The sequence below is a fragment of the Nocardia sp. NPDC051929 genome, from assembly GCF_044548645.1.
Taxonomy (GTDB): domain Bacteria; phylum Actinomycetota; class Actinomycetes; order Mycobacteriales; family Mycobacteriaceae; genus Nocardia; species Nocardia sichangensis.
Genome location: NZ_JBIUCG010000005.1, coordinates 229933 through 287603 on the forward strand (window position 1 = coordinate 229933; position 57671 = coordinate 287603).

Consider the following 57671-nt stretch of genomic DNA (forward strand, 5'->3'; position numbering starts at 1 on the left):
CCGACACAGGCCAGGACGTAATCGGGGAGCCTGCCCTCGACGCGCGCGATCTGGTTCCTGGTCTCCGTGCCGATCACCGTTTGGAAATCCCGCACGATCCGCGGGTACGGCGCGGGCCCCGCCGCGGTGCCGAACAGGTAGTGGGTGGTGTCCACGGTGGACACCCAGTCGCGGACCGACTCGCTGATCGCCTCCTTTAGTCTGCGCGAACCGATGTCGACCGGCCGCACCTCGGCGCCGAGCAGCCGCATCCGCATCACGTTCGAAGCCTGACGGCGCATGTCCTCGGTTCCCATGTAGACCACACAGGTCAATCCGAGCATCGCCGACACCGTCGCCACCGCGACGCCGTGCTGCCCCGCGCCGGTCTCGGCGACGATCCGCTTCTTGCCCATCCGCCGGGCCAGCAACGCCTGCCCGATGGCGTTGTTGATCTTGTGGGCGCCCGTGTGGGCCATGTCCTCTCGCTTGAGATACACGCGGGCGTCCGGCACACCCAGCAACTCTCCGAAGCGCCGTACCTGATGCAGCAGCGTGGGCCGACCGACCCGGTCCCGCAACAGTTCTCGATACTCGGCCAGGAACCCGGGGTCGTCTCGTGCGAGGCGATAGGCGTCCTCCAGATCCAGCAGCGCGGCCATCAGGCCCTCGGGGACGAATCTGCCGCCGAACACGCCGAACCGCCCGCGTTCGTCGGGGAACTTCTCGTGCCGGGATGCGCTCACCGCCACGTCAAGGTCAATCCTCATCAACACCAACGCTTTCACCGCCAAAGAGCCGACGGGTCAGTCTGTTCCGCTAGCGCTAGCACAACCCGACGGGTTGGCAACAAGCGAGTTAACAGACTAAATCGTTCGGATGGCTAAGGCTTCTCACTGGTGGAGGCGATCGGCGCGGGCGGGCTCCCGGTGCTTGGCTACCGGTCGGCAGGCACAGTGGCGGAGATCTGAGCGACCAGCTGCCACGGCCGCTCGGTGTCGGTGGTGGCCTTGCCGCTGGTGAGGATCGCCCCGGACAGCCCACGAGCCGGATCGGCCCACCCGTACTGGGTGGTCAATCCGCTGCGCCCGAAGTGCGACCCGGTGTCGCGGCCGAATTTCGACCTGCGCCCGCCGAGTTCGAACCCCGCCCGGCTGACACGTCCGGCGACACCGGGTATCCAGCGAGCCGGGCGCACCGCCTCGGCCAAGGTCTCCGGCCTGATGATGCGCCGTCCGTCCGGTGCGCCGCGCGTGAGGATCTCGTAGAACCGCGACAACTCCGACGCGGTGGTGATCAGATTGCCCGACGGCAGCTCGGCGGTGAGGAAGGCGTCGGTCGCCGAGCGCGACGCCCGGTCCATTCGTCCGCCGATGGCCTTGCTCGCCAGAAAGGTCGCCGTGCGCGACGGAGCCGGACCGGTTTTCACGCTCGGCACGACTTTGCCGACGTCCTCGGGTCGCACACCGAAATTGGTCCAGCGGAAATCGAACGGCTCGAGCACCTGCTCGGCGAGATGGTCCCGCATCCGCTTGCCGGTGGCGCGCTGCACCAGCAGCCGCAGGATCAACCCGATGGTCAGCGCGTGGTACACGCGGAACCGTCCCGGCTTCCAACTCGGGACCAGGTCGGCCAACCCACGCACGGCCAGTTCCTCGTCGAGTACCAGATCGACGCCTTGATACGGCGGTGTGACGAAGGGGATCCCGGCGGAGTGCGAAAGTACGTCACCGATCGTGATGGCGGCCTTGCCGTTCGACGCGAACTCGGGAATGTAGCCGGACACCGGCTCGTCGAGGGTGAACGCCCCCTGCTCGACGAGCATGAACATCAGCGCTCCGGCAACGCCCTTCGCGGTCGAGAAGCCGCAGAACGGCGTGTCCGGGGTAGCCGGGATCTTGACCGCGTCCGGCCCGTCGCCCGGCGCGTTGCCCCAGCCGTGCCCGATGGCGCGATTCAGGACGATCCTGCCCTCGCGGCGCAGGCAGACCTGGATCGCCGGAGTGGTGCCCAAGCGGTACCACGCCTGCACCGACGCCCACAGCGCCTCCACGTCGGCGCGGCCGATCCCGGTCGCCGCGGGATCGTCTTCAGGGCCTCGGGTCGTCACGGCCTCCAGGTCGTCGACGATCGCCACTGATCCCGCCGTTGGTGCGCTCACCCGGCCAGCTTATCGACCGGCCGCGGGTGCCGCCGCCCCGCCGATCACGGCGGCGGCACACCGATCGGGGTCAGCGGCCGTTCAGCCAGCTCTCCTTCAGCTTCGCGTGGTTGTCCCACCAGGCCTGAACCGCTGCCGGGTCGGCGTTCCAGGGTGGCGGTGGCGACTCGCCCGGGAACAGGAAGGTGTCGTTGGGGGCGGCGGCGGTCGTCGGTTCGGGGTATTCCGTGGTGGTGCGCGGGTGCGGCGGCGGTTGCTGCTCGGCCGGGGGCGGTTCGGGGCCAGGGGGCACCGGCAGAGGCAGTTGAGCCTGCGCGTTCGCGGGACGCGGCGCCGGCGGCTCAGGATACGGCTCCGGGGTGACCGCCGCCTCCGGAACGATGGACACGGGCGCCCGCTCCGCCGCCGGCGTCGGGGTCGCGAGCGCTGGATTCGGGTCGACGGGCTGGGGGGCGGTGAGGGACGCCTCCGCGGGGCCGCCGATCGCGGCGTCGGCCGGACGGTCCTCCCGCGCCTGCGCGACCGCGATCGCGGCTCCGCCCAGCAGTGCGGCGACGGCGGCCCCAGCGAGGATGACTCGGCCGCCATGCCTGCGATCGGCCACTGCCGGTTCCGCCGCGCGCCGGAACGGAGCTGCGGCGACCAAGGCCGCACCGTAAGCGGCGGCGTTGGCATGGTCGGGCACCACGATGACCGGGGCGTCGAGCCCGGTCCGCAGCGCGGAGACCACGTCCGGGTCTCCCGCCGACGCGCCGCACAGCACCACGGCGTCGGGCCGCAGCGCGGCCGCCTCCAGGGCGGGCCTGATCCGGTCGACCGCCGAATCCGCGCTCTCGGCGTCGACGACACCGGACGACCATGTGCCGGAAACCAGGATCTCGCCCCGACTCGGCCCGGCCACGAGATACGACGTGTGGTATCCGACGACCTCCGATACCAGCAACGTGTCGTACTCGCCGAGGCCCGGCATCTCCTCGAGCAGCGCGAGCAGCGCTGTCTTGGTCGACACCAGCGACGACGATCGCCACGCGGCCGACGAAAGTTGCGAGACGATTGCCCGCCGTTCGGCAACGGTGCGGTACGCGACCGCGACGTCATCGATTTCGGTGCGCGATCCCGCGGCGGACGTCAACGCGTCCAGCGTGGCGGCCACCGAGGCGGCGGTGGAGTGCTCGACGGGCTGTTCGATCTCGCGCAGCACGGCCGGGCGAGTGCCTCGTCGCGCCGTCGACGAGACCATCACACCGCGCACCACCGCCTGCTCCGCTGATATTCCGACTGTGGCCCTCATGAGATCACCTCTGCTCGACCGGTCTCGGTAAAGGTTCGTCACCGCGGCCGCCGGCGATCGGCTCCGGTCGGTGCACCGGACCACCCGTTCGCCGAGCGCCCACCGCACGAAATGGCGTCCGCGAAGACCGCTGGTCTCTTGGGCGCCGCTGGTAGATGCCACGCGATAGCTACCGACCACAATACGTTGGTCGACGCAGTCCGGATACGCCTTTGCGGCAGCGTCGTGCACTCTCGCGCTTGCGGCCGCCTTCGAGTGCGTGCGATCTCTTACCGAAGTAGGCTCCCGCCGCCGGGCGAACCATGATCCGGCCCAGCCGGACGCAATGTTCGAAGAACTCCTTCAGGCGCTCGGCGACTGCGCCCACACTCGGATCGGATTTCGCGCATCCCGCCGGCGGGCAAGCCGAGCGCAATGGGTCTGCGGCCGATGCCGCCGTTCATCCTCAGAACTACCGCCGTGACACCCCGCAGGCGGCATAGCGGCAGGCTCCGGATGCGAGCAGGTCGGTGTGTCGGGCAAGGGGTCAGCCCGCCGGAGGCGGCGGGGGCGGCCCGGGCAGTGGGATGACGATGCCGAAGGGCAGGGTGATCCCGGGCTGCGGCGTGGGTGTCGACTCCGCGTCGGGCACCGGTTCGGGTTCGGGTTCTGGTTCCGGCGCGGGCGGTGTGGTGATGGCAGGTTCGGGGTTGCGTGGTGCGCCGTCCCGCCGCGGAGCGTCGGGCGCGGGGCCCGTGGCGGTGTCCGCTCCGGGTTGCGTGCAGTCGACAGCTTCGGCACCGGCAGCTTGCGGAATGCCTTCGGCCTCGGCACTGTTCACGTCCGGGCCGGGGAGCTGCCCGGGGGCCGCGCCGTACCGTTGCCCCGGCGCCAAAGGGATGCGCCCCGCGCCGGGCTGTCCCGGTTGCGGCATCGGAGCGGGAACCGGTTGCGCGACACAGGGATTCACCGGCGGCGGAGGCGGGCAGAAGATCCCGCACGGGATCGGCGGCAAACCCGGAAGCGTGATCATCACCTGCGTCGGCGCGTACTGCCGCTGCGGCGGCGCCGACGTCTGCGGCGCCACTTCCGGCGCCTGCACCATCGTGGTGACCGCGCTCATGTCCGTGCCCGGCCCCACCGGCGGCAACGACCCCGGCGCCACCAGATCCGGCGACACCCGCACCTGCGTCGGCGAACCACCTGACCGATACGCCCGAGCCCAGCTCAACACATTCGCCGCATACGCCATCGAGTTGTTGTACCGCAACACCGCCCGCAACTCCTGCGCCGGATCCCGCAGATCCGAACCCCCCGAACACAAATACTTCCCCGCCGCCAACGCCGCATCGAACACATTGTGCGGATCGGCCACCCCGTCCCCGTTACCATCCGCCGCATACGCCCCCCACGTCCCCGGCAAGAACTGCATCGGACCCACCGCCCGCACATACCCCCCCTCCGCCGCCCTGATCACCTCGTTACCCGGCAAACTCCCATCCAACGCCGGACCGAAGATCGGCGTCACCGTCGTGCCCGCCGCATCCGTACGCCCGCCCCCCGCATGCCCCGACTCGATCCGCCCGATCCCCGCCAGCAAACTCCACGACAACCCACACCCCGGCGTCGAGGACGCCAACGCCAACTCCGCATTCCGATACGCCGCCAACACCACCTCCGGAATCCCCAACGCACCCCCCACCCCAGGCAACGAAAACTCCTGCAACGGCACCGCACCCGCGAACGGCGCCACCCCCGGCGTCACCGCCCGCAACCGCCGCGGCCCCTCCGCCGCCACCGGCAACAACCCCACCACCCGCGACTCGGCGTTCGCCGCCGCCGCCAACACCTCCGGCGCCCGCGGCGCCGACACCCCCACCGGAGACTGCGCCCCCGAACCACTCACCACCACACCAGCAACAACCAAAGCCGAGACCGTTATCGGAGCAGATACACGCATTCGGCCACACCCAATCCTCGACGTCGTCCGCGTCTCGGGACGGATGCACCGCACGGACAACGGAGTCCTTCTGCCGGGCCGTAACCACGACCCCGGCCCGCTCCCTCTGATGAAGCGAACCTTCGATAACATAAGGTACACAACGCCGAGGAAATCACGGGTTGGATCACGGAAATTCGCAGTAACTTAGCGCTTCTGGCGACAACCCCTGAAACCAGGGTACCGGCCCGAGCCGCCCCATGCCCGTGCCCGTTTCGTCCGTTGCCATCACAGGCTCGATGAGGTGATCCATTGGCGCACCGCACTTGTCGGCCGCAGCGGCGTCGCTCGAGCTACTTCTTCGCGAGCCTCCCGGCGGCGTGATGCGCGTCGCCTGCACCGAAGTCAGTCTCGCGTCATTCCGGTTCGCGCGACCTCGCTCGGCGCCGCCGCCGCGGTCGCCACGGTGGCCGCGGCGGCACGCTCGGCCTCCTCGACAGTGCAGCGGCCGAGGCCGCACGCCGTCGCCACGCCGTAAGCGGATCGCCCGGCGGCCGCTTCGAACAAGGCCAGGCTTCGGATACCGTCTTGCGCTTCCGCGGGCGACACGACCCCGGCGATGACGCGCCAGTCCGGGTCCAGCCGGCGCAGCGGCCGGTAGAACGCCGGCTCCAGCGGGGCAGGATGAGCACCGTAGGCACAGGGGATGTGCGCGGGTGGCAGCGGCACCGCGCGAGGGCGCAGGTCTCGTGCGACGGTGTTCAACAGCCGCACGGCCGGCGCGAGACTACGCGGGGCGAGAAGTTCTTTGTGCTGGTAGTCGCCGTAGCACAGATGCAGGACGGTTCGCGCGCCGAGATCGTGTGCCCGCGCGAGGAAATCGGCCAACTGTCGCGCGACCAGACGCCCGACCGGAGCCTGCGCACCGAATCGCGCCGCCTTCACCAGTGCGAGCTGGGCGATCGGCGACTCCACCTGCCAGGTGATCATGTCGCCGTGCTCGGCGGTGACTCGGGCCATTTCGGCCAGCACGGCCTCCACGAAAACCGGCAGGTTGCGCAGCGCGGGAGTCACCGTCCGGAGGTGGCGCAGCGCGCGCCCGAGCGGAAGACCGTCGGCCACCGCGGCGCCTCCGAACACGAACAACGCCAAGTCCAGCGGATTCGGTTGACTGATCTGCAATCTCGTGTCGGCGAGTTCCGGATGTCGATCCCGCAGCGCGCGAAAGGCGGTGACGGCCGCGCCGATACGGTCGGCGCGATCCATCGCCACGTGCCGGGGTTCGAGGGTGGCGCCAGGGCGAATGCCGTACACGCGCATGTCGGCGTAATCGGCGAAGTCCCCGCTGCGCACCACTTCGAAGACGTCGTCGTGTTTCTCCCGCTCCCGCAGGTACTCCACGACCCAGGTGGGATCCAGGTCCCGCGGTACGCCGGTGAGCCGGCGGCCCTGGCTGCGCTGGACGAACCACTCCAGCACGTCACCGTCATCGGTCGTCAATGGTGCGGGCAAGCTGCCCACGAAGTGCACGAGTCGGGTCATCGCCTGTCCAACACGTAGTCCACCCGAACGGATCAGGTGTTCACCTACCGCTCAGGGCCCCGATCCGGCGGCCGCCAAGCAGGATAGGCTGATCGATAGCCAGAAGTTCGCCACTGCTGGGAAGCCGGCGCTGGACTACTGCGGCGGCTTTTCGGAAACGCACCGCGTGGTGCAATAGCGTCTGCCGGAACTACCTGGTAGAACTCGGCCATGGTCGATCGAACGCGGTTCGCGCGGTTGGCGCTGGACCAGGTTGCCGCCGAGTTGGACGGCACGGCTCTTCGCGGCGGCTACCTCACCTCGGAACGGATGCGATTCCTCGCGACGAAGGTCCGCGACGCCGGACAGGCCTACGACAAAGCTCTCGAATCGAACGCGGCCCCGGAATAAGCTCCGAAGACGTGCCGACCGCCGATTACGGGAGGCCGGAAGAACGATCCGGCCGCCCACCCCTTCCCTGCGCTACCCGTGCCCGTTCGGCGGAATTCGAGACCCGGTGGCCTGCGCCCGACCGCTCGGCGCTCGGTCGACGTGGATCCGGCGTCGCCAGATATCGGAGGGATTCCAGTCCGGCGCGGTCCGCCCACGCGTGAGGGGGAACGCGGCCAGCCCGATCAGTAGCGCCGAAAAATGCCCGATGCCGGTGAAGGTGGGGTGGATGAGCAGCGGGATGGCGAACCACACCAGGATTCCGCCGAGGTACAGCCACCGCCACGGCCGGGCGACATGGTAGGTCAGGACTCCGATGATCGCGGCGAGGAAGTAACTGACGCCGATATCGCGGACATCGATCATCCCGGGATCGGCGTAGCCGTGGCGAATCGCCAGGGCCAGGATGCCCTCGCTGAGGTACGTGGCTCCGACGTGCGCGCCCAGACCGACGATCGCCCAGCGCAACGCGCCGAGCCACCGTTCGGCCGGCGCGTGGAAGACGCAGAACAGCACGAAGTAGGGCAGCCAGAAGTAGCCGTCGATCCACAGCAGACTGGTCACGAGGACGTGCACCGGATCGGACTCGAGGTGACGCAGGTTGGTGGAACGCTCACCCAGCAGTCGCTCCAGATCGCCGCGCGGCACCAGGTGCTGGATGATCGTGGTGCCCAGCAGCACAGCCAGCCAGGCGAAGGTCCACGGGGCGGTGCGGACGTACTGCCAGATGGACGCCGTGCGGCTGGGTCGCGTGCCGCCGACGTCGGCTGCTCGAGTCATGGCGCGGCCTTCCTTGTGGAGTCCTCCGCCCGGAGGACGCGACCGCCCGGCAGCATTGCCGACTCGAGACGCGCGCTCCTGGCTCTGCCAGGTGAAACACTACTCTCGGACCGGCTGGAGATCCCGCCGATGACCTGTCCGCGCCCGGGAACCCGCCGAGCGAAGTCAGCCCGCCGCCCGCACGGCGGCGGTGCTGAAATCGTCGACGTCGGCGCAGGCATCGAACGGGAGCGGCGGATAGCTGCCGTCCGTCGGGTGATCGGGATCGCCGTATTGGGCGCCGGGGAGCGCGGTCCAATCGATCGCGAGCCTGATGAGATGACCGTTCAGGCGGCCGTCGCTACTGGGCCGGTAGGTCAGGCTGACGGCACACCGCGACGGCACGGGACCGTACACGGTCGAACGGAGAATTATCCCGCTCAGGCCCGCGGCCCGGTAGGGGCCGCCGTCCAGTCCGGCCGATACCTTCTGCTCCGCGTCCAAGCGGTACTCCAGGTCGACCTGCAAGCTGTATTTCGCGCCCGACTCGGCGAAAGTCAACTGGCAGTGATACGGAGCGATCCACCCGACCGAGTTCAGCGTCCAATCGTTGTACCGAGCCTGCACGGCGTCTCTGGCCGCACACGGATCCTTGCCGTACAGCGCCTTCCCATCGGCGGGCTTGCCGCGGGGCGCGAGGGTGTTCAGCCGATCGATGATCTTGCCGACGTAACTCTTCTCCACATCGCATTTCTCGGGCCATGGCGTATTGGCCGGCGCGCCGTCGGGCGGGATCTTGCGCAACCGCAACCGGTGCGCGTAGCCGCTGTTCCCTGCGGGCACATAGTAGTAGCACGTGTCGGCGGCAGTACGCTCGTCGGCCAGGCGGGACCGGTAGATCGTATGACCGTTGACCGTTTCGGCTTTGTCCCGCGCACGGTCATCGTCGTCGTATACCTCGCCGAGTGACAGTTCGAACAGGTAGAGCGCTTCCTTCGAGCCGGGTTCGCCGACGTGATCGCCCACTCTGAGTTGGCACCCGGTGAGTCCTGGTCCCTCGCGTAACACCGATTTCGTGCCCAGGTTCATCGATGGCAACGGCTCGGTGTCCAGCATCGAGCACGGATCGGCGGCCCGGATTCCGGCCATCAATGGCTCGGCGCCAGGGCTGGTGACGATACGGTCGTGTTCGCCCACCGAACTCGCCGTGATCGAGGGCGTGGATGTCGTCGTCGTTCCGGTCGGCGCGCTACTGGTGCTGCTCGGCGCCACCCGATCCTCGGTGACATTCTTTCCGCAACCGGTCACCGCGCTCACCGCGCAGACCATCGTCAACACGGTGGCTGCGGCCAAGCTACGGAGTGTCATCACGTCCCGTCGTGATCTCGCCCAGCTCGGAGCTTTTCATTCTGTCGGTGCTGGGTTACGGCCATCCAACCCTACAAGCTGTTTCCGAACAACCGACGAGCCGACTGTCGCCGTCCCGTCCGCAGCGCTGCGGACGATCCCGCGATCATGAGCGTCCCGTCGGCAACGAAGGCCTCCACCACGATGTGCGACACTGGAGATATTCAGCCGCAGAGCTTTCCGCGCACTGCCCGACCGTCTAGGTCGACGAGCAGCCGTCCTCGGGCGACTCCGGGGCAAGCGGCCCGGTGCGGTTGGCGGTGAGCATTCGGACGGCCGTGATGCGCAGGTCCGGACGGGGTCGCCGGGCGGTGAGTTCGGCCAGGCAGATCTCGCCGACCATGGCCACCTTCATCCGGGAGGCCGCGTCGGGGTCCGGCCATCCGGCGGCCACCATGTCCGGTCGTCCCACCGCGATGAACAACTCGTGGCGACGGCGGATCTCCTCGCGCAGATCCGGGTCGGTGCGCGCCTGCACCATGAACGCCTCGGTGCCGCGGGCATCGAGACAGGCATCCAGGAATGCGTCCAGGCTGGGGCCGATCCGTTCGATCCCCGGCGGAATCCCGGCCAGCGCCGCGGCCACCGACTGCGACAGCGCGTCGAAGAAGCGGCGGTGCAGCGCGATGACGTAGCTGCGGCGGTTGACGAAGTGGTGATAGAAGGTGCCCTTGGCCATCCCGGCTTCCTCGACCACCGCGTTGATCGAGAGACGGTGCAGCCCTTCGCGTTCCGCCACCACGGTGCCCGCGATGAGCAGCGCCGTGCGACCGGGGTCGGCAATGACTGTCATGTTTCCGAATTCTCCCCACTCTTTCTGAAAAGCCTAGTGTCGTGCACCGGCCGCACCTACGCTGTGACCGATCGGTCGGTCGAAGCCTAGCTGGGTTCCGGATGGGCCATCGGGTCATCGAGGACCGATCTGATTCCGGGCGACCCTGGGGGTTCGAAATGTCCGCTGAGTTTAAATTGGTGAGCGGCGATGTGGTGCCGCTGGCGTCGAACGCGTGCTATCTCGTATCGATCGACGACCTGTTGCCCGCGGATTCGCCGCGGTCCAACGGAGAGGATCGCAGGCATATCGCGCGACTGGCCGAGAGCGATACCGAATTACCGCCGATTCTGGTGCATCGCAGCACCATGCGCGTCATCGACGGAATGCATCGGTTGCGCGCCGCGCAATGGCTCGGACGCGAGCACATCGACGTCGTGTTCTTCGACGGGACACCGGCCGAGGCCTTTCTGCGCGGAGTCGAGCTCAATACGACACACGGTCTGCCGCTGACACTTTCGGACCGCAAAGCGGCGGCCGAACGGATCATCGAGACGATGCCGGAATTGTCCGATCGAGCCATCGCGTCCACCGCGGGACTGTCCGCGCGCACGGTGGCCACGATCCGCCAACGTTCGAGTGCGGAAATTCCGCAGTCGAACATCCGCGTCGGCGCCGACGGCAGGCGCAGGCCGATGGACCGCGCGCAGCGCAGGCGCCGGGTCGCCGAGCTGCTGGCGGCCTCGCCGGACATGCCGCTGCGCGCGCTGGCCGCCGCGGCCGAGGTATCCATCAGCACGGCACACGCGATCCGCAAACGCCTGCGCGAGACCGGGTCCTGTGATCGCGACAACACCGCGGAACAGCCCGAGGGCAGCGCGCTGCTGCTGCAACAGCTCACCCGCGACCCGGCCATGCGGCACAGCCAGCAGGGCCGTGACCTGCTGCGCTGGCTGCACACCCATTCGATGCAGCGCGAAGTGTGGACCACGCTGGTGGCCACGGTCCCACCGCATTGCATCCCGGCCGTCGCCGAACTCGCCAGCCGCAATGCCAAGGAATGGCGAGCGCTGGCCAGCTACATCGATCCCGGCGCCGCCGAATAGCGCCCGGCCGCATCGGCATTCGCCACCGCCGGAGTTCGAGAAAAGGTCATTCATCATGCTTGTTGGTCTCGCACGCCTGGCAACCCGGCGCCCGCGATCCATCCTGTACGGCGCGCTGCTCATCGGGATCGTCTGCGTCGGGCTCGGCTGGTCGGCGCCCGCCCACCTGAAGTCCGGCGGTTACATCCCGTCCGACACCGAATCCACCGAGGTCGCGGCGTTCCTCAATCGCGAATTCCCGGGTGCGGCACCGAATCTCGTGCTGCTGGTCACAGCGCCCGACGGGCTGGACAGCCCCGCGGCCCGCACGGTCGGCGAGCGCCTGGCCGCGGATCTGCGCGTCCACGACGAGGTCGACGCGGTCCAGTCCTACTGGGAGCTCCCACCGGATCTGCGGCAAGGGCTGCGCGGCAACGACGGCCGCGCCGGCCTTGTCCTGGCTCATGTCACCGGCGACGACACCGACGCGCCGAAACGGGCGGGCGCCATCGCCGAACACGTGAGCGGCGACTTCGACGGCGTCTCCGTGCGGGCGGGCGGCCAGGCGGTGGCGTTCGACGAGATGAGTCATCAGATCGTCACCGATCTCCTGGTCACCGAGGCGATCGCGATACCGCTGACCGGCCTGGCCCTGATCCTGGTCTTCGGCAGCCTGACCGCCGCGCTGATCCCGCTGTCGGTCGGGGTGTTCAACATCTTCGCGACGCTGCCGATCCTGCGGCTGCTCACCGAGGTCGGCGACGTGTCGATCTTCGCGCTGAACATGATGAGCGCGCTGGGTTTCGCGGTCGCGATCGATTCGAGCCTGTTCATGGTCAGCAGGTTTCGTGAGGAACTCGCCGCAGGGCACGACACCGGCTCCGCGGTCTCGCGCACGGCGCGCACCGCGGGCCGCACCGTGCTGTTCTCCGGCGTGGTGATCGCGCTGTCGCTGTCGACGCTGCTGGTCTTCCCGCTGTATTTCCTGCGGTCGCTGGCCTATGCGGGGCTGGCGGTGCTCGGCGCGGCCGTATTCACCACGCTGCTGCTGGTGCCCGCCGCGCTCGCGCTGCTCGGCCCCCGCGTCGACGCGTTCGACCTGCGGGTGCTCCTGCGCCGCCGACTCCGGCGGCCGCAACCCGAGCCCGTCGAGGTCACCGCAGGCAGGTGGTATCGCCTGGTGCAGTTGGTCATGCGCCGCCCGGTGGTGGCCGCGCTCTCGGTGATCGCCTTGTTGCTGGTGCTGGGTTCGCCGTTCCTGTCCATCCGGTTCGGCGCCGCCGACGACCGGGTCATCGCGGGGGCGTCCAGCCACGTGGTCGGCGACGCCTTGCGCACCGGTTTCCGGGAGAACGCCATGGCCGGTGTGGTCGTGGCCATGCCCGGGTACCGGGGCGGCGACGCCGACATCGCGGACTACGCGGAGCGTTTGTCACGAGTGGAGCACGTGACGTCCGTGCTCTCCGCGGCCGGCGTCTACGCAGGCGGGCTGAAAGTGGCCTCCGCGCCGCCCGGCATGCGCGACGACGCGGGCACGTACCTGCGGGTGGGCACCCGGCTCGACCCGTACTCCCCTGCCGCGATCGATCAGCTCGACCAGGTGCGCGCGGTCCCCGCACCGGGCCGGGCGCTACTCGGTGGCGCGGCGGCCGAAAGTGTCGACTCGCTCGACGCGCTCGCGGCGAAAGTGCCGTTGGCCGTCCTCGTGATCGCGCTGTCGACGCTGGTGGTGCTGTTCTTCTTCACCGGCAGCGTGCTGCTGCCGATCAAAGCGCTGCTGCTCAACACGCTTTCGCTGGCGGCGACCTTCGGCGCCATGGTCTGGATCTTCCAGGAAGGGCACCTGGCGGGCCCGCTCGGCTTCACCCCGACGGGCTACCTCGTGCCGACCATGCCGATCCTCATGTTCTGCATCGCCTTCGGCGTCTCGATGGACTATGAGGTGTTCCTGTTGTCCCGGATTCGCGAGGAGTGGCTGTCCTCCGGCGACAACACCCGCGCGGTGGCGACCGGCGTCGCGCGCACCGCGCGGATCTTCACGGCGGCCGCCTGCCTGATGGCGATCGCCTTCGCGGGCATGGTGACCTCGCACGTGTCGTTCATCCAGCTGTTCGGCCTCGGCCTGACCCTGGCCGTGCTCAGCGACGCGACATTGATCCGCGGCGTGCTCGCGCCCGCCCTGATGCGCCTGCTCGGCGCGGCCAACTGGTGGGCCCCGCGTCGGCTCGCCCGGTGGCACCAACGTATCGAAATCACCGAGACCAGCGCAGCTCTCGAGCCAGTACCCAAGTAGTGCGATAGGAACAACATGGCGAAATTCCGCACAGGCGTGATGGATTCCGGCGTCTACACCCGGTTCGCGCCCGATCTGCAATTTCGCGGCAGCCGCTCGGTGGCGATGGCGGGCGGGGCGGACTCGCTCTGGGTGACCGACCATTTGCCCTCGATCCTGCCCGCCTCGATCTGGAAACCGCGGCACGTCGGCATCACCCGGCTCGCACCGCACGCCGACGGCATCTACGAACCGTGGACGGCGCTGGGCTATCTCGCCGCGCAGAACCGCTTCGCCCGCCTACGGCTCGGCGTCGGCGTCACCGACGCGGGCCGCCGCAATCCCGCCGTGACCGCGCAGGCCGCGGCCACGCTGCACCAATTGAGCGGGGGCCGCGCCATTCTCGGCATCGGCACCGGCATACGGGACAACAACGAGCCCTACGGCGTGGACTGGTCGGCTCCGGTCGGACGGTTCGAGGAGGCGCTGGCGACCATCCGGGCCCTGTGGGATTCCCACGGCAGCCTGGTCACCAGGGATTCCCCGTATTTCCCCTTGCGCGACGCGGTCTTCGACGTGCCGCCGTACCGGGGCACCCGTCCGGAGATCTGGGTCGCCGCCGGGGGCCCGCGCATGCTGCGGGCCGCCGGGCGCTACGCCGACGTGTGGTTCCCCGGCTTCGCGCAGCGCCCACACGAATACCGGCATCGCCTCGACCTGGTTCGCACCGCGGCCTCCGACGCGGGCCGCGACCCGTCGTCGGTCGCGCCGGCCGCCGTGTTCAGCGTGCTCACCGCCGCCCGTCCCGGGCAGGTGGACGCGCTCGTCGAGAGCGTGGGCGCGCGGGCGCTGACCCTGTGCGCCCCCGGGGAGATGTGGACCAGGCACGGCGCGACCCACCCGCTGGGCGAGGACTTCACCGGCCTGCAGGACTACCTGCCGCAGACGTTGGACGAGCGCACCGTCCTGGACTACATCGAGAAGGTCCCGGCCGCACTGGTACGGGAATTCTGTCTGGCCGGAACGCCGGACGAGATCGTCGAGCAACTCGCGCACTGGCGCGACCACGGTCTGCGCTATGCCGTGCTCATGAATCTCAGCGCAATTCATCCGAGCATCACACGAGGGATGTTTTCGAACGCGCCCCTGGCGGCGACGTTACGTAAATTGAAACGTCTGTAACACAAGACAATTGACGGCCGAGCCGCCCGAGCAATAGCATGCATTCGAGCGAAGGAGCTCGTCACAATATTTGTGCTGCTGCGGTCGGGGGGCTCAGCATGGTCCCGCATTCAAGGCCAGGAGAAATAATGGTCGACATTGCAATAGTGGGTATCGGCTGCCGGTTTCCAGGCGGTGTATTCGATGCGGAAAGCTACTGGAATTTTCTGTTGAACAAAGGCGACGGGATCGTCGATATCCCACCGGACCGTTGGAGTATCGAAAAGTACTACGACCCGGATCCGGACGCGCCGGGTCGTATGTACACGCGGCGCGGCGGATTTCTCACCCAGCCGCTGTGGGATTTCGACGCCGACTTCTTCGGCATCGCCCAGAAGGAGGCCGCGATCCTCGACCCCCAGCAGCGGCTGCTGCTCGAGGTGACCTGGGAGGCGCTCGACGACGCGGGTATGGCCGGTCGGGTCTCCGGCCACCGGGTCGGCGTCTACGTCGGCGGCTTCATCCTCGACAACGTGCTCGGGCGCAGCGGTCCGCTGGTCCGCTCGGCGATCACCAGCCACACCGCGATGAGCGCCTCGCACACGTTGTTGTCCAACCGCATCTCCTATCTGCTCGACCTGCACGGCCCGAGCCTGACGGTCGACACCGCCTGCTCGTCCTCGCTGGTGGCCACGCATCTGGCGGTGCAGGCGATCGCCAACGGCGAGTGCGAGATCGCGCTGGTCGGCGGGGCGAACGCGATGCTGCAGCCGGAGACGTTCATCTCGATGTGCAAAGGCCGGTTCCTGGCGGTCGACGGTCGCTGCAAGACCTTCGACGCCGCCGCCGACGGCTACGGCCGGGCCGAGGGCGCGGGCGCGGTGCTGCTCAAGCCGCTGGACGTCGCACAGCGCGACAACGACCGCGTCTACGCCGTCATCCGCGCGACGGGGGTCAACCAGGACGGCCGCACCATGGCCATACCGGTGCCGAATCCCGTTGCGCAGGAACAACTCGCTCGCCAGGTGCGCGACGACGCGGGTGTCGCGGCGCACGAAGTGAGCTACCTCGAGGCGCACGGCACCGGCACCGCGGTCGGCGATCCGATCGAGCTGTCCGCGCTGGGCGCGGTGTACGGCGCGGTGGACGGCCGCGGCGAACCGGTGCCGGTCGGCTCGGTGAAGAACAATTTCGGGCACACCGAGGCCGCGGCCGGGGTCGCGAGTCTGATCAAGGCCGCGCTCACCCTGCACCACCGCACGGTCGCGCCCCAATTCGAGCTGATCACGCCGAATCCGGCGATCGAGTTCGACGAGCTACGACTACGGGTGCCGCTGAGCGCCGAACCGCTGTCCGCGGCGCCTGGGAAGGGTGTGGTCGCGGTCAACGGCTTCGGCTACGGCGGCACCAACGCCCACGCCGTACTCGTCGAAGCGCCGCCGGCGGCCGCACGAACCGAGGACGAGCGCCCGGTACCGCGGGTGCTGCCGATCTCCGGCCGCCACGACACCGCCGTGCGCACGCTCGCCGGTGAACTCGCCGACGCGCTCGACCGGCATCCCGCCGAGTCGGTGACCGCGGCCGCCTGGACCCGCCGCGCCCACCACCCGCTGCGGGTCGGCTTCGCCTACGACGACGCCGACGATCTGCGCACCCAGTTGCGCGCCTTCGCCGCCGGAGAGGGTCGCGCCCCGTCCCGGATCATCGGCGACGGAGAGGTCGAACCCGTCTTCGTCTTCAGCGGAATGGGCCCGCAGTGGTGGGGCATGGGCCGCGAGCTGCTCACCACCGACAGCACGTTCGCCAAGGTCGCCAGGGAGATCGACCGTGAGTTCGTCTCGATCGCGGGCTGGTCGATCCTGGACGAGATGCTCGCCGACGAGGACGGCTCGCGGATCATGCAGACCGCGTACGCCCAGCCCGCCAACTTCGTGCTGCAGGCCGCGCTGACCGCCGAACTGGCCGAGTACGGCGTGTATCCGGCGGTGGTCGTCGGGCACAGCGTCGGCGAGGTCACCGCCGCGTACGTGTCCGGCGCGCTCTCGCTTCGCGACGCGCTCACCGTCAGCTATCACCGCGCGCGACTGCAGGCGACCACCGCGGGCACCGGCGGCATGCTCGCGTTGGGCATGTCCGAGAGCGAAGCGCGCGAGTTGCTCGCCCGCACCGACAGCATCTCGATCGCCGCGGTGAACAGCCCCGGCGCGGTCACCCTCGCCGGCGACAGCCAGGACCTCGAACTGCTGCGCGACACGCTTTCTGCCACAGGCACATTCGCGCGCAGCCTGCGTGTGGAGGTGCCGTACCACAGCCATCTGATGGACCCGATTCTCGACGATCTGCGGAACGCGCTGGCCCAACTGGCGCCGCGAGACGCGAAACTCACCACGTACTCCACCGTGACCGCCGCCGAGATCGCGGGCACGGACTGGGACGCGGACTACTGGTGCCGCAACGTCCGCGAGCCGGTCCGGTTCGCCGACGCCATCGGAGCGCTGGTCGACGCGGGTCACCGGGTCTTCCTCGAGGTGGGCCCGCATCCGGTGCTCAGCGGCAACATCCGCGAGATGCTGATCCATCGTGGCGTGATCGGCGCCGCGGTGACCACGCTCTCGCGCGATCTGCGCGATCGCAACAACGTGCTGCGCGCCGTCGCGGACCTGTATGTCGCGGGCTCGCTGGACGGTTCGGCCGTGCCGGGCCGTCCGGACTCGATCGTCGAGCACCTCGACCTGCCCGCCTACCCGTGGCAGCGCAAGCGGGTCTGGCACGACGAGGCGGTGACCCTGCTCGATCGCCTGGGCAGGCCGGACGGCTACGCGCTGCTGGGCGATCCCACGACGGCGGGGAGCCCGGAATGGGAGGTGCAACTCTCGGTGTCGCGGCTGCCTTGGCTACGCGACCACGTCGTGGCGGGACATGTCGTGCTGCCCGGCGCGGCCTATCTCGATGCCGCGCTCAGCGCCGCCGTCGAGCGCACCGGACGCACGAGCCTCGGCCTCGAGTCGGTGGAATTCGTCGCGCCGCTGGTGATCGACGAGCACGACATCCCGGTACTGCGAGTGAGCGTGGAGGAGTCGACCAAGCGCTTCCAGATCCGCTCACGCTCGGCCACCGCCGCCACCTGGACGCTCAACGCCCACGGCAGGCTCATCGAAGCCGATTTCACCGCCGCGGTCGTGGATGTCGACGCCCCTGAGCACGCCGTCACCGTCGCGGGCCCGGATCTGTATCGCGGTCTGGCGGCGCGTGGGCTGGACTACGGTCCCGCCTTCCAGCGCATCGTTTCGGCCGTCGTCGGCGCGGACGCGGTGGTCGCCTCGCTCGCGCCGATCGAGGAGGAGACGCCGATCCGGCACCTGGCCCACCCGGCCCTCGTCGACGCCGCGTTGCAGTGCGTCGCCGCGCTGGCAGCGGACTCGGACACCGACGTGGCGATCGTGCCTGCCGCCATCGCCGGGGTGCGCAGGCTGGGCCCGCTGCCGGAGCGGCCTCGTGTCGTGGTGACCCGGCGCGGAGTCGACCCGCTGCGCGCCGACATCGCGATCGTCGGCGAACAGGGCGAGGTGGCCATGCGGCTGCTCGGCGTCGAGTTCCGTCCGGTCAGCGCGGCGATCGATGTCACCCATCAGCTGGATCGCGTTTTCTACCAGCCGCTCTGGGAGATCGTCGAGACACCGTCCGGTGCGCGGCCCGCCGAGGAGGAGGCCGTGGTCGCCGTCTGCGTCGGCGCGGACGCCGCCGACCGTGCGGCGTCGCTGCTGGGCGAGCGGACCGCCGTCACCGTCGTGCTCGCCGACCCCGAAGCCGACGACAACGACGAGCGCCTGCGGCTGGCGCTGCGCTCATCCGAGGGCGTACCGATCGCCGAACGGATCCGGGTGATCAGCGTATTCGGCGACGCGTTCGACGGGTCGCGCAACGTCTACTGGCTCGCGCGGGTGGCCAATGCGGTCGAGCATCTGCTCGCCGACGCGCCGCAGGTCCGGGTCCGCAGCGTCGTCGTCACCGAGGACGCGCTGTGCACGCCCGCCGACAGCGCCGCCAAGGTGGCGCACGGCGCACTGGTGGGGGCGCGGCGCGCGCTGCTCAACGAACAACCCGCGGCGGGCTGGCGGCTGGTCGACGCGTCCTCGCGCTCGGGAACGCCGCTGGCGGATCTCGTCTTCGCCGACGACGTGCTCGACGAGATCGGTGTGCGGGGAACCGATCACTGGGCGGTGCGGCTGGACCGGAATTTCGGCACGTATCTCGACGAGCGCAACCGGGCCACCCCGCTGTCGGATCCGGAAGCCTCGTTCGTGGTGGAGATTCCCAAGTCGCGGCTGATGTCGGATCTGGCGTTGCGCGAAACCGAGCGGGTCGCGCCGGGACCCGGCGAGATCGAGATTCGGATGGAAGCGGCCGGGCTGAATTACAAGGACGCGATGAAGGTCATCGGCGTGCTCACCGAAAAGGAGCTCGCGGGCACGTATTTCGGCGCGACGGTCGGTATGGAGGGCTCCGGTGTGGTCGAGCGTGTCGGCCCCGGCGTCACCGATGTCGCGGTCGGCGACCGGATGATGGTGTGCGCCCGCGACATCCTCCGCAAGTACGTCACCATGCCCGCCGACGCGGGCGCGACCATGCCGCACCGGCTGCTACCCGGCGAGGACTACGATCCGTTGACCTGCGGATCCGGGTTGCCTTATCTCACCGCCGAATTCGGATTGCGGACGCTGGCGCGCCTGCGGCCGGAGGAGACCGTGCTCGTGCACGGCGCGGCGGGCGGCATGGGCATGGCCGCGGTGCAGGTCGCGCTGGACATCGGCGCCACCGTGATCGCGACGGCGGGCACGCCCGAGCGGCGCGCGCAGGTGCGCGCGCTCGGCGCGCAGCACGTGTTCGAGTCGCGGTCGGCCGACTTCGTCGACCAGATCGCCGATCTCACCGGCGGCCGTGGCGTCGACGTGGTCTACAGTTCGGCGCCCGGCGAGATCCTGCGCCAGAACTTCCGGGTGGCCGCGGAATTCGGCCGCGTCGTCGACATCGGCAAGGCCGACATCTACACCGGCGGCGTCATCGATCTGGGGCCGTTCGACCGCAACCTCACGTTCTTCTCCGTCGACATGGACCGCGCGCTGGCCCACGATCCCGAACTGCTGCGCACGCCGATGCGCGCCAGCCACGCGGCATTGCGCGCGGGCGCCTACCGATACCTGCCGCACACGGCCTATCCGGTGTCGGAGCTGGCCTCGGCGTTCGAGTCCGTCGCACGATCCGATCAGATCGGCCGGGTTGTGCTGGACCTGCGCGAGGAGCAGCCGATGGTGCGCCCGAGACTCGCCCACCCCCGGATCGACCCGGACGGCTGCTATCTGGTGACCGGCGGCTTCGGCGGCTTCGGCCTGGCCACCGCCCGGTGGCTGGTCGCCGAGGGCGCACGGAAGCTGGTGCTGGTCGGCCGCAGCGGCGCGTCCACCCCGCAGGCCCGGCAGCAGGTTGCGGCGTTCACCGCGGCGGCCGTGACGGTGCTCGAGGAGCGGGTGGACGTCGCCGACTACGCCGCGACGGCCGCGTTGGTGGATCGCATCCGGTCGGTCGCGCCGCTGCGCGGGATCTTCCACGCGGCTGGAGTGGTGAACAACCTGCCGATCCCGCAGATCACCCGGGAATCGCTCGACGAGCTGTTCGCCAAGGTGCGCGGAGCGCAGCATCTGGACCGGGCGGTCGAGGAGGCGGGCATCGAGCTGGACATGTTCGTGCTGTACTCCTCGATCAGCGCGCTGGGCTGCATCACCCCGCAGATCGGCTATGCCGCCGCCAACGCCGCCCTGGACGCGCTCGCCGCCGACCGCCGTGCCCGTGGCGCCGCGGCACTGGCGGTGAACTGGGGCTTCATGAGCGGCGGCGGTATGGCCGACAAGACCGAGGCGCTGGTGGACTACGTGAAGTCGATCGGTTTCCTGCCCATCGACATGGACCGGGCGACCGCTCTGCTGCGCGAATGCCTGGCGCTGGACACCACCCAGGTCGCGGTGGCGGACATCGACTGGACGGTGTGGTCGCGGGTGGCCCGGCCGTCCACCGACACCCGTCGCTTCCGGCAGCTGCTCACCGACATCGGCGTCGGCGGCGAGGCCGGCGGCGCGCTGCGTACCGAAATCCTCACGCTGCCCGCCGAACAGCGCGCCGACTTCGTCGCCCAGCGCCTCGCCGATCAGCTCGCGGTGGTGCTCGGCGTGAACACCGACGCCATCAACATCGACGAGCCGGTCACCGACCTCGGCATGGACTCGCTCATGGCGATGGAATTCGGGGCCCGCACCGAGAAGGAACTCGACGTCAAGATCTCCGCGCTCGAACTCAGCCGGGGCCTGTCGCTGCGCGGCATCGGCGCCAAGGTGGTCAGCCAGTTCGCCGAGCCCGCCCAGGCGCAGGCCGCGGCATGAAAGGCACCGACATGTCCACCGAACTCATCGCTTACGCCGATATCGACACCGTGCTGGGGCACCGCGACGGGCGCTTCTTCGGCGAGGGCTACAAGCGGATCACCCACCGCATCTTCGACATCACCCTCGACCGCGACGCGCAGGACCGTCCCCGGCTGACGGCGACCGCGGGAGTGCACTATCCGCTGGACTGGTCGCGCAAGAGCACCCGCGTGCTGGTCCCGCACGTGAGCAGCATCGATTGCTCGATCTTCGGCTACCGGCTGCTCGAGGTGATCCTGCGCGAGTGCTACGGGCTCACCGACAGCGAGATCCGTTCGTGCTGGGTTCCTTTCGTCCAGTTCAGCAGTGGGACCATCGCGACGGAGTCGCTGGAGGAGTTCCCGATCAGCGCGACGGTGGTCGCGGTGGAGGGCGACACGATCAGCATCACCGGGGCGCTGGGCGGCGGTATGAGCCTGGAGGCCACCGTGGCGTTGCCCGCGCCACCGCGTCCGGCCCAGGCCGCACGGCACACCGTGCACGAGACGGGCCGGGGGTACTTCCACGGCGGGGTGTACGCCCGCGGACAGTACCTGCGCAATGTCGTCGTCTCCGACGGCGGCAGCCGGGCGCAGGCCGATTTCGCGCTCGCGGAACCGGATCCGGCCGGGCCGTGGCACGGTGTGGCCGACGCCTACCAGCCCTCGGTCACGCTGGTCGACGCGACGGTGATCCTGGCGCAGCTGTCCCAGGTCGTGCTCTACGAACTGGACAACATCGCCCGCAAGGACAGCGAGACGCTGTGGATGCGCCGGATGACCGCCCGCGCGTCCGCTCCCCCGGCACCGTTCACCTCGGGCACCGCGACCACGCACATGGCGCGATCGATGGTCCTCGCCTTCGGCGGCGGCGACTGGCGCATCTCCAGCTGGGCGTCGGACTTCGCCGGGTGCGAGATCCGATACGACCTCGCGCACCGACTGCCCGCCTAACCCGCGCAATTCCGAACGTTCAGAAAGGCACCCCCATGTCGGGAAACAATTATCGACGCATCGTGATATCCGGGACCTACTCGACCGGAAAGACCACGACCTCCACGGCGCTGTCCCTGCTGACCGGGATTCCCCGGGTGGACGCCTCGTCCGCGCGCGAAGTGGTCACCGAGCTCTATCCGGGCATGCGGTTCCAGGACCTGAGCACAACCGAACTGATGGCGCTCGGCTTCCGCAGGCTGGAGTTGCGCATCCAGGCCGAGGCGATCCTCGATGCCCAGGGCGGATTCATCGCCGACGGTTCGGTGCTCAACGAGTGGGTCTACGGCACCACGCGGCTGATCACCGGCCCGAACCCCGGGTCGACCCGGTGGCACAAGGCCGTCAAGAACACCCTCACCCTGCCCGGCCGGCCGTTCTACCGCCGCTACCTCAACGCCTACGGCGATATGGCCCGGCAGCGGGCCCGGCAGAATTACGACATCTTCTTCCACCTTCCGGTGGAGGTGCCGATGGATCCCGACGGCCACCGTCCGGTCGACGAGCGCTACCGCGCCATCTCCGATCGGCAACTGCTGCACGCGATCAGCGAGCTCGGGCAGCCGGTGGTGACAGTGCGCGGCACTCCCGAACAGCGCCTGGAATCCATCGTCTCGATGCTCGACATCCCCACCGTGATGGACATCGACGTCGCGGTGAAGGAGGCGATGGAGATCGTGCGCAGCAGCCGCGAGCGGGTTCAGGAAACGATCATCTCCCAGGCACAACCGAACACTCTCGGCCGCAAGATCAAGTTCGCCACCCGCGTTTAGGAGCACGCCATGACCGTCCTGCTGGACAAGACCAAACGCTACAACCCGATCGACTCGTGGTTCTACGACAACTTCATCTCCGATGCCGTACGGGAGATGACCCCGACCCTGTTCGACGACATCGTCGCCCAGCTCGACGACGGCGCCCAGGTGCTCGACGTCGGTTGCGGCGGTGGGCAACTCGCGGTCGGACTGGCCACCGCCGGGACCACGTTGCGGCTGACCGGCATCGATCTGTCCCCGCAGCAGGTGCGCAGGGCACGCAAGCGCGGCGCGGCGCTGGGCAGCCGGATCCAGTTCCGGGAAGGCTCGGCGATGGACCTGCCGTTCCCCGACGCCGCCTACGACGCGGTGATCAGCTCCGGCTCGATCAAGCACTGGCCGAATCAGCGCAAGGGTCTCGCGGAGATGATCCGGGTGCTGCGGCCGGGCGGTCTGCTGCTGGTGATCGAGGCGGATCGAGGCTGCACCTTCGAGGACGCGCGGTCGTTCGTCGACCGCTGGAAGCTGCCGCAGCCGATGGCGCGCGCCTGCCTGCCGTTCTTCCGCACCTACATCGCCGGCTACGGCATCGACCTGGAGGACGGCCGCGAGCTGGTGGCCGATCTCCCGGTCACCGAGGCGACGGTGCGGCGCATCTCGGGCGAGCCCGGTATTCAGATCACCGCGCGCAAACTGGACGAGTGAACACGGCTCCCGTCGGCGAATACTGCCGGTGATCGAGCCGGGCGGCGGCACGGCCGAGACGCCGCCCGGCTCGACCCGGTGTTCTCACGAGCGCCGGCCGCGCTGGGGCTTGCGTGCGGCTTCGTCGGCTACCTGAGCCTGCCGTTCGGCGGGCACCAAGGCGCGGATGTCCTCTCGGGAGCCGATCATCAGTTTCGCCAGGATCGAGCTCATCTGGGCGTCGACGGTCTTGAACGAGCTGCCGCGCCGGGCGGCGATGGCGGTGTTCGTCCAACCGGCCGCCGCCAGCACGGCCACTTCCTGTTCGGCCGCCGACAATTCCTCCCAGTGCGAGGGACGGCGCTGCCGGACCGGATGTTCGACAGGTAGCCGGTCCAGCGACAGCTTCCCCAAAGCCAGTTGCACCACCTCGCCCAGCTCCGGACGCAGCAGCGCACCCTCGCGCTCGGCCTCCGCGAAGGCGGACTCGCCCAGGACCGCCCGGGCGGTGCCTGCGGCGATCTCGGTCTCGATGGCGAACGGGCCGAGATTGGACATGTTCACGCCGATTCTGTCGCGCAACGTGGCGCCGCCACCGACCAGGCGCGCGATATCGCGTGCCCGCGCCGTCACCGTGCCGGAGCCGCCGCCGGTGTCGGTGTCGCGGATCGAGCGCGCCAGTGCCCAGGCGGTGATGTGGACGGCCCACACCACGCCCCACTGATCGCGCATCGCCAGCTGAGTGGTCAGCGCGGCCCGTATCACGGTGAGCGCTTGTTCCGTATCGCCGTGTCCGGTCAGCGCGATCCCCCGCGCCAAACCGGCCCACGACGCGGCCCATCGCGCGCCGGAGCGCTCGGCGTGGTCCAGGTGCCGCCGGGAGGTCTCCAAAGCCTGCGCCGGTGTGCCGAGCAACGCCGCGGCCAGCGCTTCGAACAGTTCGCTCATCGCGGCCCCGCCGCGGTCGCCGTCGGCCAGGAACCGCTCCCGAGCGCGGGCCAGTACGGCGATCGCGCGCACATCCCGGCGCACCAGCATCAGCTCGGCGCCTCTGGCGAATTCCACCGGGGCGGGCAGCTCGATGTCGTCGAGCCGCTCGCGCCACCCCGCACGAGCCGCTGGGTCGGGCAGGCAGAGTGCGACGCATTCGTCCAGCATCCGATCGGCGTCGTGGTGCATGCCCTGGCACAGGCTGATCCACGTGATCAGCGACATCGCCGTCACCTGCAGCGGCACCGGCTGCGGGTCCAGCGTCCGGCTGGCGGCCAGCGTGCGCTCGGCCCAGCGGCGCGGTTCGCGCAGCGAACCGCTGAGGAACGGGATGCGCAGCGCGATCAGCCCGGCGGCGATCTCCAGCCCCACCACGGCCTCCTCCGGCACCGTGAGGCTGCCCGCTATGGCGCACAGCAGGTTGTCCCAGGCCGCGCGCGCCCAATCCAGCAGATCCTGCTCGTCCGGGCCGAACCATCCCGCTCCGGCCGCAACGACCTTGTCGCGGTAGTAGCGGCGGTGCCTGCCTGCCAGCCGGGCCGGTTCGCCGTCGCGTTCGGCCAGTCGCTGCTGGGCGAACAAGCGGACGCTCTCCAGCAGTGAGTACCGCACCGTTGTCGCGGTCAAATGCACCGTGACCAGTGATTGGTCCGCGAGCCGTTCGAGCAGGCCGTCGATCTCCGCGCGAGCCAACCCGCCCGGCTCGTCGTCGGCGCAGACCGCCTCGATCGCCTCCAGCTCCGCGCCGACGTCCGACTCCGCCGGGTCCGCGTTCTCCGGGTCGACGTCGTACCCGGCCGCGAACACCGACAGCCGGTCGAACAGCAGCCGCTCTTTGTCCCGGCACAGGTCGTACGACCAGGCGATGACGTCGCGGATACCTTGATGCCGTGCCTCCGCGCCGATCCGGGGACCGGGCGACCAGCGCAGCCGCCGGTCGCTCGCCTCGCCGGTGAGGTCACGCAGGATCATCCGCAGCGGCTGCCGCAACAGCCGTGCGGCGGCCAGACGGATGTAGAGCGGATGGTTGTGCACATGGCGGCAGATCTCCACCGCCAGGTCGGTCTCCTCCTCGGCGACGGTGTGCCCGGTCAGACCGGCGCGCGCACGGAACAGGGTGAGCGCCTGTTCCCGCGACAGGGCGGGCACCGGCACCAACTGCTCGTCCACCCAGCCGATCGCCTCGCGGCTGGTGGCCAGCACGGTCAGCCCCGGCGCCGCCTCCAGCAGGTCGGCGATCACCCGCCCCGCGCCGTCCAGCACGTGTTCGCAGTTGTCCATCACCAGGATCGTCTGCAGGGTGCGCCCGACCGCGTCGCGGCGGCGCAGCGTGTCCAGCACCGCCTCCCACGCCGACCGCCCGGAGAAATCGGCGTCGATGAGCGAACGCGCGAGGAGTTCCTCGACCGCCGCAGCGCCGGAGTCCCGGGACAGCAGCGCCAGGCGCACCCAGTGCACCGGCACGCGTCGCGCCCTGTGGAACCGCTGCGCCGCCTCGGTCGCCAGCCTGGTCTTGCCGATGCCACCCGCGCCGATCAGCGTGACCAGGCGGGTTCCGCCCAGCAGCGCCATGCCGATCTTCTCCAATTCGCGCTCACGCCCGACGAAGTCACTGGTGGCCACGGGTGCAGACCCCAGACCCGGCGTACGTCCTTCCGACACAACAGGGCAGCGTAGTCGGGTCGCGGCGGCGGATACGCGGGTCTCTACCGATGCGCGGTGTCCACCTATACGCGGACGATTGCGCTGTCACGGCAGTCGATCGCACGACCGGAAGGACACGATGGTGGGACGGATACTGGTACTCGGGGCGGGCGAATGCGGGTTACCCCTCGCCCACCGTCTGCTGCGCGGCGGCCGGACGGTGACGCTGGTGACCGATCGGGACGCCGACGCGGTCCTCGCGGGCACCGTGACCAGCACCCAGGTCAAGTTCCCGCCCACCCTGGACCTCGAATCGGATATCGGCCTGGGCTTCTGGCGCTCGACCGCGCCGAATATCGAGGGCATCCGGTTCACCATGGCCATCGATCGCGCGGCGGTGGTCGGCTGGACCGGACGATTCACCCGCCCGGCCCAGAGCGTTGATCAGCGGACGGTGTTCGCCCGCTGGCTCGGCGAGTTCCTGGCCGAGGGCGGCGACTTGCGCATCGCCGAGCCCTCGGTACCGGAACTCGACCAGCACGCCGCCGACCACGACCTGACCGTGGTGACCCGTGCGGGTCGTGAGCTGGCCGGCTGCTTCGAAGCCGATGCGGCGTGGCCGGTAGCCGCCGCACCGATGCGGCGACTGGCGGTGCTCTATCTCGACGGCGTCCAGCCGGACCTGGAGAACCTCGGCTACTACACCACGCTGCCCGAGCACGGTGAGGTGATCTCCTATCCCGGGCTGACCGGACGACCGGGGCAGGAACGCCGCTGCGAAATCCTGCTTTTCGAGGCCCGGCCTGGCGGCGTGCTGGACGTTTTCGACCAGCACGCCACGCCCACGCGACGCTGGGCGCAAGCCCGGGAACTGCTGGACGCGCACCTGCCCGCCGAACTCGCCGAGCGCTACCGGCACGCTCAGCCGACCGATGCCGGAGCGACGCTGGTGGGCGCGGTGACTCCGGTCATGCGTCGTCCGGTGGGCACCCTGCCGTCGGGCAGGCCGGTGCTGGGCGGAGGCGACGTCGTCTGCCGGATGGACCCTGGCGGCGCACAGGGCGCCAACAACGCCGTGCACTGCGCGGTCCGCTACGGCGAGGCGATCCTGCACGATCCCGACGGCCCCTACGACCGCGCGTGGATGGAGTGGGCGGCCGCGCCGTGGCTGACGGCCGTCGCGCACCCCGCCGCGCGGTGGACGGCCACGGTGCTCGATCCGCCACCCGCCCTGCGCGAGATGATGCTGGCCGCCCAGCACGACACGACGCTGGCGGACGCCTTCGCCGACACCTTCGCCCGGCCGGCGAACCTCACCCGGCTCGCGGCGACAGCGCCGTCCTGACCGACTGCCGGATTCAGGATTGCCAGGGCGGCGTTTCGGGAAAGACGACCGGCAGCGCGGTCAGAGCGCGGTGAAAAGGCCCCGGCCGCCAGGTCAATTCGTGCACCGGCACGGCGGGCCGCAGTTCCGGCAGCGCGTCCAGCAACTGGTCCACCGCGTCCTGGCCGATCAGGTAGGCCGCGCTGCGGGCCGGACAGGCGTGTGGCCCGGCGCCCCAGGCCAGATGTGATCGGTTGCCGCTGTGGTCGTGCCCGCTGATCGCCGGATCGTTGTTGCAGGCGGCGAAGCTGATGACGACCGGCTGATGCGCGGGCAGCCAGACGTCGTCGATCAGGATCGGCTGGCGCGGATAGGTGACCGAGAAATTCGCCATCGGCGGGTCGGTGAACAACACCTCGTCGAGGGCGTCTCGGGTGGCCAGGCTCCCGCCGAGGACGTCGCCGCCGAACCGGTCGTCGGTGAGGATCAGCACCAGGGTGTTGATGATCAGGTTCTGCAGCGGTTCGATGCCCGCCCCGTAGAGCACGACGAGCTGGTGGATCACCTCCGCGTCGTCCAAACCGGCCGGATGCCGCAGCAGCCGCGTCGTGATGTCCTGGCCGGGCTCGGCGCGCTTGAGTTCGAGCAGCCGCAGCAGCGCGGTGACGAGCAGGCGATTGCCCTCCTCGGCGTCCACCCCGTCGAACACGGCGCGGGTCGCGGCGGCGACTTCCTGCCCGATCTCCGGCGGGCAGCCCAGCATGGCGTTGATCGCCTCGAAGGCGAGCGGAAAAGCATACTGCGACACCAGATCGGCGCTGCCCGCCGCGCAGAAGGCGTTGATCAGCGGGACCGCGATCCGCTCCACCGTCTCGTGTAAGGCGTGCAGATCGACGGCATCGATGCTCGCGGTGTTCGCCTGGCGGTAGCGCGCGTGCTCCTCGCCCGTGCTGCGCATGGCGTTGGGGCGCCACTCCAGCACCGGCAGCACCGGGCAGCCGGTGGGGACGTTCGCCTGCCAGGCGCGCGGGTCGGCGGGAAAGTGGGCCGGATCGTGCATGATTCGCACGGCCGTGTGATAGCCCAGTACCAAGGTCGCCGACACGCCCGGCGCGAGCTCGACCGGCGCCATCGAACCGTAACGGGCGCGCATGTCGCGGTAGGCGGCATGCGGATCGGACGCGAACTCCGGGGAAAACAGCGATACGCGCTCGATGTCGTGGTCGATCGGCGAACCATGGTGTACGCCGGAGTTATTCGCGGTGCGATCGAGGTCTCGGGACGTGGTCAACGCGTCACTCCCACGGTAGAAGCGTGCACGGCGAGCGCGGGCGCACTCGGCGCGGATCGTCGCGGCGTCGTCCGGTCCATACGGCGCACCACTGCGACGCATCGTCCCGACCGCGCAGCGGATCGACACACAGGATGGTCGCGTAGGTAGAACGCGGGCATCGGTAGCCGCGCATGACCTGCGATGATGCTACTGCTCCGCTGCACCGCAACCTGATTCGAGACGGCTCGACGCACGGTCGTCCTCGCCCGGCCGACATGGCCACCGACGGACGTTCACCGGCGGCGCCGCGCGGGCACGCGAATCCCTCTGGGACGCTGGGTATTCGCTACAGAACGCAGGACCGACGGACGCGTCCGCTCCGAAACGGCGGCCCGGCCGCGCGCCCGCTTTCCCGGGAGCACAAGCACTTCGACGTGCAAGTGGCTGGTGTATAACTTCCATCGGCCCGGTCGACTCCACCGACAAGCGATAGCGAGAAACGATGCACGGTTACCTGAACCAGGTGTCCCAGAGCACGACCCCCTCCGGCTATCCCACGCGCGAGCCCGAGACCCGTGCCGTCACGCCGCCGCGCACCGCGGATCTCGTCGTCAGCGCGCTGTTGTGGTTCCTGCCCGCGACGCTGGCGGCGATGTCGACGATCCTCGCGCCGTGGTTCCTGATGGCGGGCGGCATCTGCGAGTCCAAGCCGGAGTGCCGGGTCGACACCAGCGCGGGCGTCTGGATCATGGTCGGCGGCGGAATCGTGGGCTTCGCCCTGGGCGCGTTGCTGTCGGTGCTGGCGGCCCGGCAGGGACGGGCGATGTTCCCTGGCGCGTTGGTCGGTGCGGTGCTGGTCCTGCTCGCGTGGTTCGCCGCCTCGTTCCTCATGGGCTGAACCGCGCGTCGGCAGCCGCCGCGACGGACCCGTGACCGCGCGGCGCTCGGGGGTCAGTTTGCGTCGTAGATGCCCTGACAAAGGGCCGACGCGGTGGTGCGCACCCGCTCGTCGGTTTAGTGCGCGAAGCGATCCGGGGCCATAGGAACTCGCCACTGCGCCGCGGACCTCGGGCCGCTTTGTTCTCGTTCCCAACTCACGAAACTGGCGCGGGTGTACTATTCGCCGGAATCACCCCACCGCGGGAGCTCGGGCACGGCCGGGCTGAGAGGGCGGACCGCACGCGTCGCCGACCGCATGAACCTGTCCGGGTAATGCCGGCGTAGGGAGAGCGTTTCCGTCATGTCGTCGACCCGCGCGAGCGCGGCGCAAGAAGCCCCGCTCACCCTCGACCAGCCCGCGCCGAAAGTGCTCTCGTTCTGGGACCAGAGCGCGTTCTGGGCCAATCTCGGCGTCAGCCTCATCGCGTTCTCCGGCGCGTACACGGTGCTCGCGCCGAATGCCGAGGGCGCGGCGCAGATCTCGATCGCGGCGGGCATCCTGGCGACCGTCCTCGGCACCCTGGTGGGCGGGCTGATGCTCGGCGCCGCCGCGCTGACCGGCGCGCGTACCGGACAACCCGCCATGGTGCTGCTGCGCGGACTGTTCGGCGCGAAACTCAGTTATCTGCCGACCGTCCTCAATATCGCGCAATTGATCGGTTGGGGCACATTCGAGCTGATCGTCATCGGCGACGCGGCCGGGGAGTTGTTCGGCGGCGGCCCGCACTGGCTCTACGTGGTGGTCGCGGGCCTGCTCACGACCGTCCTCACGATATGGCCGCTGGGCTCGGTCCGTCTGCTGCGCAGGTTCGTGACCGCCGGTGTCGTGATCGCCCTGATCTGGTTCTACGCGCAGTTCTTCCGCGCCGGTCTGCCCGATCTGCGGGCGAACCCTGGACCGAGCGGGAGCGGGCCGTTCGGCGTCGACTGGAACCTCTTCTGGGTCGCCACCGATGCCGCCTTGGCCGTCTCGATCTCGTGGGTTCCGGTCGCCGCCGACTACACCCGGCACTCCCGCACCGGCCGCTCGGCGTTCGGCGCGGCCAGCGGCGCGTACGCGCTCACCCAGATCATCGCCTACGTCCTCGGCCTGTTCGCGCTGGCGCTGGCAACCGGCGCAGGCGGGCCGTACGCACCGTTCCTGCAGGTGAGCCTCGGTGCGCTGTTCTTCTTCGTCTTCGTGCTGCGGGAGGCGGACCAATCGTTCGCCAATGTGTACTCCACCGCCGTGTCGATCCAGAACCTCGCGCCGCGCGTCGACCGCAGAGTGCTCTCGATCGGCCTCGGCGCCCTGATCACGGTGCTGGCCCTGCGGTTGGACATGAGCAACTATTTCGGCTTCCTCGGACTCATCGGTTCGGTGTTCGTGCCGCTGCTCGGCGTGCTGGTCGCCGACTTCTTCCTGCGGGCCCACCGCGAGTGGAACACCGCTCCCGACGCGCCGGCGCGGTGGGGCATGGTGGTCGCGTGGCTGGCTGGCTTCGCGGTGTATCAACTGATCAACCCGGGTGACGCCGGAGTGTGGACCGAGTTCTGGGATCGGGTTCGGCAGGCTCTGCATTTCACCGCGCAGGCGTGGATGAGCGCATCGCTGCTGTCGTTCCTGGCGGCGCTGGCGGTGGCCTGGCTGGTCGGCAAGGTGGCGGCGAGGACCGCATCGGCGTAGCGAATGCGCCACCATGGAGACATGGGCCAGATCAGGATCGGCACGTCGGGCTGGGTCTACCCGCCCTGGCGCGGGACGTTCTATCCGCAGGGCCTGGCGCACAAGCGCGAGTTGGCCTATCTCTCGGAGCAGCTCGACAGCGTGGAGGTCAACGGCTCGTTCTACGCACTGCAACGCCCGTCCAGCTACCAGAAGTGGGCGGAGCAGACTCCGGACGACTTCCTCTTCGCGGTGAAGGGCAGCCGGTTCATCACACACATGAAGCGGCTGCGCGACGGAGACGATCTGCTGGCCAACTTCCTGGCTTCCGGCCCGCTGGCGCTCGGGCCCAAGTTGGGGCCGATTCTGTGGCAGCTGCCGCCGACCTTCCGCTTCGACGCCGATGTGCTGGACGCCTTCTTGTCCGGGCTACCGCGCAGCACCGAGCAGGCCGCCGAGATCGCACGGCGGCACGATCACCGCGTCGATCCCGCGCATACGAGCACCGACGCCGACCGGCCGTTGCGGCACGCCCTGGAGGTCCGGCACGACAGCTTCGTGACCCCGGCCTGCACCGATCTGCTCGGCCGCCACCAGGTCGCCCTCGTGGTCGCCGACGCGGCGGGCAAGTATCCGCTGCTGGAAGAAGTCACCGCCGACTTCGTCTACATCCGGTTGCACGGGCACGACGAGCTCTACGTCAGCGGATACACCGACGAGGGTTTGGACATGTGGGCGGAGAAGATCCGCTCGTGGGCCGGATCGCTGGACGTCTACACCTATTTCGACAACGACGCGAAAGTGCGGGCACCGCGCGACGCGATGGCGTTGCGGGAGCGCCTGGCGTCGCTCGTGTCGCCATGGCCCGCGGGATGACGAAGGTGACGCGGCAGGTCGCGGTGTGCGGACCCAGGGAGTGCACGCGACAGGAAGCGGAGTGGGCGCGTGCGGTCGGCGAACTCTTGGCGCGGGCCGGGATCACCGTCTTGTGTGGCGGCGGGGCCGGGGTGATGGCCGCGGTCGCCACCGGTGCCGCCGAGGTCGGTGGACTGGTGATCGGCGTGCGTCCGGACACCGACCGCGACGCGGTGTGTCCCGGGCTGTCGGCGGTGCTGTTCACGAACATGGGTGAGGCGCGCAACGCGATCCTCGTCGAGTCGGCGGACGCGGTGATCGTCATCGGCGGTTCGTGGGGCACGCTGTCGGAGGTCGCGCTGGCCTGCAGGCGTGGTGGCATTCCGGTTGTCTCCCTGGGCGGTTGGCAGATTCGCGACGCGAATGGACATCCGGTGGCGGCCACGGTGGGCGCGGCCGATCCGGCCGACGCGGTGCGCCGGGCGCTGGACGGGATCGATTCCGCACCGGCCGAGCCGACCTGAGGCCACCGATCGATCCGGGGCGGACGGCGCGGTGCACAAGAGGAGCCGACCATGCCTCGGGCGGCATGCACCGCGGACGGTCGTTGCGCCAGGCGTGAATTCGGCTCAACCGCCCTGCGCCGAAAATCGGCGCTGCGATTGCCTCTGTGGCCGGCGCGACACTGCGACTAGTTTTCCGGATTGCCGAATCGCCTGATGGGTGCGGTCGGACGTAGTCCGTCCTCAGCCCGCGCATGGCCGGAGCGAAGGCGGAGGTACGCCTGATCTGCGCTCTCCCAGATCTTTCCGATCACGCAATCTTGCGCATCACGCAAGTTTCGCTACCGTGGAGTCGTGGCATTCGTACTCGGCTTGCGCGAACGCAAGAAACTCGCCACCCGTGAGGCGCTCGGTTTCGCGGCGCTGCGACTGGCCGTGGAGCGGGGGCTGGACAACGTTCTCGTCGAGGACATCGCCGCGGCGGCCGGGGTGTCGCCGCGGACGTTCAACAACTACTTCGCGAGCAAGTACGAGGCCGTCTGCTCGGTGGCGGTGGACCGGGCCCGCCGGATCGCGGACGACCTGCGCGCCCGCCCGGTCGCCGAGCCGCTGTGGCCCGCGGTGATCCACGCCGTGCTGGCGGAATTCCGCGACGCCGAGCCACCCGATCCCGCGTGGACCGCGGGCGTTCGCCTGATCACCCGAGCGCCGCTGCTGCAAGGTGAGTACCGCAGATCCCAGGCGGTGATCGAGGGCGCGCTGGCCGAAGCCATCGCCGAGCGCACCGGCCGCCCGATCGACGCCGACATGTTCCCGAGGATCATGGCCGGCGCTCTCACGGCAGCGCTGTGCGTGGCCATCGACCGATGGGTCGATGCCGATCCACCCGTTCCCGCGCTACCGGTCATCCGGGAGGCGTTGCGGCAGTTGTCCCTTCTCCCAGGAGCGTTTCCGATGGATGTCCCCACCCAGCACACTCTCGCCGTCCCCGGCGCGACCCTCTACTACGAGATCCGCGGCACCGGACCGCTGTTGCTGCTGATTCCCGGCGGCAACGGTGACGCCGCATCCTTCGACGCCGTCGCCGAGCGGCTCGCCGACCGCTACACCGTGGTCGCCTACGACCGGCGCGGCTTCACTCGCAGCCCCCTCGACGGACCGCCGCACGATCGCGTGATCACCGACGGCACGGACGCCGCCACGCTGCTCACGCACCTCACCGACCAGCCCGCCCACGTCCTCGGTAGCAGTTCCGGGGCGATCGTGGCGCTCGAATTGCTGCGCGCCCGGCCGGAACTGGTGCGCACACTCGTGGCGCACGAACCACCGCTGGCCACGCTGCTGCCCGACGGCGAGAAGTGGCTGGCCTTCCTGGACAGCATTCACGAGCAGAGCAAGACCGAAGGCACCTCCGCCGCCATGGCCGCGTTCTCGGCGGGCATCGGCATGCGGCCCACGCCGCTTCCCCCGCTCGAACAGCTGCCGCCGGAAGCCGTCGCGACAGTCACCAGGATCCAGCAGAACTTGGTCTTCTGGATGGAACACGAGCTGAGACAGTATCCCCGGTACGCCCCGGATCTCGCGGCGTTGCGCGCGTCGTCGGACCGGCTGGTACTCGGCGTCGGACGCGAATCGAGAGACACCTTTCCCGGACTTCCGAACGCCGTACTCGCGAAGGAACTCGGCCTGGAACTTGTCGAGTTCGCGGGCGACCACGTCGGCTATCGCATGGCCGCCGACGAGTTCGCCGCGCAACTCGATCGCGTCCTGACCCGCGACACACCAGCCGCCGCGGACTAAGCCGACTGGCGCAGGGGATGCAGGGCGGCCAGCGCCCGCAGGGCGTCGGCGCGTGAGATGGGCTGGTCGTTCTCCAGGGCGGCCAGTTCCAGTTCGATCCAGTCGCGGATGAGCGCGGACATGGTCACGTTGCGCTGCTCGGCGGCCTTTTTGACCCGCTGGTGCAATTCCAGTGGGATGCGCAGCGACGTGGTGACGGTGACCGTGTCCTCGGCGCGCAACGGCGGGGGCAGCTCGGCCGCGTCGACCGGCGCGTCACTGTATTCCAGACCGGAGAGGAAGTCCCGGACGGCCTCCGGGTTCGTCGGATAGTCAGTCATCGGTGTGCTCCCAACGCTCGAGTTCGGCCACCTGGGCCTCGGTCATCTCGACCGCGCCCAGGATGTCCCACTGCCAGCCTTCGGTGCGGCGGACAGCGACGATGAGCGGCCGGCCCGCCTCGGTCCGGCCCCACACCGTCAGGACCGCGAGCTCGTTCCGGCCGTGCGCCTGCCGAGGCCATCGGCGGGCGCCCATGAGCACCTGCAGCACTTCACGCGGGTCGATTCCCACCAGCGACAACAGTGCCCACTCAGGCCAGTTATAACCCACGATCAGCGATAATACAAGTGTATTACAAGGAAGCTCACCGCGCTCTCGCCCGGGACAGATTCCAGCTCTGCCAGCTGTCCTCGCCCAGGTCGGCGCGCAACCTGGCACGTACGTCCGCACGCAGCGGCTCGGGCAGCCGTTCGGTCGCGGGCATGATGTCCGGCGACAGCGTCACCAGGTATTCGGTGTCCAGCGCTTTGCCCCGCTGCCAGCGATCGATGTTCTCCTCGGCGATGAGTCGCTCCGGGTCCACCACGGCCAGCGCCAGCAAGGTCGCCATGGCGGTGCCGAGCACGGCGCGCGGCAACCATGCCCGGCGCAGTCGCAGCACCGCGACCAGGACCAGAACGTAGACCAGGCCGAGCCACAGTTCACAGACTTCCACCAGCAGGCGCAACACCGTGAAGCCGTAGGCCCGCTGATAGGTCCACATCCGGCCGAGCGCCGAGGCGACGATCACCAGCGCCAGCAGGCTCACCGCCGTGAGCAGACCGCGCAGCCACCACCGGTCGGCGGGCGTGTCCTGGGCCGCCCAGCGCAACACGACAACGAGCACCGCGAGTGTCAGGACGGTGACGGCCGACAGCTGCCAGAAGCCGGTGCGGGCGTACTCGGCGTAGGTCAAGCCCGACGTCTTCCGGACATGCTCGTCGCCGCCGAACAGCACGACGAACTGGGTCACGACGAAGGCCGCGAACAGGATCGCGAGCGCACCGACCGGCAGTGCCCATTCCGAACGGCGCAGTGTTCGCCCACCCGCGCGCGCGGTGGCAGGCGGCGGCGGGCCCGCGAGCACGAACAAGGCACTGACCGCACCGAGCGCGACCACCGCGAACAGGACGATCCACCGCACCACCGAGGGGATGTCCAGGTCCGGCGTCACGGTCTCGAGCAGCGCGGCGAACATCGCGTCGGCGCTGCCGAGCAGCGGAACGAAGACCGCGAGCAGCGCGACGGTCACCGCAACCGACAGCCCGAGCCGCCGGGCCCGCGGCGTGTGCGAACCGCGCACCCTGGCGGTACCGGCGTACACCCACGGCACGGCGGAGACCGCCTCCAGGCCGAGCGCCAGGGTGTCGTAGAGGATGCCGTTCGCCGAGCGGCGTCCCACGACCGCCAGTGAACCGGCGACACACGCCGCGAGCACGCACAAGGCGAACAGCCAGCCCGCGGCGCGGACGGCGCCTACCGCGAGCAGGGCGAGCGCGAGCGTCGCCCACCACGCGCGTCCCGCGAACCGCGCTCTTCGCGCGTAATGCGATGTCGCCGCCGATCGTTCGGCCGCTTGTTCCGCGTCCCCTGTGCTGTCTTTCGTCGTGCTCGCCACGGCCCTGCGGGCGTTCCGGTCGACGAGGACGACCGCCGTCGCCGCGACCGCGGCGGCGAGAACCCAGCCGATGCCTGGCCGGTCCCAGTGGACGAGGATCGCCGCCGCCAGACCGGAGACGAGCGCGGCAGGCACCACCCCGGGAGGACAGACCACACGCCGCCACTTGGGTGGCCGCTGCCACGCGGTCGGGCCGCCCGGGCAGGGCTGGGCGGATCCGCCGGTCGGTGTACCCGCAGCGGCGATGCCTGCCGCCCGCATGTCCGATCCGGCGACCGGTGGATCGACCATCGCAGTGCCGGAACTGATTGCGGCAGAGATGGATTCGGTGCTCGACGCAGCAGAGGCCTCGGGTTCGGCCGTCGAGGCGGATTCGGGTTCGGGAGGCATGGTTCGTCCCTTCGATAGGCGTGCGGAATCCACCCCGGAACCGTTCTGGTGGTCCGGGTCGGATGAGTGGCAGGTCAGCGCCCGGGCAGAACGACCCGGATACGGGAGCCCGGCTCGGCGACCGCGATGGTGCCGCCGTGCAGGTCGACCACCCAGCGGGCGATGGCGAGACCGAGCCCGGTGCCGCCGCCCGTGGTCCGGCCGCCCCTGGTGAACCGGTCGAATACCCGGGCGCGTTCGGCGTGCGGGATGCCGGGGCCGTCGTCGTCGACGTCGATGACGGCCTCGCCTTGCGAGACACGCACGGCCACGCGGACTTCCCCGCCCGCAGGTCCGTGGCGGGCGGCGTTGTCGAGCAGATTGAGCAGTACTTGGTGCAGACGCGCACGGTCGGCGTACACGCGGGCGGCGCGGGGCAGCACGTCGGTGCGGAATCGCACGCCACGCCCGAGCGCGGCGGTCATGACCTCCGCTTCGGCGACGACGTCGGCCAGCAGCGGCGCGATCGGCAACTCCTCGCGGTCGAGCGGGAAGGCGCCCGCTTCGATGCTGGAGAGATCGAGCAATTCGGACACCAGCAGGGTGAGCCGTTCGGTTTGGGCCAGTGCGGTGCGCAGGGTCGCCGGGTCGGGTTGGGAGACGCCGTCGACGAGGTTCTCCAGTACCGCCTGCAAAGCGGTGATGGGCGTGCGCAATTCGTGCGAGACGTTGGCGATCAGGTCGCGGCGTTGCCGGTCGGCCGCCGCGAGGTCGGCCGCCATCTGGTTGAACGCCTCGGCCAGTTGCCCGACTTCGTCCCGGGAACTCGCCCGCACCCGCAGGGTGTAGTCGCCGTGGGCCATCCGTTTCGCCGCCGCGGTCATCTCGCGCAGCGGCCTGGTGATGCCGTGGGCGAGGAACTGCGAAGTGAGCAGCGCGATCACCACCGCGGTGAGCGTGGTGCGCGGGGGCAGCCATCCGATCTTGAACCGGAAGAATCCGAACGCGACCCCGCCGGAGCACAGCATGAGGATGGCGAGCTTCAGCTTGATCGACTTCACCGGGTCCAGCGGCCGGGGCAGCAGCTCGGCGATCCGATCGCTCGCTCGGCGCACCCACCGCCGTTCGCCGTATTCCGCTCCCCCGACGGGTATTTCGCGTTCCACCTCCGGTGCGCTCTCGGGTTCGGTACTCATCGGGCATCCAGGGCGTACCCGACGCCGCGCACGGTGCGGATCAGGTCGGCGCCGAGTTTGCGACGCAACGCCTTGATGTGGCTGTCGACCGCGCGGGTGCCCGCCGCGTCGGACCAGTCCCAGACGTCTTCGAGCAGCCGCTCGCGCGCGAGCACCATGCGCGGGCGGCGGGCCAGCCGGGCCAGCAGATCGAATTCCAATGGCGTGAGCAGGGCCTCGACGTCCGCGCGCCAGACCCGGCGCTGGTCGACGTCGATTCGCAGATCACCGACCAGGATCGTCGCGCCGCCGCGGTCGGCGGCCCGGTCCAGCCGGCGCAGCAGCGCGTGCACCCGGGCCGCGAGCACGCGCAGTGAGAAAGGTTTCGTGAGGTAGTCGTCCGCGCCGACACCCAACCCGACGAGCTGGTCGGTTTCCTCGGCGCGCGCGGTGAGCATGAGTACGGGCACCGGGCGGCGCGCCTGAATACGGCGGCACACCTCCAATCCGTCGAACCCCGGCAGCATGACGTCGAGCACCACGAGGTCCGGTCCGACGGCCTCGGCGGCGGCGACGGCCGAGGGACCGTCGTGCGCCAGGTCGACGGTGTACCCCTCCGCCCGCAGGCGAGCCGCGACGGATTCGGCGATGGTCATCTCGTCGTCCACCACCAGGATCCGCCGTGCGGCCTGCGCCGGTGCGCTGTGTTCCATGCACCGAACCCTAGCCACCGGCTGTGGAGAGATCCGGGCTCGATTGTGGAGATTTCGTGTGCATCCGCGCGGGCGCGCCCGCGTTCAGGGCCGGGGCCACGGACGCTTGTCGATGCGTTCGATGTCGGTGTTGAACCGCTTCAGGAATTCGGCGAACGCGGCGATGTCCTGCGCCGTCCAGTTCGCCAGGACGTTTTCGAGAGCGCGGACGTTGTAGGCGCGTTCGGCGTCGAGCTGGCGCCCGCCCTCGGCGGTGATCCGGAATTTGCGCGCCATGCCGCCGTCCGGATCCGGAATACGTTCGATCAGACCGGCTCCGCGCATGGCGGTGGTCTGCCGGTGCAGCGTCGAAGTGTCCAGGCCGAAGGCATCGCTGAGTTCTCCCACGGACATCGGGCCCTGTACCCGCAGCCTGCTCAGCACCGTGTAGGCGCTGCGGTCGAGGTGGCCACGCCCCCGGCGGGCCTTGGCGCTGAGGCTGTGCCGCCCCAGCAGCATGGTCTCGAACTCCACCGAAGATACGGGCTTGTCCACACAACGCTCCTGCCGATATTCGCCAGCTACGGGCTCATCTCCGCACCTATACCACACTCCCGCGGCCCGACCAGCACATTTGCATAGTACAACTCTTGTGCATCATGCAATTCGTATGTACTGTGCACAAGAATCGCAAGAGAGGGAGACCCGCGTGGCAGCACCATCGGCAGCTCGGTCCGAGGGCATCGTCGGCGTACTCGCGGCGGCAGGCATCGTCGCCGCACTGATGCAAACCCTGGTGGTGCCGTTGATCGGGGACCTGCCCCGGATCCTGGACACCACACCGTCCAACGCGTCCTGGGTGATCACGGCGACGCTGCTCGCCGGCGCGGTGGCCACCCCGATCACCGGACGCCTCGGCGATCTCTACGGCAAGCGCCGCATGCTGCTGGCGTGCACGGTTCCGCTCATCGCCGGATCGCTGGTCTGCGCGCTGGCGAGTTCGGTGGTGCCGATGATCGCCGGTCGCGGCCTGCAGGGCATCGGCATGGGTGTCGTCCCGCTCGGCATCAGCGCGTTGCGGGACGTCCTGGCCGCCGAACGACTCGGCACGTCCATCGCGGTGATGAGCGCGTCGATGGGAATCGGTGGCGCGCTGGGTCTTCCGCTGGCCGCGGCGGTGGCCGAGAACGCCAGCTGGCGCGTGTTGTTCTGGGGCTCGGCGGTGCTGAGCGCTGGTGTCGCCACGCTGATCTGGCTGCTGGTGCCCGCCATCCCGGCACGCGGCGGCGGCGGTTTCGACGTTCCCGGCGCACTCGGTCTCGGCACGGCGCTGGTGTGCCTGTTGCTCGCGGTGTCCAAGGGCGCCGATTGGGGCTGGACGAGCGGAACCATCCTCGGCCTGTTCGCGGTCGCGGTCCTGGTCCTCGCGGTGTGGGGCTGGTGGGAACTGCGTACCGCGGACCCGCTGGTCGACCTGCGCGTGACCGCGCGCACGCAGGTCCTGCTGACCAACGCGGCCTCGATCGTGGTCGGGTTCGCCATGTACGCGCAGTCTTTGATCATCCCGCAGCTGCTGCAACTGCCGGTGGTCACCGGGTACGGCCTCGGGCAGTCCATGCTGGCGATGGGATTGTGGATGGCTCCCGCCGGCCTGGTGATGATGGCGGTCTCCCCGCTCGGCGCCCGGCTGTCGGCCGCGCGCGGGCCGAAGGTGACGCTCGCCGTCGGCAGCTCGGTGATCGCCCTCGGATACGGTTCGTCGGTCGTGCTGATGGGGTCGACCTGGGGGCTACTCGTCGTGACCTGCGTGTGCAGCGGTGGCGTCGGCCTCGCTTACGGCTCGATGCCCGCGCTCATCATGGGCGCGGTCCCGCTGTCGGAAACCGCGTCGGCCAACAGCTTCAACACCTTGATGCGCTCGATCGGCACCACGGTGTCGGCCGCGGTCGTCGGCGTCGTCCTCGCGCAGATGAGCACCCGCCTCGGTGGGCACACCATCCCCACCGAGGCCGGCTTCCGCACCGGATTGCTGATCGGTTGCGGCGTCGCGGTGCTGGCGGCGCTGATCGCGCTGGCCATTCCGGTTCGCAAGTCTGCCGCGACGCTGCCGGAGGCCGACCCCGAGCCCGCGGCCGCGCGCGCCTGAGCGCCGCGGCCCGCGCGGGGTCAGGCGAACAGGCGGGCGACGAACGGAATGCTGTCGGACAGCGAAGCGGCCATCGTGGCGCTGTGATCCTTGCCCGGATACACGTGGACCTCGGGCCGGACGCCGTGCGATTCCAGATCGGTGACCAGCTTCGCGGTCAGGGGAGCCGGGACGTCGGTGTCGTTGGTGCCCTGCCCGATGAACAGCGGCCGGTCGTAGCCCGTGAGCGGAACGTCCATGACGGAGCGGGCGGTGGCGACGAAATCGCCGTCCGCCAGCGGGCGCGAGAACAACCGGTTGACCGAGATCCCTTGCGCCCGCTCGGCCAGCGGCTGGAAGCACAGCGATTCCGCGGCGGTGGCCAATTGCTTGCCGACCGGGCTGAGGTAACTGTCGAGATCGAAGCCCGGTCGCGCCGCCCGCAGTCCGTTCATGACATACGCGATATAGGCGGTGAGGTGCGAATTGTCGATCGGAGGGGCGTCGGGCCCGAGGAACGAGGCGGCCTCGACGACATTGGAGGCGGGGCCGGTGGCGACCGCGCCGCGATAGTCCAGTTCAGGGGCGTACGCCGTGGCCAGCGAGGCGGTGAACACCGCGGCTCCGCCACCCTGCGACTGCCCGATGGCCACCCATTTCGACGACAACGAATCCTCGACGGCGCGGGCCGCGCGCACCATGTCGATCCCGGCGTGCGCCTCGGCGCGTCCGTCCAGATACGCGTGCGGCCCCGGGGTGCCCAGACCGATGTAGTCGGTCGCGACGACGGCGTAGCCCTGGCGCAACCAGGTCGCCAGGTAATCCAGGTCGCGCTTGCTGCGGCCGGCGGTCGACGGCGCGCATTCGTCGGCGAGGCCGACCGTCCCGTGCTCCCAGGACAGCACCGGCCAGCCACCGCTCGGCGGCGTCCCCGCCGGAACGAAGACCGCACCACCGGCCAGCGCCGACCGGTCATCGGAGGTCCTGGTCCAATACGTCAGACGGCGGGCCGCGCCCGCGCCCTCGATCCAGAGCTGTCCGGGCAGCGCCTCGTCGCTGGCGACCGCACCCGGAGCCGCGCCCGGCCCCGTGGGGTCGGCCACGGCCGCCCCCACCGGCGGACCCGCGAAAAGCAATGCGGCCGCGGCCACGGTGATTCCTGCACGTCGCACCGACATGGCGCCACCTCTCGGTTCTCAATTTGGTGTCTCGTCGAGACACTGTAGCCCGATTTTCGGCTAATGTGTCACTTTGAGACACCAATAGGGACGACATCGCCGAGAGAGAATGCGGGGCATGACGGGTGTGAACGGTCCACGCGACCGCGAGAAGGCGCGGGTGCGGCGGGAATTGGTCGACGCGGCGCTGCGGCTGTTCGAGCTGCATGGGTTCGAGCAGACCACCGTGCAGCAGATCGCCGACGCGGTACAGGTCTCCCGGCGGACCTTCCACCGTCATTTTCCGTCGAAGCTCGCGGTGGTGTTCAGCCACGAGGAAGACCTCATGGCCCAGTTGCTCGCCGCCGTCGACCGACGCCCGGCGAGCGAATCGGTGCTGACCGCGGTGCGCGCGGCGCTGCGCGACTTCTTGCTCGACGAGCGGGACGCACCGTCGCGTGACCGCCAGGCGGAGACCGCGCGCCGAGCCAGGCAGCTGCTGGTCGGCAATCCGGAATTGCGCCGGGAGAACTTCATCGGGGCGCTGGGACGCCAGCGCGCGATGGCGCTGAACTTCGCCGCCCGCGCCGGGCTTCCCGCCGATGACCTGCGACCGCAGCTCACTGCCGCGGCCTGTTTCGCGGCCTTCGGTGTCGGCCTCGATCACTGGATGATGGGAGCGGACCACTCGATCCCGGCCTTGCACCGGGTCCTCGATCGCGCGATCGCGTCGCTCCAGCGGGGCATCGACATCCAGGGCGCCGGCTGAACGCGCGCCGGATCGGCACAGCCCGCGCCGCAACCTGTTTCAATCGGTCGCATACCATCGCGAAGGTGATCACGGTGGCCACTTGGAACGTCCTGCATCGCGTCCACGCCGAGAACTGGTACGAGGACGTCGCCACCCGCTGGCCGGACGAGGGCGCACGTATCGCCGAAGTCACCGCGCGGGTGGCCGAACGCACCGAGCGGATCATCGCGTTACAGGAGGTCAGCGGCGATCAACTGGCCAGCCTGCGAATGGCGCTGCCGGATCGAACCTTCCACGCGATGCGGTACCAGCGGTTGCCGACGCCGCGGCGCATGCCCAGCTCCTTGCTCGACGGCGGGGAGTACCTGGTGGTGCTCACCGCGGAGCCGAGCAGGGAGGTGACCGCCGAATCCTTCGCGCACGACCACGGCAAGGGCGCCCTCGTCGTCGACGTCGGCGGGCTGACGGTGATCGCCACCCATGTCACCGGCGATCGGCGGCGCACCGACCAGCTCGCCCGCCTGGCCGAACTCGCCACCGATGCCCCGGAGGACGCCGCGGTGCTGCTGGGTGACTTCAACATCGACCGCGCCACCGTCGCCGCCGGGTTGGGTGACCACTTCATGGTCGCCGAACATGTCGCGGGTGGGCTGCCCACCCGCCCGCGTTCCTCGGGAACGAAGTCGCAGCACATCGACCACGTGGTGGTCCACGGCGCGACCGTCACGGCGGCGTCGGTCGACGACATCGGCGGGGTGTCCGACCACAATCTCGTCCATGCGAGCGTCATGGTGTGAGTCGGCCGGGGTCCGCGTCGGTGCCGTCGTACTGCCGATGCCGGGCGGGCCACGAGTTCGGTGCCGCGGCGATTCCGGTCGACCCGTGCCGGAGGTCGCAACGGAAGTTCCGGAAAGCGGGGATGCCACGGCATGATCGGCGAGTTCGGGGAGGGAGCCGGGATGTCCGCGGTCGCGAAATCTCCCGCGCACACAGCGGGTTCCGCAGCAGCAGCGCGTCTTCGACCCCAGTGAGTCGTTGCCGTGTCACGTGCGCCGCAACAGCACCCGGACTGGTCACGCCCAGGTCCCGAATTCCGGGCAGCACGAACGACCTCGGCGCGTACGACGAACGTCGTCACCCGCCCGCGGCAGAGATACTCCACGCCAGAACGATTCGGCTCCGGTCTGTGGCCGGGACCCGTCGAGTCGAGTTCGGCACGCGGGTCCGCGGGCATCCGATCTGGCACCTCCCCGCGCTACGACGGGCGGTAGTATGAGTCGGTGCGTAATCCGACGGTAGTGGCGGCGCGGCTGCGCGGCGCGTTCGTCGGATCCGCGGCCGGGGCGGTGAGCATCGCCGCGCACGCGCTCGGCGGCGGTGCGATGGCACCCGGCGCGGCGCCGATCGCCCTGCTGATCGCCGCGTGCGCGGCGGTCGGCGTGCTGGCCGGTGCGCGACCCCACCGGCACGGGCTCGGCGAGATGATGGCCACGCTGGCGGTGGCGCAAGCCGTCGCGCATTTCGCGTCCACCCTGTCGGCTGCTCATCACCACGACGCGGGCGCGACCTCGGTCATGCTCGGCACGCATCTCGCGGCCGTCCCGCTCGGCGCGCTATTCATCCGCGCCGCCGAACACGCTGTCGTGCGCGCGGTTTCCGATGTGCGCCGCACGGTGCGCGTGCTCGGTGAAGGCCCCAGCGCGCCGGTCCGGATCGGCTCGCCCGCGTCCGGGCATGTTCTCCCCCATCCGCGCCGCCCGCTACTGAGTTCGGGCCCCGGCCTGCGCGGCCCGCCACCGATCCGCTGACCCCCACATCGCGCCGACGAGCATCGCCGGAGCACCCGGCCGCGCGAGACGACCCTGCCCACGATTCGCTTCGGATCATGCCTGCCCACTCCGGCTCGCGAATGCCATTCCGACCTCGGATATCACGGCGGTACAGCGCCGGAGAATCGACTCGCCGTGAACCCGGTTGCGAAGCGGGCGTTTTCGGCGACTCGCAGTGCGGCTTCAGGGCCAGATCGGCTGCCGCCGACTCGGTGCCCGGCCTCCTCGCGGCGGGCGGGATGTGACGTGTCCACCGACAGCACCGAGTGACCCGGGCCCGCCGACGGATCGGTCGATGCCCGGAACTCCCGAGGCCTTCGTCAGCGCGCACCACACCGAATCTCACGACTTGCGGAGTTCTCATGACCGTCAACCTTTTCGTCGCACCGCGCACCGCTCGTTTCTTGCGTGGCGCGCTCGCCGCCGCGGCGGTGCCCCTTCTGCTGACCGCGTGTTCGTCGGCCGACAAGACCGGCACCGTCGCATCCGCCGATGCGGTGACCATCTCCGACCAGTGGGTCAAGGCCGCCGACAGCGGGATGTCGGCCGCGTTCGGCGACCTGACCAACAGCGGCGACACCCCGCGCACCATCGTCTCGGCCGCCAGTCCCGCCTCCGGCCGGATCGAGTTGCACGAGGTGGTCACCGACGCGAACGGCACCAAGGCGATGCGGCCCAAGCCCGGCGGCTTCGTCGTTCCGGCGCACGGCCGCACCCAGCTGCGGCCCGGCGGCGACCACATCATGTTCATGGACCTGCACGGGCCGCTGCGCACGGGGTCGGAGACGTCGGTCACGCTGACCTTCGACGATGGCTCGACCATCACCTTCACCGCTCAGGTGCGCGACTTCGCGGGCAACCAGGAGAATTACGTGCCCGATCACACGGGCGGCGAGGCACATGCAGGCGCGCAGACCCCCGCGCACGGTGGCTGACCGCAACGAACCGCGTCCCGCACGGATCAACCGGCGGCGTCTACTGGGCGGCGGAGCCGCCGCGGCCGGCGTCGCCGGTGCCGGGCTCGGCGCGGCCGCGCGTTTCGGACGGCGGGAACCCGGTCCCCCGGCCCGGGAAGCGACGGTGCCGTTCTACGGCCCGCACCAAGCCGGGATCGACACCCTCCCGCAGTCGCACGCGGCATTCGTCGCCTTCGATCTGCGACCGGGTGTTCGGCGCGAGGACCTCGTCGGACTGCTGAAGATATGGACCGGGGACGCCGCTCGGCTGACCGAGGGGCGGCCCGCGCTCGCGGACACCGAAGCCGAACTCGCGCTGCGCCCGGCGCGGCTCACCGTCACGGTGGGTTTCGGGCCCGCGGTGTTCACGGCGGCCGGGCTCGAGCATCGCAGGCCATCGTGGCTGCGGCCGTTGCCCCCTTTCGCCATCGACCGGCTCGAATCCGCCTGGACCGGAGGCGATCTGCTCCTGCAGATATGCGCCGAGGAGGCGACCACGGTGTCACACGCGGTGCGTGTGCTGTGCCGGAGCGTGACCTCGCTGGTCACCGTGCGCTGGGTGCAACGCGGATTTCGCGATGCCGCACCAGGCCGGACACCGCGCAACCTGATGGGCCAGGTCGACGGCACGGTGAACCTGGCGCCTCGCACACCGGAGTTCGCCCGTCTGGTGTGGGACGACGGGGCCACGCAGCCCTGGCTGCGCGGCGGAACCTCGTGCGTACTGCGGCGGATCGCGATGACGCTGGACACCTGGGACCGGATCGACCGAGAGGAAAGGGAACTCACCGTCGGCCGCACCATCGCCGACGGCGCGCCGCTGACCGGAACCGGCGAGTTCGACGAGCCGGACTTCGCGGCCGTCGACGCGAACGGGATACCGGTCATCCCACCGTCATCGCACATCGCTCGCGCCCATCACACCCACGACGGCGAGCGTTTCCTGCGGCGCGGCTACAACTACGACGACGCCCCCACGCCGGGCGGGACCTCCAACTCGGGTCTGCTGTTCGCCGCCTATCAGCGGGACGTGGACACCCAGTTCCTTCCGGTCCAGCGTCGGCTCGCGGAATTCGACGCGCTCAATGTGTGGACCACACCCATCGGTTCCGCGGTGTTCGCGATCCCGCCCGGGGTCGCGTCACCGGGCGGCTATCTCGGGCAACCGCTGTTCGAGGCGTGAGAAGTGTTCGGCGCCCATGCGGCGCCGGACACCTCAGGTCCACAACACGGCCACCAAGACGTTCACGATCGCCAGCACGCCCGCGGCATCGGTCAGCCACGGCACCGGCTTGCCTCGCTTCTCGTCCGCGTGCCCGATCTCCGCGAACGCCGCCACCGCCACCGCGACGACCAGCTTCACGCCGATCTTCACCATGTTCGGGTCCTTGCCGAGCGAATCGATCGACTCGGCCATGCCGACCAAGATCAACCCGGTGACCACCTGCAACCGGGCACCCCAGACCATCACCTCCGAGACCCGAGGCCGCCCCGCCACATAACCACCCACTACCGCCGCCATGCCGAGCAGGTGAGCGACGACTACGACGTTGTAGATCAACTCTGACACGTTCACGCAGCAAACTTGCCATGGTTCGGGCGCGAGTGCACTTCGCGATTTCGCTGCCCGACGGGACGAACTCGCCCGCACCGGTGCGGCGCATTCGAAGAGCTCGGTCACCGAACTACGTCGCGTACAGCGTCACCTGACGGATGTGGCGGGGATGCCGCACGACCCGACAGTGGACCACACGACTTGCATCACACCTGCTCGAAGGACGAACCACATGGTCGAAATCCGACGCGGTCGCACCCGGTGGCGAACCACCAAGACTGTCACCACAATCGCGGCCGCAGTCGCCGCGGACGGACCCGCCGCCGCGACCCTACCGAAACGAACTGCCGGACCGGCTACGACGCCGACCAGCCCGCGGAGAAACGTCGGCGTCCGTGTAGCGACACGACCGGCCGCGCGACTATCGTGACGAGTCGATCTGTTGGTGGACTTGGCTTTTCACCCCACGGTGGGAGTATTCGAGGTTGACGTATGAGCAGCACATCGGCCGCTGTCACGCTCGACCGGCTGCGCCGGGATCTGCGCGAATTCGCGCGCTTGGCCGAAGCGCGTTACGACCCCGCGGTGGTGGATCCGGCGCTGGACGCTCTCGCCGATCTGTGGACCGGCTCGGTGGTCGGTGTGCGCACCACGACCCATCCGGTGCCCGAGCGCGAGGTCAACGCCAGGGTGCAGCACTCGGGCCCACCGGCAGAACTGGTCGAGACGCTGCGCGGTGCCGGACTGATCACCTTCATCGGACATCCCATGGAGCGATTGCTGGCGGAGGTCTGTGCCGAGGTCCCGGCGGGATCGGCCGTTGACCTGTCCCTCACCGGTGGTGTGCAGAAGGTCTGGCTGTTCTTCGCCGATGTCCTCGAGGTCGAGCGGATGCTCGCGTTCCCGGGGATTCCGGACGCGGCGCGCTCGCACGCCGAGCACTTGACCCGCTACGGCGGCAAGGTCGGCATTCTGGCGCTCGATTTCGCCAGTCGCACCATGAACTTGTACTCCCAGGTGCTGCCGCCCGGTGCGATCACTTCCGACGACATCGCCGCGATCCTGACCGACCTGGATTTCGTCGTTGCCACCGACGAAGAACGGACGCTGTTCGACGGCACATTCAACGTCTACCGCACCTTCTCTTGGACCTCGCCGCGCATGCGACGCATCTGCTTCCCGCAGCGTTATCAGGAATCGAATTTTCCGCGCGACTTCGATCCGGTGCTGGCCCGTTTCGTCGACGGGGCGCCGCGCGCCTTCGAAGGGCCACGCGGCTTCACCCTCTACGCCGCCTACGGCCCGCACTCGCGGTATTACAAAGTGCAAGCCGAATACACGACCGTCCATCGTGCCGTCATCCCCGGCGGCGGCGCCGCGCCGCGAGCGAAATAGGCGCGGCTCGTAGTGGCCGCCGCTGACGGAGATGGCCTCGGGGTGCGGCGGACGTTCGGCGGCGGCGAGCACCTGCATCGAGTGCGCGCAGACGATGGCGCCGTCGACCGGGCGCACACGTTCGTGCCGTGACCTCGAGCCGTGCGCACGCCGAGGCGGGGTGATCCACGCGACAGTACAATCTGGAATGATTCCAATAAAGTCGGAGTTGTTCTCCGTGAAGACCACGAGAGGAGTGCAACCATGACTACCGCACACAAGACTCAGCACCGAACCAATCGCCGTCTCGCCGACGAGGTCCGCAATTTCACCGGTTCACCCCGCTTGGCCGCGGATCTGCAGCGCGTTCTCGTCGATCTCGTCGAACTGCACTTGCAAGGCAAGCAGGCCCACTGGAACGTCGTCGGCGCCAACTTCCGCGATCTCCACCTGCAACTCGATGAGCTCGTCGATGCGGCACGGGAGGGCAGCGACACCATCGCCGAGCGGATGCGAGCCCTCGACGTGGTCCCCGACGGACGCTCCGACACCGTCGCCGCGACGACGAGCCTCCCGCCGTTACCCGCCCAAGAGGTGAACTCCGCCGACGTCGTCGACTTGATCACGACCCGCACCTACGCGGCGATCGACACCATCCGTGACGTGCACGACGCGGTGGACGCCGAGGATCCAAGCACCAGCGATCTGCTGCACCAGATCACCGCGTCGCTGGAGAAACTGGCGTGGATGATCAAGTCGGAGAACCGCAAGGTCTAAACGGCACGAGCGCCATACGCCGAATGGAAGCACCCGCCGTTCCCTTCCAGGGGTCCGAGCGCGATCATTGAGGCGTGCACGACCTGATCCGCTCGGTGTGGCACGAGCCGCACGCCCCCGACGCTCCACCTCGGTCATGGCGGGATCGGGCGCTCGTGGGAACGTTCATCGCGCTCGCGGTTCTCGAAGGTTCGCTTCGACAAGACATCTCGCACCGGTTCGTGTGGATCGCGGTCGCGGTCGCGATCATGCCCACGCTGTTGTGGCGCCGGAGCCGACCACTGGCGATGGTCGGCATCGCCTTCGTCGGCTCGACCTCGGCGACGGTGCTGCTGGGTGGCGATCAGTCGGACATCGCCGCCATGGGGGCGACGCTGCTGCTGCCGTACGCGTTGTACCGGTGGGGGTCCGGGCGCGACATCGTGATCGGATCGGCGATCGTCTTCCCCAGTGCGGGCATCGCGATGCTGACCGGCGGCCTCCCCGCCGCCGATGCGGCCGGAGCGTTCATCGTGCTGTTCGCGGCCGTCGCGCTGGGCTTGGCATTCCGGTACCGGGCACGGGCGAAGGCTCGGGAACTCGATCAGGTCAAGCTGGTCGAACGTGAACGACTGGCCCGCGATCTGCACGACACCGTCGCGCATCATGTGTCGGCCATGGCGATTCGCGCCCAAGCCGGTCTGGCGATCGCGGAGTCCACGCCCGGCGCCGCCGTCGACGCGCTGCGGCTGATCGAGGCCGAAGCCGCGCGCACGCTCGCCGAGATGCGCGCCATCGTGCGTGTGCTCCGGCGAGACCAGCCGATCGATGATGGGGACCGCTCGCCCAATCCCGGCATCACCGATCTGGAACAGCTCGCCGGTTCCACCGGCAACGGTCCTTCCGTGGAGGTGGAGATCAGTGGTGATGTCACCGATCTGCCCGCGACGGTCGGCACCGCGATCTACCGCTTGGCCCAGGAGTCGATCACCAACGCGGTGCGTCACGCCCGGCACGCCACCCGCATCGAAGTGCGTGTAACCAGCGACGACACAGCCGTCCGGCTGCTCGTCCGTGACGACGGCGACGGCGGTCCCGCACGCCCGGCCGGATCTCCAGGTTACGGGCTGGTCGGCATGGCCGAGCGCGCCGACCTGCTCGGCGGCACCTGCGCGGCGGGCCCGAACTCCGACCGCGGGTGGACCGTGACGGCGGTGCTGCCCCGGCAGGGTGCGGCGACATGACCGCAGGCGAGCCGATGACGCCGGATCTGCGGGTGGTCGTCGCCGACGACCAGGAGATCGTCCGCACCGGGCTGGTGATGATCCTCGACGCCCAACCGGGTATCGAAGTCGTCGGCGCGGCCGCGGACGGGGCCCAGGCCGTCCGGCTCGCTCGCGATCTGCGCCCAGATGTGTGCTTGTTCGATATCCGCATGCCGGGCGTCGACGGCATCGAGGCCACCCGCCTGCTCGCCGGGCCTGCCGTCGACGACCCTCTCGCCGTGGTCGTCATCACCACCTTCGACCTCGACGAGTACGTTTACGCGGCGCTGCGTGCCGGCGCACGCGGTTTCTTGTTGAAAGAGGCCGGACCCGCGATGCTCGCGCAGGCCGTCCATGCCGCCGCTCGCGGCGACGCGCTCATCGCCCCGAGTATCACCGCGCGTCTGCTCACCGCCTTCGCAGGCACCGGACGCGCCGCAGCGCCTGCCCGGCCCGCCATGGAACTCACCGACCGCGAGGAGCACGTACTGGCCACTGTGGCCCGGGGGCGAACCAACAACGAGATAGCCGCGGAGCTGCACATCAGCCTCAGCACGGTCAAGACCCACATCGCGAGCCTCATGGCCAAACTCGGGGCGCGCAACCGGGTGGAACTCGTCATCTGGGCGTACGAGACCGACCGCGTCGGGCGCTGACCGGAGCACCTCGGCCGAAAGTATCCCCGGGCCCCGTCCTATCGGCCGACTCGGATCGAACCGCTCGTCCGATGTGGTCCGTCGGCCGGTTCGCCAGGATGGACGCACAACCGACGCCGCTCGCGGCCCGGCGTGACCATCCGAGGGAGAAAACCATGTCGGCATCGACGAACGCGACCACGCCCGAACGCGACGCCACGATGAAGGCGATCGTCCAACGCGGTTACGGTGCACCGGAACAGGTACTCGCACCGGACGACATCGCCCGCCCCGCTCCCTCCGACGACGAGGTCCTGGTCCGCATGCGCGCCACCAGCGTGAACACCCCGGACTGGCTCGCGGTGACCGGTGTGCCGTACCTCCTGCGACTGGGGTTCGGACTCCGCCGGCCTGCGACACCGGTGCGCGGAAGTGACATCGCGGGAACCGTGGAGACCGTCGGAAAGAACGTGACCGGCTTCCGCCCCGGCGACAAGGTATTCGGTTCGCTGTGGGGCAACAGCGCGAAATCGCTGGCAGGCACGTTCGCCGAATTCACGGTGGTACCGGCGTCCCAGCTGATCGGCAAACCCGCCGAACTGTCGTTCGCGGAGGCCGCGGCATCGGTCATGTCGGGCATCACGGCGCTGCTGGCAATGCGCGACGTGGGCCGGGCCGGGCCGGGGAAACGGGTCCTGATCAACGGCGCGTCGGGCGGTGTCGGAACGCTCGCGGTGCAGATCGCCAAGACGCTCGGCGCTCAGGTCACCGGCGTGTGCAGTACCCGCAACGTCGAGTTCGTGCAGTCGTTGGGCGCCGACCACATCATCGACTACACCCGGGAGGACTACACCCGTGGCACACAACGCTACGACGTGATCCTCGACAACGTGTTGAACCATCCGCCCTCCGCGACAGCCGATCTGCTGACACCCACCGGAATATTCATCCCCAACAGCATCGGCAGCGCCAGAGGACTTTTCGGGAGCCTGCCGAGGATCGCCCGAGCGAAGATGATGGGTTGGGGTTCGACCGACGTCCGCACCGTCACCTGCCTCCCCGGCCAGGACGATTTGAACGATCTCGCCGCGCTCTTGGTGTCCGGCGACGTCAAGGTGATCATCGAGCGGGCCTATCCCCTCGGCGAAGCCGCGCACGCGGTCGCCCACATGCTCGGACACCACGCCAGAGGCAAGATCGTCATCACCGACTAGCTTGCCCGGCGACCGCGGTCCAGCCTTCGCCGCACCCGTATCGGAGAGGCCTGGTCGGTTGAACCGCGCTGTCGGCGGAGTGGCTTGTGCGCCACCGGGGAAGTTGCTCAGCCACCGGTGAACTCGGGTGGTCTGCGCTCCAGCACGGCCGCGACGGCCTCGCGATGGTCCTCGGTGTGATGCGCGGCGGCCTGCATGGCCGCCGACAGTTCGAGCAGGCTTTCCAAGGTCTGGTGTGTTCCTTCGCGCAGCAGCCGCTTGGTCATTCGCAGCACATGCGGCGGATTGGCGCACACGCGGGCAGCGAGCCGGTGGGCCGCGTCCAAGAGTGCGCCGGGCTCCACCACCTCCGAGACCAACCCCCAGTCGAGTGCGGTGTGCGCGTCGATCGGCTCACCGGTGAACGCCATTTCGCAGGCCCTGGCCATGCCGATCGCCCTGGGCAGCAGCCAGGCTCCGCCGTCGCCGGGGACCAGGCCGATCTTCACGAAGCTCTCGGCGAACACGGCGGTGGCAACGGCGATCCGCAGGTCGCACAGCAAGGCCAGGTCGCAACCCGCGCCGATCGCCGGGCCGTTGACGGCGGCGATGGTGGGTATCTCGCAGTGATACAGCGCTCTCGGGATCCGCTGAATCCCGTGACGGTATTCCTGACGTAGCCGCGCCGGTGTGCCGCCGAACATTCCGGCGCGGTCGCGCATGTGCTTGACGTTGCCGCCGGAGGAGAACGCCGAGCCGGCACCGGTGAGGATGGCCGCCCGGAGGCTGTGGTCCCGGTTGGCCGCCGCCACCGCGTCCTCGAGGGCGCTTATGGTGTCCGCTTCGGAGATCGGATTGCGGGCTCGCGGGTTGTTCAGGGTCCAGACGACCACATCGCCGGTCCGGTCGATCAGGATCGGGTCACTCATCGCGACCTCCGGACGCCGACTCGGACAGGACGATTCGCACATCCACCGGCGTGAGGTCGTGCCCGGACGCGATCACCGGATTGAGATCGAGTTCGGCTATCTCCGGGTGCGCGGCGACGAAATCCCCGATGCGCACGAGGAATCGCGCGAGCCCGTCACGATCGACCGCGGGCAGGTGCCGGTAGCCGTCGAGCATGCGGGAGGCGATGGTCTCCTCGATCATCTCGTGAGCTTCCGATTCGGTGAGGGGGACGGCTCGGAACGCGACATCCCGGACCGCCTCGACCAGCACCCCACCGGAGCCGAAAGCCAGCACCGGCCCGAAGATCGGATCCCGGGTCGCGCCGACGAGCAACTCCACACCAGCGTCGGCCATGGGGGTCACGATCATTCCGTCGATCCTGGCGTCGGGCACCTTCGCGGTCACCGCGTCGACAATGGAGTCGGCGTTCTCGGTCGCGGTGGAGGCCACCACTCCCAGCCGGACGCCACCGACGTCCGACTTGTGGATCACCTGTGCTGAGACGACTTTCAGTGCACACGGTCGCCGGTACGCGGCGACTGCCGGAGCCACCGCATCCATGTCGCGCGCGAAGGTCCACATGCCGACCTCCACTCCCGCGTCGGCCAGCACCCGCCGCGCGGTCGGCTCGTCGAGGATCCCCGAACCCGGGATGGGCGGGGCGGGCGGCGGCAGTGTCAGCGAGGAGCGCCGGGCGCGTTCGGCGATCAGGCGGCCGCGCCGGTGCAGAGCCGCCGCCGCTCGCACGGCGTGCTCGATCGAGCCGAGCACCGGTACGCCGCCGGCGCGCAGCCGGTCGTGATTGGCGATATCGAGACCGGCGTAGCAGCTCTGGATCACCAAGGGCACGTTGTATTCGGCCGAAAGCGCGAGCAGGACGCCCGCCGTCGCGTCTTCGCTGTCGCGCAATCCCGCGTCGAAACGCAGGTGGTAGCCACCGAACAGCCCGATGATCAGCACGAGGCCCACCGCGGGATCGCGCATGAGGATCTCGGCGGCTTCGGCGAAGACCATCGGGTCGGTATCGGTGGCGCCGGCCACATCGACGGGGCCCGAGACCGCGGCCGCCGCGCCGAGCACTTTCCGCAATTGTTGCCGGGTGTGCTCCGCGAGCCGCGCGGATTCGATCCCGTGCGCGGCCAGGCCGTCCGCCGCCAGCGCGGCGTGTCCACCGCCGTCGCTGAGAATCGCGACCGTGCGCCCCGGGGTGATCGGAGCACACACGGCGAGGGCTCCCGCGACGACCGCGAGTTCGTCGGAGCGATCGACCAGTTCCACCCCGGCTTGGCGCAGGACGGCGGTCGCCACCGCGTCCGAGCCCGCTATCGAGCCGGTATGCGAGGCCGCGGCGCGCCGGCCCTCCTCCGAGCGGCCGCCGCGCAGCAGGACGACGGGCGTGTCCGGCACGGTCCGAGCGGCCGCCACCAGGAACGACCGCCCGTCGGCGAATCCCTCGGAATGGATCGCCACGACACCGGTTTCCGGATGACGGGCGAGTTCGACCAGGCATTCGTCGTAACGGACGTCGGCTTGGTTGCCCAACCCCACGTACGCGTGAAAGCCGGGACCTCTGAGGACGTTGTTGTCGTTCACCAGCGACAACAGCATGTTCCCGCTCTGCGTGATGACGCTGATCGGTCCGCGCGGAACACCCTGCAGTCCCACCAGATTCGCACCCGAAGTGAGGTTGAGCAGGCCGGAGGTGTTGGGACCGATGACGCGAATGCCGGTCTCGTCGATCGCGGCTGCCAGCTCGGCGGCGAGATCGGCGCCGTCCACGCCGATCTCACCGAAACCGTTGGCGAGCACCACTGCTCCGGCGATGCCCGCGGTCGCGCATTCACGCAACACGCCGGGCACGGCTGCGGCGGGCAGGGCGATCAGCGCGACATCGGCGCCGGGAGGAACCTGATCGAGCGATGCGCAGACATCCAGGCCGAGTATTTGCCCGGCATTGGGATTGACCGGATAGACGGGGTTTTCGTAACCGGCCTCTCGCAGAGCGCGAATGGCCTGGTGACCACGCTTCGCCGGGTCGGAAGACGCACCGACCACCACGACGGAGCGTGGATCCAAGAGACGTTCGAGCGCGGTGCGGACCGAGGCGTCGAGTGTGGGCACGTCACTTCCCTTCGAACACAGGGGTGCGGCGTTCGGCGAACGCCGCGACGCCCTCGGCCCAGTCCCTGGTCGCCATCAACTCCAGGATCTGGCGCGGCTCACCGGCGAGCGCGACTTCCAGGGGATCGTCACGGCGCAGCGCGGCCTTCATCCGCGCCAGCGACAACGGCGCTTTCCCCGCCAATGCGTCGGCGAGTCCGCGCGCAGTATCGAGAAGGACGTCACCGGGCACCGACGCGTAGGCCAATCCCCACTCGAATGCTTGTGTGCCGGTGCAGCGCTCGCCGAGGACGAGCAGATCGGTGGCGCGGCGCAGACCGACCAAACGCGGTAACCGATGGGTGACTCCGCCGCCGACGAACGTCCCGATGCTCACCTCGGGGAAACCGAGCTGCGCGTCCTCGGCCATCACGAGGAAGTCCGCGCTCACCGCCATTTCGGCGCCTGCGCCCAGCGCGTATCCGCCGACGGCGGCGACGACCGGCGTGTCCATTCGCTGGATCTGCTCGCACGCCCGCTGGGCGAGATCGAGGTAGTGCGCTTGCTCGGTGGGCGTGCGGGAGCCGGCGTGGTGCGCCTTCAGGTCGGCGCCGGCACAGAACGCGCGGCCCGCACCGTGCAGCACCACGCAGCGCACCGCCGGATCTGAATCGGCGACCACCAGATGGCCGATCAACGCTTCGTAGAGCTCTTCGCTGACCGCGTTGAGCCGTTCCGGACGGTTCAACGTCAGCGTCGCTGTCGGACCGGACCTGCTCACCAGCACCATGGACATTCGCTCATCTCCTCCTGCTCGGGTCGACGTCACACTATGCCATAACAGTTGCATTCCCATCTCTGAATGCAAATCGATTTGCACCCACGGGGACGCGGGTGTTGCATGACCGACCATCAGTTACCCGGGTCACAGCCCACGGTCCTTGGGAGGCATCGTGCCCACCTCAATTCCCCCTACGCGAAATCTCCAGCACACCATCACCACTCGTCAGCTCACGATGATCGGGATCGGCGGCGTCATCGGCGCCGGGTTGTTCGTCGGCAGCGGCACCGCGATCGCGGCCGCCGGACCCGGCATCGTCCTGGCCTATCTGCTCACCGGCCTGGTCGTGATCCTGGTGATGCGCATGCTGGCCGAACTGGCCACGGCGCGCCCGGAGACCGGTTCGTTCTCGAGTTACGCCTCACGCGAACTCGGGCCATGGGCCGGACTGTCGGTCGGCTGGGTGTACAGCTACCACTGGTCGGTGACGGTCGCTTTCGAGGCCGTCGCCGGTGGCGCGATCGCCAACCAGCTGGCGCCCGCGGTGCCCGCCTGGGCGTTCGCCCTGCTCTTCCTGAGCGCCCTGACCGGAGTGAACTTGGCCGCGGTGAGCTCGTTCGCGCGTTTCGAGTTCTGGTTCGCCTTGATCAAGGTCGCCGCGATCGTCGTCTTCATCGGCGTCGGCATAGCGGCGATCTGCGGCGCGTTCGCCCACTACACCGCACCGGGCACGACGAACCTGCTGGGACGAGGCGGGTTGCTGCCCAACGGATTCACTCCCCTGCTGGCCGCGTCGCTGACGGTCTTCTTCTCCTACTTCGGCACCGAATTGGTCACCATCGCCGCCGGTGAGGCCGACGATCCGGTCAACGCCGTGCGGGCGAGCATGCGCAGCGTCGCCGGGCGCATCCTCGTCTTCTACGTGGGCTCGATCCTGGTCGTCGTGACCTTGTTGCCGTGGGACAGCGCCGAGATCACCGAAAGTCCGTACACCGCGGTGCTGAATCTGCTGGGGATTCCCGGCGCCAGGACCATCATGAACCTGATCGTGCTCACCGCGGTGCTGTCGTGCCTTAATTCGGGGCTCTACTCCGCGTCGCGCATGCTGTTCGCGCTGGCCCAACGCGGAGAGGGGCCGCGACCGCTGGGCCGCGTCACCCGCTCCGGTGTGCCGACGGCCGGGGTTCTCGCCGCCGCGAGCGCCGGATTCCTGGCCGTGGCCGCGAACTACTTCCTGCCCACCGGAGCGGTTTTCAGCTTCCTGCTCAGCTCGTCCGGCGCCGTCGCGGTGGTGGTCTACCTGTGCATCTGCGCCACGTACATCGCCGGCCGACGCAACCGCGCCGCCATGGAATCCGCCGCGCCGGCCGTACGGATGTGGGGGGCTCCCTATCTGCCGTACCTGGTCTTGGTCACTCTGCTGGGCATCGTGGTGGGGATGGTGTTCGGTTCCGATA

Annotated in this window: 47 protein-coding genes and 1 riboswitch (2 of these 48 only partly in view); of the genes, 26 read left to right on the top strand and 21 right to left on the bottom strand. The window is 69.4% G+C overall.

Annotated features, from left to right (window positions below; translation table 11 throughout):
- The 5 genes from trpB to ACIHAX_RS08540 form a co-directional block, all read right to left on the bottom strand.
- A protein-coding gene (gene trpB, locus ACIHAX_RS08520; protein ID WP_397276571.1) for a tryptophan synthase subunit beta crosses the window boundary here: on the bottom strand, positions 1–749 show its 5' portion. Its footprint begins 493 nt before the window's first position; only the first 749 of its 1242 coding nucleotides appear in the window; its start codon is at positions 747–749; its stop codon lies beyond the left edge, outside the window.
- 167 nt (positions 750–916) lie between these two features.
- Complete coding sequence (locus tag ACIHAX_RS08525) at positions 917–2140, bottom strand: serine hydrolase (protein WP_356965969.1); 1224 nt, start codon at positions 2138–2140, stop codon at positions 917–919.
- A gap of 70 nt (positions 2141–2210) precedes the next feature.
- Positions 2211–3431 carry a hypothetical protein gene (locus ACIHAX_RS08530; RefSeq protein ID WP_364434872.1) on the bottom strand — a complete coding sequence of 407 codons (1221 nt, stop codon included), beginning with the start codon at positions 3429–3431 and terminating at the stop codon, positions 2211–2213.
- 526 nt (positions 3432–3957) lie between these two features.
- The gene (locus ACIHAX_RS08535; protein ID WP_397276574.1) at positions 3958–5316 is read right to left on the bottom strand and encodes a lytic murein transglycosylase; all 1359 of its coding nucleotides are present in this window, start codon (positions 5314–5316) and stop codon (positions 3958–3960) included.
- 438 nt (positions 5317–5754) lie between these two features.
- Positions 5755–6891 (bottom strand): hypothetical protein, encoded by a 1137-nt coding sequence (locus tag ACIHAX_RS08540; RefSeq protein ID WP_397276576.1) that lies wholly within the window; start codon positions 6889–6891, stop codon positions 5755–5757.
- 210 nt (positions 6892–7101) lie between these two features.
- Between ACIHAX_RS08540 and ACIHAX_RS08545 the strand changes: the two genes are divergently transcribed.
- Positions 7102–7281 carry a hypothetical protein gene (locus ACIHAX_RS08545; RefSeq protein ID WP_355081194.1) on the top strand — a complete coding sequence of 60 codons (180 nt, stop codon included), beginning with the start codon at positions 7102–7104 and terminating at the stop codon, positions 7279–7281.
- 72 nt (positions 7282–7353) lie between these two features.
- On the opposite strand, the gene ACIHAX_RS08550 is transcribed toward ACIHAX_RS08545, so the two are convergent.
- From ACIHAX_RS08550 to ACIHAX_RS08560, 3 genes are all read right to left on the bottom strand, one after another.
- The gene (locus tag ACIHAX_RS08550) at positions 7354–8100 is read right to left on the bottom strand and encodes a rhomboid-like protein (protein ID WP_355081192.1); all 747 of its coding nucleotides are present in this window, start codon (positions 8098–8100) and stop codon (positions 7354–7356) included.
- 165 nt (positions 8101–8265) lie between these two features.
- Positions 8266–9432: a DUF3558 family protein gene (locus ACIHAX_RS08555; RefSeq protein ID WP_397276578.1), complete on the bottom strand. Its 1167-nt coding sequence runs from the start codon at positions 9430–9432 to the stop codon at positions 8266–8268.
- A 253-nt stretch (positions 9433–9685) separates the two neighbouring features.
- Positions 9686–10279: a TetR/AcrR family transcriptional regulator gene (locus tag ACIHAX_RS08560; protein WP_356968376.1), complete on the bottom strand. Its 594-nt coding sequence runs from the start codon at positions 10277–10279 to the stop codon at positions 9686–9688.
- A gap of 158 nt (positions 10280–10437) precedes the next feature.
- On the opposite strand from ACIHAX_RS08560, the gene ACIHAX_RS08565 reads away from it, so the two are divergent.
- From ACIHAX_RS08565 to ACIHAX_RS08595, 7 genes are all read left to right on the top strand, one after another.
- Positions 10438–11364, top strand: a complete 927-nt coding sequence (locus ACIHAX_RS08565) for a ParB N-terminal domain-containing protein (protein ID WP_355081186.1) — start codon at positions 10438–10440, stop codon at positions 11362–11364.
- 55 nt (positions 11365–11419) lie between these two features.
- The gene (locus tag ACIHAX_RS08570) at positions 11420–13636 is read left to right on the top strand and encodes an MMPL family transporter (protein ID WP_397276580.1); all 2217 of its coding nucleotides are present in this window, start codon (positions 11420–11422) and stop codon (positions 13634–13636) included.
- Positions 13637–13651: 15 nt separating this feature from the next.
- The gene (locus ACIHAX_RS08575; RefSeq protein WP_397276582.1) at positions 13652–14797 is read left to right on the top strand and encodes an LLM class flavin-dependent oxidoreductase; all 1146 of its coding nucleotides are present in this window, start codon (positions 13652–13654) and stop codon (positions 14795–14797) included.
- A gap of 128 nt (positions 14798–14925) precedes the next feature.
- On the top strand, positions 14926–21207 hold the full coding sequence (locus ACIHAX_RS08580) for an SDR family NAD(P)-dependent oxidoreductase (protein ID WP_397276584.1): 6282 nt from the start codon (positions 14926–14928) through the stop codon (positions 21205–21207).
- A gap of 11 nt (positions 21208–21218) precedes the next feature.
- On the top strand, positions 21219–22181 hold the full coding sequence (locus ACIHAX_RS08585; protein ID WP_355081178.1) for an AvrD family protein: 963 nt from the start codon (positions 21219–21221) through the stop codon (positions 22179–22181).
- 62 nt (positions 22182–22243) lie between these two features.
- Positions 22244–22993 carry an ATP-binding protein gene (locus ACIHAX_RS08590; protein ID WP_355081177.1) on the top strand — a complete coding sequence of 250 codons (750 nt, stop codon included), beginning with the start codon at positions 22244–22246 and terminating at the stop codon, positions 22991–22993.
- Between the two features lie 9 nt (positions 22994–23002).
- Positions 23003–23680, top strand: coding sequence for a class I SAM-dependent methyltransferase (locus ACIHAX_RS08595; RefSeq protein WP_355081175.1), 678 nt, complete (start codon positions 23003–23005; stop codon positions 23678–23680).
- 84 nt (positions 23681–23764) lie between these two features.
- On the opposite strand, the gene ACIHAX_RS08600 is transcribed toward ACIHAX_RS08595, so the two are convergent.
- A complete protein-coding gene (locus tag ACIHAX_RS08600; RefSeq protein ID WP_364435537.1) occupies positions 23765–26272 on the bottom strand; it encodes an NB-ARC domain-containing protein in 2508 nt (835 codons plus the stop codon).
- 163 nt (positions 26273–26435) lie between these two features.
- Here ACIHAX_RS08600 and ACIHAX_RS08605 point away from each other — a divergent pair, with 163 nt between their 5' ends.
- A complete protein-coding gene (locus tag ACIHAX_RS08605) occupies positions 26436–27638 on the top strand; it encodes a styrene monooxygenase/indole monooxygenase family protein (RefSeq protein ID WP_397276587.1) in 1203 nt (400 codons plus the stop codon).
- Positions 27639–27651: 13 nt separating this feature from the next.
- Here ACIHAX_RS08605 and ACIHAX_RS08610 read toward each other — a convergent pair whose 3' ends face one another.
- Positions 27652–28908, bottom strand: coding sequence for a cytochrome P450 (locus tag ACIHAX_RS08610; RefSeq protein ID WP_397276589.1), 1257 nt, complete (start codon positions 28906–28908; stop codon positions 27652–27654).
- A 484-nt stretch (positions 28909–29392) separates the two neighbouring features.
- Between ACIHAX_RS08610 and ACIHAX_RS08615 the strand changes: the two genes are divergently transcribed.
- The 5 genes from ACIHAX_RS08615 (at position 29393) to ACIHAX_RS08635 (ending at position 34632) form a co-directional block, all read left to right on the top strand.
- Positions 29393–29788: a hypothetical protein gene (locus ACIHAX_RS08615; protein WP_355079285.1), complete on the top strand. Its 396-nt coding sequence runs from the start codon at positions 29393–29395 to the stop codon at positions 29786–29788.
- 231 nt (positions 29789–30019) lie between these two features.
- Positions 30020–30134, top strand: a riboswitch (TPP riboswitch).
- Entirely contained in the window at positions 30131–31495 is a 1365-nt protein-coding gene (locus ACIHAX_RS08620) for a cytosine permease (protein ID WP_355079287.1), read from the top strand. It overlaps the preceding riboswitch by 4 nt.
- Before the next feature lie 21 nt (positions 31496–31516).
- Positions 31517–32350, top strand: coding sequence for a DUF72 domain-containing protein (locus tag ACIHAX_RS08625; RefSeq protein WP_397276592.1), 834 nt, complete (start codon positions 31517–31519; stop codon positions 32348–32350).
- Positions 32347–32853 (top strand): LOG family protein, encoded by a 507-nt coding sequence (locus tag ACIHAX_RS08630; protein WP_397276594.1) that lies wholly within the window; start codon positions 32347–32349, stop codon positions 32851–32853. Before ACIHAX_RS08625 ends, ACIHAX_RS08630 begins: the two co-directional genes overlap by 4 nt.
- Positions 32854–33186: 333 nt before the next feature.
- Positions 33187–34632 carry an alpha/beta fold hydrolase gene (locus tag ACIHAX_RS08635; protein ID WP_397276596.1) on the top strand — a complete coding sequence of 482 codons (1446 nt, stop codon included), beginning with the start codon at positions 33187–33189 and terminating at the stop codon, positions 34630–34632.
- On the opposite strand, the gene ACIHAX_RS08640 is transcribed toward ACIHAX_RS08635, so the two are convergent.
- The 6 genes from ACIHAX_RS08640 to ACIHAX_RS08665 form a co-directional block, all read right to left on the bottom strand.
- Positions 34629–34952 carry a CopG family transcriptional regulator gene (locus ACIHAX_RS08640; RefSeq protein WP_356968399.1) on the bottom strand — a complete coding sequence of 108 codons (324 nt, stop codon included), beginning with the start codon at positions 34950–34952 and terminating at the stop codon, positions 34629–34631. The two genes, ACIHAX_RS08635 and ACIHAX_RS08640, sit on opposite strands and share 4 nt — an antisense overlap.
- Positions 34945–35223, bottom strand: coding sequence for a hypothetical protein (locus ACIHAX_RS08645; protein ID WP_355079297.1), 279 nt, complete (start codon positions 35221–35223; stop codon positions 34945–34947). Before ACIHAX_RS08645 ends, ACIHAX_RS08640 begins: the two co-directional genes overlap by 8 nt.
- 34 nt (positions 35224–35257) lie before the next feature.
- Positions 35258–36841 (bottom strand): DUF4153 domain-containing protein, encoded by a 1584-nt coding sequence (locus tag ACIHAX_RS08650; RefSeq protein WP_397276599.1) that lies wholly within the window; start codon positions 36839–36841, stop codon positions 35258–35260.
- A 173-nt stretch (positions 36842–37014) separates the two neighbouring features.
- Positions 37015–38115, bottom strand: a complete 1101-nt coding sequence (locus ACIHAX_RS08655; protein ID WP_397276601.1) for an ATP-binding protein — start codon at positions 38113–38115, stop codon at positions 37015–37017.
- Entirely contained in the window at positions 38112–38807 is a 696-nt protein-coding gene (locus ACIHAX_RS08660) for a response regulator transcription factor (RefSeq protein ID WP_364435507.1), read from the bottom strand. Before ACIHAX_RS08660 ends, ACIHAX_RS08655 begins: the two co-directional genes overlap by 4 nt.
- A gap of 84 nt (positions 38808–38891) precedes the next feature.
- Positions 38892–39341, bottom strand: coding sequence for a MarR family winged helix-turn-helix transcriptional regulator (locus ACIHAX_RS08665; protein WP_356968407.1), 450 nt, complete (start codon positions 39339–39341; stop codon positions 38892–38894).
- Between the two features lie 115 nt (positions 39342–39456).
- Here ACIHAX_RS08665 and ACIHAX_RS08670 point away from each other — a divergent pair, with 115 nt between their 5' ends.
- Positions 39457–40932, top strand: a complete 1476-nt coding sequence (locus ACIHAX_RS08670) for an MFS transporter (protein WP_397276603.1) — start codon at positions 39457–39459, stop codon at positions 40930–40932.
- A 20-nt stretch (positions 40933–40952) separates the two neighbouring features.
- Here ACIHAX_RS08670 and ACIHAX_RS08675 read toward each other — a convergent pair whose 3' ends face one another.
- Entirely contained in the window at positions 40953–42089 is a 1137-nt protein-coding gene (locus ACIHAX_RS08675; RefSeq protein ID WP_397276605.1) for a lipase family protein, read from the bottom strand.
- A gap of 118 nt (positions 42090–42207) precedes the next feature.
- Here ACIHAX_RS08675 and ACIHAX_RS08680 point away from each other — a divergent pair, with 118 nt between their 5' ends.
- The 5 genes from ACIHAX_RS08680 to ACIHAX_RS08700 all read left to right on the top strand — a co-directional run bounded on the left by ACIHAX_RS08680 (position 42208) and on the right by ACIHAX_RS08700 (position 46787).
- Positions 42208–42837: a TetR family transcriptional regulator gene (locus ACIHAX_RS08680; protein WP_356968413.1), complete on the top strand. Its 630-nt coding sequence runs from the start codon at positions 42208–42210 to the stop codon at positions 42835–42837.
- A 74-nt stretch (positions 42838–42911) separates the two neighbouring features.
- Positions 42912–43616, top strand: coding sequence for an endonuclease/exonuclease/phosphatase family protein (locus ACIHAX_RS08685; RefSeq protein ID WP_355079312.1), 705 nt, complete (start codon positions 42912–42914; stop codon positions 43614–43616).
- A gap of 483 nt (positions 43617–44099) precedes the next feature.
- Positions 44100–44627: a hypothetical protein gene (locus ACIHAX_RS08690; RefSeq protein WP_397276608.1), complete on the top strand. Its 528-nt coding sequence runs from the start codon at positions 44100–44102 to the stop codon at positions 44625–44627.
- A 383-nt stretch (positions 44628–45010) separates the two neighbouring features.
- Positions 45011–45583: a copper chaperone PCu(A)C gene (locus tag ACIHAX_RS08695; RefSeq protein ID WP_397276610.1), complete on the top strand. Its 573-nt coding sequence runs from the start codon at positions 45011–45013 to the stop codon at positions 45581–45583.
- A complete protein-coding gene (locus ACIHAX_RS08700) occupies positions 45576–46787 on the top strand; it encodes a Dyp-type peroxidase (RefSeq protein ID WP_397276612.1) in 1212 nt (403 codons plus the stop codon). The genes ACIHAX_RS08695 and ACIHAX_RS08700 overlap by 8 nt, the downstream gene beginning before the upstream one ends.
- A gap of 33 nt (positions 46788–46820) precedes the next feature.
- Here the strand turns inward: ACIHAX_RS08700 and ACIHAX_RS08705 are convergent, their stop codons facing one another.
- Positions 46821–47126, bottom strand: a complete 306-nt coding sequence (locus tag ACIHAX_RS08705) for a hypothetical protein (protein ID WP_355079438.1) — start codon at positions 47124–47126, stop codon at positions 46821–46823.
- Between the two features lie 525 nt (positions 47127–47651).
- Between ACIHAX_RS08705 and ACIHAX_RS08710 the strand changes: the two genes are divergently transcribed.
- The 5 genes from ACIHAX_RS08710 to ACIHAX_RS08730 all read left to right on the top strand — a co-directional run bounded on the left by ACIHAX_RS08710 (position 47652) and on the right by ACIHAX_RS08730 (position 52403).
- Entirely contained in the window at positions 47652–48554 is a 903-nt protein-coding gene (locus ACIHAX_RS08710; protein WP_397276614.1) for an aromatic prenyltransferase, read from the top strand.
- 243 nt (positions 48555–48797) lie between these two features.
- Complete coding sequence (locus ACIHAX_RS08715) at positions 48798–49310, top strand: Dps family protein (RefSeq protein ID WP_397276616.1); 513 nt, start codon at positions 48798–48800, stop codon at positions 49308–49310.
- A 74-nt stretch (positions 49311–49384) separates the two neighbouring features.
- Positions 49385–50533, top strand: a complete 1149-nt coding sequence (locus ACIHAX_RS08720; RefSeq protein ID WP_355079324.1) for a sensor histidine kinase — start codon at positions 49385–49387, stop codon at positions 50531–50533.
- Positions 50530–51210 (top strand): response regulator, encoded by a 681-nt coding sequence (locus tag ACIHAX_RS08725; protein WP_397276618.1) that lies wholly within the window; start codon positions 50530–50532, stop codon positions 51208–51210. Before ACIHAX_RS08720 ends, ACIHAX_RS08725 begins: the two co-directional genes overlap by 4 nt.
- Before the next feature lie 155 nt (positions 51211–51365).
- Complete coding sequence (locus ACIHAX_RS08730; RefSeq protein ID WP_397276620.1) at positions 51366–52403, top strand: NAD(P)-dependent alcohol dehydrogenase; 1038 nt, start codon at positions 51366–51368, stop codon at positions 52401–52403.
- 107 nt (positions 52404–52510) lie between these two features.
- On the opposite strand, the gene ACIHAX_RS08735 is transcribed toward ACIHAX_RS08730, so the two are convergent.
- Genes ACIHAX_RS08735 through ACIHAX_RS08745 form a run of 3 tightly spaced genes read right to left on the bottom strand, consistent with a single transcriptional unit; the run spans position 52511 to position 56229 of the window.
- Complete coding sequence (locus ACIHAX_RS08735) at positions 52511–53311, bottom strand: crotonase/enoyl-CoA hydratase family protein (protein ID WP_356968431.1); 801 nt, start codon at positions 53309–53311, stop codon at positions 52511–52513.
- Complete coding sequence (locus ACIHAX_RS08740; RefSeq protein WP_397276622.1) at positions 53304–55454, bottom strand: acetate--CoA ligase family protein; 2151 nt, start codon at positions 55452–55454, stop codon at positions 53304–53306. The genes ACIHAX_RS08735 and ACIHAX_RS08740 overlap by 8 nt, the downstream gene beginning before the upstream one ends.
- Position 55455: 1 nt before the next feature.
- Positions 55456–56229: an enoyl-CoA hydratase/isomerase family protein gene (locus tag ACIHAX_RS08745; protein ID WP_355079333.1), complete on the bottom strand. Its 774-nt coding sequence runs from the start codon at positions 56227–56229 to the stop codon at positions 55456–55458.
- A 157-nt stretch (positions 56230–56386) separates the two neighbouring features.
- On the opposite strand from ACIHAX_RS08745, the gene ACIHAX_RS08750 reads away from it, so the two are divergent.
- On the top strand, positions 56387–57671 hold the 5' portion of the coding sequence (locus tag ACIHAX_RS08750; protein ID WP_397276625.1) for an amino acid permease. 110 nt of this gene lie beyond the right edge of the window; the window shows 1285 of its 1395 coding nt (coding positions 1–1285); it begins with the start codon at positions 56387–56389; its stop codon lies off the right edge, out of view.

What these genes read in the sequence shown, in the direction of transcription:
- ACIHAX_RS08545 (WP_355081194.1), top strand. Translation starts at nt 7,102, where the DNA reads ATGGTCGATCGAACGCGGTTCGCGCGGTTGGCGCTGGACCAGGTTGCC.
- ACIHAX_RS08670 (WP_397276603.1), top strand. Translation starts at nt 39,457, where the DNA reads ATGTACTGTGCACAAGAATCGCAAGAGAGGGAGACCCGCGTGGCAGCA.
- ACIHAX_RS08705 (WP_355079438.1), bottom strand. Translation starts at nt 47,126, where the DNA reads ATGGCGGCGGTAGTGGGTGGTTATGTGGCGGGGCGGCCTCGGGTCTCG.
- ACIHAX_RS08540 (WP_397276576.1), bottom strand. Translation starts at nt 6,891, where the DNA reads ATGACCCGACTCGTGCACTTCGTGGGCAGCTTGCCCGCACCATTGACG.
- ACIHAX_RS08625 (WP_397276592.1), top strand. Translation starts at nt 31,517, where the DNA reads ATGGGCCAGATCAGGATCGGCACGTCGGGCTGGGTCTACCCGCCCTGG.
- ACIHAX_RS08530 (WP_364434872.1), bottom strand. Translation starts at nt 3,431, where the DNA reads ATGAGGGCCACAGTCGGAATATCAGCGGAGCAGGCGGTGGTGCGCGGT.
- ACIHAX_RS08580 (WP_397276584.1), top strand. Translation starts at nt 14,926, where the DNA reads ATGGTCGACATTGCAATAGTGGGTATCGGCTGCCGGTTTCCAGGCGGT.
- ACIHAX_RS08620 (WP_355079287.1), top strand. Translation starts at nt 30,131, where the DNA reads ATGTCGTCGACCCGCGCGAGCGCGGCGCAAGAAGCCCCGCTCACCCTC.
- ACIHAX_RS08695 (WP_397276610.1), top strand. Translation starts at nt 45,011, where the DNA reads ATGACCGTCAACCTTTTCGTCGCACCGCGCACCGCTCGTTTCTTGCGT.
- ACIHAX_RS08655 (WP_397276601.1), bottom strand. Translation starts at nt 38,115, where the DNA reads ATGAGTACCGAACCCGAGAGCGCACCGGAGGTGGAACGCGAAATACCC.
- ACIHAX_RS08710 (WP_397276614.1), top strand. Translation starts at nt 47,652, where the DNA reads ATGAGCAGCACATCGGCCGCTGTCACGCTCGACCGGCTGCGCCGGGAT.
- ACIHAX_RS08745 (WP_355079333.1), bottom strand. Translation starts at nt 56,229, where the DNA reads ATGTCCATGGTGCTGGTGAGCAGGTCCGGTCCGACAGCGACGCTGACG.
- ACIHAX_RS08570 (WP_397276580.1), top strand. Translation starts at nt 11,420, where the DNA reads ATGCTTGTTGGTCTCGCACGCCTGGCAACCCGGCGCCCGCGATCCATC.
- ACIHAX_RS08575 (WP_397276582.1), top strand. Translation starts at nt 13,652, where the DNA reads ATGGCGAAATTCCGCACAGGCGTGATGGATTCCGGCGTCTACACCCGG.
- ACIHAX_RS08675 (WP_397276605.1), bottom strand. Translation starts at nt 42,089, where the DNA reads ATGTCGGTGCGACGTGCAGGAATCACCGTGGCCGCGGCCGCATTGCTT.
- ACIHAX_RS08660 (WP_364435507.1), bottom strand. Translation starts at nt 38,807, where the DNA reads ATGGAACACAGCGCACCGGCGCAGGCCGCACGGCGGATCCTGGTGGTG.
- ACIHAX_RS08560 (WP_356968376.1), bottom strand. Translation starts at nt 10,279, where the DNA reads ATGACAGTCATTGCCGACCCCGGTCGCACGGCGCTGCTCATCGCGGGC.
- ACIHAX_RS08550 (WP_355081192.1), bottom strand. Translation starts at nt 8,100, where the DNA reads ATGACTCGAGCAGCCGACGTCGGCGGCACGCGACCCAGCCGCACGGCG.
- ACIHAX_RS08650 (WP_397276599.1), bottom strand. Translation starts at nt 36,841, where the DNA reads ATGGTCGATCCACCGGTCGCCGGATCGGACATGCGGGCGGCAGGCATC.
- ACIHAX_RS08615 (WP_355079285.1), top strand. Translation starts at nt 29,393, where the DNA reads ATGCACGGTTACCTGAACCAGGTGTCCCAGAGCACGACCCCCTCCGGC.
- ACIHAX_RS08595 (WP_355081175.1), top strand. Translation starts at nt 23,003, where the DNA reads ATGACCGTCCTGCTGGACAAGACCAAACGCTACAACCCGATCGACTCG.
- ACIHAX_RS08715 (WP_397276616.1), top strand. Translation starts at nt 48,798, where the DNA reads ATGACTACCGCACACAAGACTCAGCACCGAACCAATCGCCGTCTCGCC.
- ACIHAX_RS08585 (WP_355081178.1), top strand. Translation starts at nt 21,219, where the DNA reads ATGTCCACCGAACTCATCGCTTACGCCGATATCGACACCGTGCTGGGG.
- ACIHAX_RS08680 (WP_356968413.1), top strand. Translation starts at nt 42,208, where the DNA reads ATGACGGGTGTGAACGGTCCACGCGACCGCGAGAAGGCGCGGGTGCGG.
- ACIHAX_RS08725 (WP_397276618.1), top strand. Translation starts at nt 50,530, where the DNA reads ATGACCGCAGGCGAGCCGATGACGCCGGATCTGCGGGTGGTCGTCGCC.
- ACIHAX_RS08735 (WP_356968431.1), bottom strand. Translation starts at nt 53,311, where the DNA reads ATGAGTGACCCGATCCTGATCGACCGGACCGGCGATGTGGTCGTCTGG.
- ACIHAX_RS08640 (WP_356968399.1), bottom strand. Translation starts at nt 34,952, where the DNA reads ATGACTGACTATCCGACGAACCCGGAGGCCGTCCGGGACTTCCTCTCC.
- ACIHAX_RS08630 (WP_397276594.1), top strand. Translation starts at nt 32,347, where the DNA reads ATGACGAAGGTGACGCGGCAGGTCGCGGTGTGCGGACCCAGGGAGTGC.
- ACIHAX_RS08565 (WP_355081186.1), top strand. Translation starts at nt 10,438, where the DNA reads ATGTCCGCTGAGTTTAAATTGGTGAGCGGCGATGTGGTGCCGCTGGCG.
- ACIHAX_RS08730 (WP_397276620.1), top strand. Translation starts at nt 51,366, where the DNA reads ATGTCGGCATCGACGAACGCGACCACGCCCGAACGCGACGCCACGATG.